6 protein-coding genes (1 of these 6 running past the window's edge) are annotated in these 57,671 nt (G+C 67.5%); 3 read left to right on the plus strand and 3 right to left on the minus strand.

Annotated elements, in window-relative coordinates:
- The 3 genes from ACTOWJ_RS04990 to ssb all read left to right on the plus strand — a co-directional run.
- On the plus strand, positions 1–3,583 hold a 3,583-nt coding region (locus ACTOWJ_RS04990), incomplete at its 5' end, for a DUF7507 domain-containing protein (RefSeq protein WP_441333500.1).
- A gap of 10 nt (positions 3,584–3,593) precedes the next feature.
- Positions 3,594–7,406: a hypothetical protein gene (locus ACTOWJ_RS04995; protein WP_441333501.1), complete on the plus strand. Its 3,813-nt coding sequence runs from the start codon at positions 3,594–3,596 to the stop codon at positions 7,404–7,406.
- A 508-nt stretch (positions 7,407–7,914) separates the two neighbouring features.
- Positions 7,915–8,454: a single-stranded DNA-binding protein gene (gene ssb / locus ACTOWJ_RS05000; protein ID WP_441333502.1), complete on the plus strand. Its 540-nt coding sequence runs from the start codon at positions 7,915–7,917 to the stop codon at positions 8,452–8,454.
- Between the two features lie 86 nt (positions 8,455–8,540).
- On the opposite strand, the gene ACTOWJ_RS05005 is transcribed toward ssb, so the two are convergent.
- The 3 genes from ACTOWJ_RS05005 to ACTOWJ_RS05015 all read right to left on the minus strand — a co-directional run.
- Positions 8,541–8,765 (minus strand): MbtH family protein, encoded by a 225-nt coding sequence (locus ACTOWJ_RS05005; protein ID WP_441333503.1) that lies wholly within the window; start codon positions 8,763–8,765, stop codon positions 8,541–8,543.
- 174 nt (positions 8,766–8,939) lie between these two features.
- Positions 8,940–31,172, minus strand: a complete 22,233-nt coding sequence (locus ACTOWJ_RS05010) for a non-ribosomal peptide synthase/polyketide synthase (protein WP_441333504.1) — start codon at positions 31,170–31,172, stop codon at positions 8,940–8,942.
- Positions 31,153–57,671, minus strand: the 3' portion of a protein-coding gene (locus ACTOWJ_RS05015) for a non-ribosomal peptide synthase/polyketide synthase (RefSeq protein ID WP_441333505.1). 1,375 nt of this gene lie beyond the right edge of the window; only the last 26,519 of its 27,894 coding nucleotides appear in the window; its start codon lies beyond the right edge, outside the window; the stop codon is at positions 31,153–31,155. The genes ACTOWJ_RS05010 and ACTOWJ_RS05015 overlap by 20 nt, the downstream gene beginning before the upstream one ends.

Genomic DNA, 57,671 nt, shown 5'->3' on the forward strand with positions numbered 1-57,671 from the left:
CAACACGGTCGAAGCGGGCGAAACGATCAACTACACGGTGACGGTGACGAATACCGGCAACGTGACGATCACCGGTGTGACCGTGACCGACGTGTTCAACAACGGCAGCGGGTCGACACTGACCTGTGCGCCGGCCAATCTGGGCCCGACCCAGATCGCGACCTGTAACGCTTACTCGCATGTGGTCACCCAGCCCGAAGTCGACGCCGGCGGCACCTTGGTCAACACCGCGACCGCGACCGGCGCGCCGCCGGGCGGCGGCACGGTGACGGGCACCGATACCGAGACCGTGACCCTGACCGCGCGCAACCCGGCCATGACGCTGGTCAAGTCCCAACCCACCAACGCCGATAACGACGGCAGCGGCTCGGTGACAATCGGCGACGTGCTGACCTACACCATCACCGCGACCAACACCGGCAACGTGACGCTCAACAACGTCGTCATCAACGACAGCAAGACCACGCCTTCGAGCTGGAATTGCCCGCCGATGGCGCCGACCGGCGGCAGCGCGGTGTGCACGGTCACCGGTACTTACACGGTGCAAGTCGCCGATGCCTCTGCCGGCAGCATCGTCAACAACGCCAGCGCGACCTCTACCGAAATCCCGACGCCGACACCCGCGCCGCAGGTCACCACACCGGTCGCGCGTCGACCGATCGTGGCCCAGCCGGATGCCGGCACCGTCGCCAACGGCGCCGCGGGCGGGCAGGTGGTGCCGAACGTGCTGATCAACGACACGCTCAACGGCCAGCCGGCGACGCTGTCGACGGTCGCCATCAGTCAGGTGTCCACCACCAACCCGAACGTGACCATCGATCCGGCCACCGGTGCGGTGACAGTCGCCCCGGGCACGCCGCAAGGCAGCTACGTGGTGGTCTACCAGATCTGCGAAATCGCCGATCCGACCAATTGCACGCAGGCCAACGTGACCGTGACGGTGGACGCCGCGGTCGTCGACGCCGTCGACGACGTCGTCGCCACCCCGGTGAACGGCGGCACCGGCGGCACCAACGTGGTCAACGTGCTCGGCAACGACACGCTCGGCGGCAGCAACGTCAATCCCGCCGACGTCACCGTGACTCCGAACACCAACGGCCCGCTGACGGTCAAGGCCGACGGCAACGTGGATGTCGCACCGGGCACTCCGGCCGGCAACTACCAGATCACTTATCAGCTGTGCGAGGTGTTGAACCCGAGCAACTGCGACACCGCCACGGTGACCATCACCGTGACCGCGCCCGCCATCACCGCCACCGACGATCCCGCCGGCGGCACGGGCGCGACGCCGCAGAACACGCCGGTGAGCACCAACGTGATCGGCAACGACACGCTCAACGGCGCGCCGATCGATCCGAGCCAGGTCCTGATCACGGTCAGCACCGCTGCGGCCAACGGCTCCGTCGTGGTCAACAGCGACGGCACCATCACCTACACGCCGCGTCCGAACTTCAGCGGCACCGACAGCTACGTCTACACGATCTGCGAGAAGCTCAATCCGACCAACTGCGCGACCGCGACGGTTACCGTCACGGTGCAGCCGAACACGGTCACCGCGACGCCCGACACAGCTCAGACCGATCAGGGCCAGCCGGTGACGATCAATGTGATCGGCAACGACACCGTGAGCGGCGCGCCGCTGGATCCGAACTCGCTGACCATCGTCGGCCAGCCGTCCAACGGCACCGTGACCTGCACGGCCGGTTCGTGCACCTACACGCCGAACCCGCTGTTCGCCGGTACCGATACCTTCACCTACCGCGTCTGCGACGTGTCCACGCCGACGCCGGTGTGCTCGACCGCGACGGTGACCATCACCGTAGTGGCCAACGCGCCGGTGCTGCGCCTGGTCAAGACCGCGGCGGTGCGCGAGGTCAAGATCGGCGATCTGGTCCGCTACACCGTGCAGATCGAGAACGTCGGTGATTCGCCCGCGGTCGACGCGAGCCTGGTCGACATTCCGCCGGCCGGCTTCACCTTCGTCGAGAACTCGCTGACGGTGGACGACGACAACAAGAACGGCGTGGTGACCAGCGCCAACCCGCTGCGCATCACCGGGATCGACATCGCCGTCGGCGGCAAGGGCTCGGTGAGCTACTTCCTGCGCGTCGGCGCCGGCGTGGGCAAGGGCGCGCACAAGAACCAGGTCGCCGGTTACGACAGCCGCGGCAACAAGATCAGTAACGATGCGACGGCCGAAGTTCTGATGGCCGGCGACCCGCTGCTGGAAGACAGTCTGATTGTGGGCAGCGTGTACGACGATCGCGACGGCGACGGCTGGCAGGATTCGGCCAAGGCCACCGGCGTGCGCGTGCAGGGCGGCTTCGCGCCTGGCGCTTACGTCGCCGGTTCGACCACGGTCGACCGCGGCGAAGGTCCGGTCGCCGAGCCCGACGCCAGCGCTCCGCTGTTGCACGGCATCGCGCTGGGCCGCATCGACGGCCGCAGTTCCGACGCGGCTTCGGCGGCGCAGCGTCAGGTGGTCGTGCGTCAGAGCCTGACCGCGCTGGAGTTCAGCAACGACTTCGTGCTGACCACCGACGAAGGCACCACGGTGCGCATGGACGTGGAAGGCAAGACCACGGTCGAACGCGGCCGCGGCGACGCCGCCAAGGGTCTGACCGCGCAGGATCTGCAGGTCAGCCGTCAGGTCAGCCAGAACGCGGCGGGCTATGAGGTCGCCTACACGATCCGCAACAACGGGGTCGAGGAACGCGGCGTTCCGGGCGTGCGCGTGGCATCGGTGGAAGGCTTGATCATGGAAACCGACTCGTACGGTCGTTACCACCTCGAGGGCATCCACGGCGGCGACGCCGCGCGCGGACGCAACTTCATCCTCAAGGTCGATCCGGCCACGTTGCCTCCGGGCTCGGTGTTCACCAGCGAGAATCCGCGCGTGCGCCGCATCACCCAGGGCGTTCCGACCCGCTTCGACTTCGGCGTCAAGCTGCCGCCGGGCGAAATCAGCGGCGGCAAGTCCGACACCGACGTCGAGTTGGGCCAGGTGATGTTCGAAGCCGGCAGCGCCAAGGTGAAGCCGGATTACGCGCCGATGTTCGAGGACGTGGTCGAGCGTCTGCGCGATGCCGGCGGCGGCAGCGTCACCGTCACCGCGCAGGCCGAGGAGGAGGCATTGGCCTTCGCCCGCGCCCGGGCGGTGCAGGCCGAACTGCTCAAGCGGCTCGAGTCCGATCCGGAATTGGCGCGCAAGGTGCAGGTGGACGTGGTGGCCGGCGTCGACGCGAGCCAGGCGCTGGTCAGCCAGGCCGTCGAAGGGCGTGATCCGTCGATCCGGCTGGGCGAGCTGCTGTTCGACACCGACCAGGCCACGATCAGACCGCAGTACAAGGCGCTGATCAGCGAGATCGCCAAGGCGCTCAATCAGCAAGGCAGCGGAGCGGTCGGCGTCATCGGCCGCGCCGACAAACGCGGCGCAGCCGCCTACAACGTGCAGCTGGGTCTGCGTCGCGCCAAGGCCGTGTTCGAAGCGATCTCGGCCGAGCTAACGCCCGAGGTGAGGCAGAAAGTGCGTGTGGATATCACTGACGACACCCAGGCGCCGGTCGGCGTGGGCAACCGCTGAGGACATGACCATGAAGATGAAGATGAAGCTTCTGGACATGACCCTGATCGGTTTGCTGTCCGCCGGCGTCGCCACACCCGCGCTCGCGCAGAAGGCCGGAGGCAACGATCCGCTGCGCAACCCGGCGCCGCTGACGCCGATCGAGCAACTGGGCCGGCGTACCACGCCGGTGCCGGTGGACCTGACCTCACTCGACAAACCGCAGACCGAAGCGACCGAGCAGACGCCGCGCGCCAAGTGCGAAGGCAGCGAATGCCGCAGCGACGAGGGTCTGCTGTTCCGCGTGCGTACCCGCGGCGAAACCAAGCCGGTCGTCGAAGGCGACGATCCGGCCGCGCTGCAGGCCAATCGCCGCGTCGACGTGGTTCGCGAGAACCTGACGCCCGGCGCGGCCAAGATCGCCGGCAAGTTCCAGATCGACCTGCCCAACGGCGGCGTGATCTGGGCCACCGAAGATCCCACCCTCGGCCCGCCGGTGCTCAACGTGCAGTCCGGTTCCACCGCACCGTTCGAGAACGGCCGCATCACCAAGCCGGTGCGTTTCCACGGTTACACCAACTACGCGTCCTTCATCGAGAAGCTGCAGATCACCGTCTACCGCGGCAGCGACACCGATCTGGTGACGCCGCTGGCGACGATCGACCTGCCGGTGGCGAACGTGTCCGAGCAGGAATGGGACGGCACCTTGCCGACCAACATCAACCTGCTCGCCGGCGACGAGCTGATCTACATCGCGCGCGCCTACGGCAAGGACGGCGCGTTCGACGAGATCACTCCGCAGCGCATCCAGTTGCTTAAACCTGAGGAGTACGACCGCGGCGTGCAGATCCAGCGCGATGAAGTCCAGCGCACGCTCGGCCAGCCGATCGACGAGCGCAACGCGCAGGACCTGGCGATCACCACCGCGATCTACGGCAGCAACGCGATCCGGATCCAGAACATCCCGGTGTACGGCTCGCGCGTGCGCATCTACGGCCGCGACATTCCGCGCGACACCCAGCTGACGATCAACGACCAGACCTTCCCGATCGATCTGGAGCGCAAGTTCGCCGCCGAGTTCCTCGAACCGGTCGGTCCGCACACCTACGCGGTCAAGATCAAGAACCGCGGCGGCAGCGAGGTCCAGAAGAACCTCGACGTCAACGTGACCGGCAAATACAGCTTCCTGGTCGCGCTGGCCGACGTGACCCTGTCGGAGAACAACGTCAGCGGCAACATCGAGCCGCTGGCGGCCGGAGACCAGGGCCGGTACGACGACAGCTTCATCAGCGAAGGCCGGTTGGCGTTCTATTTGAAGGGCAAGGTTCAGGGCAAGTACCTGATCACCGCCCAGGCCGATACCCGCGAGAACGAGATCAAGCGGCTGTTCAACGGCTTCTTCGATGCCGACGCGCAGGACATCTTCCGCCGCCTCGATCCGAACCTGTACTACCCGATCTACGGCGACGATTCCAACACCTATCGCGACGTCGATACCCAGGGCAAGTTGTACCTGCGCGTGGACTGGGATCAGAACCAGGCGATGTGGGGCAATTTCAATACCGGCATCACCGGTACCGAGTACGGCCAGTACAACCGCTCGCTGTACGGCGCGGCATTGAACTGGCGCAGCCGCGACACCACCGTGCTCGGCGATCCGCGCAGCGAACTCAAGCTGTTCGGTTCCGAAGCGCAGAGCGCGCTGGGCCACACCGAGTTCCTCGGTACCGGCAACAGCATCTACATACTGCGTCACAACGACATCCTGCCGGGTTCGGAAAAGGTCACGGTGGAAATCCGCGACGTCACCACCGGGCGGGTGGAATCGCGCGTGGACCTCAAGCGCGGCGCCGATTACGAAATGAACGACATGCAGGGCCGGATCAACCTGACCCGCGCCTTGTCGCAGATCACCCGCGAGAACGTGCGCACCCTGACCCGCGACAACCCGCTGGACGGCTACACCCAGCGCCTGCTGGTCGATTACGAATACGTTCCCGCCGGTTTCCAGACCGACGACATCAGCGCCGGCTTCCGCGGCAAGCAGTGGCTCGGCGACCACTTCGCGGTCGGCGGCACTTACATCGATGAAAATCGCAGCGGCGACGACTACTCGCTCAAGGGCGTGGACCTGACCCTGCAGGCCGGCCGCGGCACCTACTTGCGGATGGAGAAGACCCGTTCGGAATCCACCGCCGCGCCGATCTGGTATTCGACCAACGGCGGCGTCGACTTCACCCGCATCAACCCGATCGAAGGCCTGCGCAAGGGCGACGCCAACAAGGTCGAGGCGCGCGCCAACCTCAAGGAACTGGGCTGGACCCAGCAGGAATGGAGCATGGGCGCCTGGTGGCGCGACATCGACGCCGGCTTCTCGACTTCGCGCTTCGATCAAGGCGAGGCGGTGCAGGAATACGGCGCCGAGTTCCTGGGTTATTTCACCGAGAACTTCAGCCTGTTCGGCCGCCACACCCGTCGCGAGCGCGGCGCCGAGTCGCTCGAGCAGAGCCAGCTGACCGCCGATTGGCGCATCACCAACGACGACCAGCTCGGCGCCGAACTGCGCCGCATCCGCGAGGAGCGCGGCGCCACCTCGTCCGTTCCTGCGAGCGATATCGACGCGATGCTGTTCGCGCTGAGCTACCGTCATCGCATCGGCTCGACCCTGGAGCTGTATGCGACCGGCCAGTACACGGTCGACGACGACGGCGGCAAATACGACCGCAACGACCTGATCACCCTCGGTGCGCGCTATCTGTTCGGCGACCGCTCCAGCGTCGGCGCGGAAGTCAGCAGCGGCAGCCGCGGCGAAGCCGGCAAGGTCGACGCCGAGTACCGCCTGAGCACCGATCACACCTTGTACGGCGCCTACACCTTCAGCACCGACAGCACCGAGCGCGATCCGCTGTTCGACAACGCCCTGCAGACCGGCTGGACCATCGGTCAGCGCTGGCGCCTGAACAACCAGACCAACCTCTACAACGAAAGCCAGTTCCTCAAGGATCCGCGCGATTCCAGCGAAGGCATCATGCATACCTTCGGCATGGACTTCTATCCGGCTGAAGGCTGGAACCTGGGCTTCGCGATCATGGACGGCGATCTGGAGGCCTCCACCGGTCACGTCGACCGCCGCGCTTACAGCCTGAGTGGCGGCCGCACGGATCCGCGCACCGACTGGTCGAGCAAGATCGAGTACCGCAAGGACAGCGGAGCCGAACAGCGCGAAGTGTGGGTCACCAGCAACCGCCTGTTCCACAAGATCAACGAAGACTGGCGCATCGCCGCGCGCGTGGTCTACCAGGACATCAACGACCGCCTCGACATCGAGCGCGACGCCAAGACCATCGAGGGCAACCTCGGCTTCGCCTATCGTCCACACGACAACTCGCGCTGGGCCGCGTTCGGCAAGTACATCTATTTGTACAACCTGGCCACCATCGGCCAGGACCGCGACGACAAGTACGACCAGCGATCGCAGGTGCTGTCGTTCGAAGGCATCTACCGCCTCGACGACAAGTGGGAAGTGGCCGGCAAGGCCGCCAGCCGCTGGGGCGACTACCGCATGGGCCGCGGCACCGGTCCGTGGTTGGACAGCCGCGCCGATCTGCTGGCCGGGCAGGTGCGTTATCACCTGATCGCCAAGTGGGACGCGATGGCCGAGTACCGCTGGCTGGCGGTCAAGGACGGCGGCGACCGGCGCGGTTGGCTGGTCGGCGTGGACCGTCAGATCGGCGAAAACTTCAAGGTCGGCCTGGGCTACAACTTCACCGACTTCAGCGACGACCTGACCGATCTGGAATACGACAACAAGGGCTGGTTCTTGAACATGGCCGGCTACTACTGATCAACCGATCAGGTGGCCCCCCAAAAGGGCGTCCGCGAGGGCGCCCTTTTCCGTTCCCGGCACAGCGAAACGTGCCCGGCAGCCCCCTGTAGCAGCGGCGCAAGCCGCGACCGCGAACTCCCCGGTCGCGTCGCCCCCCGTCGCCCCCGGGCAACCCGTGGCAAGCGCCAGCCCACCGTTGCGGAGGTCACCCAGCCCGGGACCACCCAGCCCCGCGACCGGACCTGACCCAGCCCGCCGCCCAGGCGATCCGATACCGCTCCCAGTGCAACGCCGGCATTCCCGGACTCCCCCGATCCGGCGGGGCAGCGCGGCCGCCCCGCAACGCTTTCGAAGCCCGCCCCGGCACAAGGCGCACAACCCTGGCCCCGCTCGAAGCTCCGTTCCGCGTTTTCCGGCCCTGTGGACCGGACAATTCCGACCCCCGACCGCGCCACCGGCCGATGGCGAATGGAGGGGCTATAATCGACCCTTAGGCCATCCAAATCGGCAATCAGTAAGGAATCCCATGGCACGCGGCGTCAATAAAGTCATCCTGGTCGGCAACCTCGGCAACGATCCGGAGACCAAATACACCCAGGGCGGCATGGCCGTGACCACCCTCAGCCTGGCCACCACCAGCGTGCGCAAGGACAAGGACGGCAACCAGCAGGAACGCACCGAGTGGCATCGGGTCAAGCTGTTCGGCAAGCTCGGCGAGATCGCTGGCGAGTATCTGAAGAAGGGCCGCCAGGTCTACATCGAAGGCTCGATCCGCTACGACAAGTTCACCGGTCAGGACGGCGTCGAGAAGTATTTCACCGACATCATCGCCGATGAGATGCAGATGCTCGGCGGCGGCGAAGGTGGCGGCGGCGGTGGTCGTGCCGAAGGCGGCGGCCGCAGCGAGTTCCGCGGCGGTGGCGGTGGTGGCGGCGAACGTTCCGCGCGTCCCGCCGGTGGCGGCGGCGGCGGTGGTGGTCGCGATTCCGCGCCGCGTCGCGAGGCCCCGCCGGCCAAGTCGAACGATTTCGGAGACGATTTCGCGGACGACGATATCCCGTTCTGATCGCTACCACGGGTGAAAGCGTAACTTTTGCCTTGAAGGGCCTGCTTGCTGCAGGCCCTTCTGCTTTTCAGCGTTGTTGCGCGTTGTCAGGCGGCGGTGGAGTTCGCGCTGTCCAATGCCGCGAGGCTGGCCGGCCGCATGTCGACCCAATGCTGCTCGACATAGTCCAGGCAGGCCTGGCGCTGGTCCGGGCCGAACACGGTCTTCCAGCCGGCCGGGACTTCGGCGAACTCGGGCCACAGCGAATGCTGGTTTTCGTCGTTCACCAGGACGAGGAAGGTACCGTTGTTGTCTTCGAAAGGATTGGTCATGGCGTTCTCCAGTTACCAGTTAAAAGTAGGTTGCAAAGCAGGTGGCGTGGCCTGAGGTGGCAGCCGTGGGGAAAATCCACATGTCGTATCGACAGGCGGGGATGATACGCAGCGACGGGTTGCATTCTCTGCAGCCGCGGAACGGAGCGATGGTGCGAGCGTCGCTGCGGGATTTCATAGGCGATAGTCCTCCGCCAGCGTGCGTCCGATGCGCGCCAGATGTTGCGGATGGGTCAGCGCGTCGTGGCGGCAATCGATGTCGTGGGTGCGTAGTTCGCCGGTGATGTTGTGCTTGAACGTCGCCGGTTCCAGGACGTAGGCATCGCCCTGGCTGTCTTGCGTGGCGATGAAGAAGACGACGTCGCCGCGGAATTTTCCACTAGGCTTGTAGTCGTTGAGCAAGTCCGCGTCGTTGTTCTGGGTGGCGACGAAGCGTTCCAGCAAGCCGGCGTCGAAGCCGGAGAAGATGCTGTATTTCAGCAGTTCGATCGCCTTGTCGAAGTCCAGCGATTGCGGATCGTAGTCGCCGATATCGCAGCCGGCGATGTTCTCCAGGAAGCCTTGCAGGATGCTCGCGCGATAGTCGCCCCTTGGAACGGTGCCCGGATCGAAACCCGGCATGGAGGTGCGTATGCACGAGTCCAATATCACCAGTCGATCGACTTCCTGGCCCGCTTGCTGCAAGCGCAGGGCCAGCTCCAAGGCGGTGGCGCCGCCGTAGGAGTAACCGAGCAGGTGATACGGCCCTTCGGGTTGAATCGCGCGAATTTGTGTGAGGTAGGCGGCGATGTCTTCCTCCACGCTCGCCGACAACGGCGCCGATGGATCGATGAGGCTGGCGCTCTGCAACGCGTAGATCGGGCGCTGTGCGTCCAGATAACGGGTCAAGCCGCGATACCACCAGCCCAGGCCACCGCCCGGTGGCAGGCAGAACAGCGGCGGCAGATTGCCTTGCGCGCGGATCGTCACGACCGGTTCCAGCGCCGACAAGGCCTGCAGCGGTTCTGCCATGCGTTCGGACAAGGCCGCGACGGTAGGCGATTCGAACAGCATGCGCGCCGAGACTTCGACGCCCAAGGTATGGCGAATGCGGCCGACCAAACGGGTGGCGAGCAGTGAGTGACCGCCGATCTCGAAGAAGTCATCATCGATGCCGACTTCGTTGAGTTCCAACACTTCCGCGAACAACTCACACAAAGCCAGCTGCTGCGGCGTGGTGGCCGCACGCCGATGGCTGGAGGTGAAATCCGGAGCGGGCAGGGCCTTGCGATCGACCTTGCCGTTCGGGGTCAGCGGCAACATGGGCAGCGGCACCAGCAGCGGCTGCATGTAGTCGGGCAGATGCCGTTCCGCATGCTCGCGCAGTTCGGCCAGACGGTCGAAGCTGCCGGGACTGTTGGCGCAGGCATCGAAATCGCGCGGATGGGCCGGCTGATGGATGTCGGTCCAGATCGTCGCGGAGGCGTCCTTAGGCAGGAACAGCAGTTCCAGGCCGCGTTCGAGATCGGACCATGTCACCGCGACGTCCCAGTCCAGTGCTTCGCCCTGAGCGTGCAGCGCCTCGGCGGGAGGCAGTTCGCGAATCTGCGCCGTCAGCAGGCGAGTGCGCACTTCGGCGATGCGTCTGCCTGCCTGCAGTTGATGCAGTGCATCGAACTCGGGCTGCAGCAGCGGATGCGGCACGTCCACGATGCGCAGACCCGATGGGTGCTCGGCCAGCCGCGCGGCCAGCGCGCCCGGTTCGAGCAGCGTCGGCGACCAGGATTGCGTCGGCAGCGCCGCCGCCGAACGGACATCGGGGCCTTGCTTGCGCAGCACCACTTCGTAGCGATGGCGGCTCAATTCATTATCGTGGCAACTGCGCTTGGTCTGGATATCGACCGCGGCGATGCTTTGCAGCCGTTGCGGCAGCTGGGTGAAGAATTCCGGCGCCAGCAGCAGTTCCTTCTCGGTCAGCAAGGTCTGATCGATACGACGTTGCAGGGTGGTCGTGTCGATGTCGTTCTCGGCCTGATGCAACTGCACGGCATTGACGAAGCTGCGCAGCAGTTGCAGGTTGCGCACGTCGCCCAGGTACAGCGCGCCGCCCGGCGCCAACAGAGTCATCGCTTGCTCGATCACCTCGAGCAGATAGTCGCTGCTGGGGAAGTACTGCAACACCGAGTTGACGATGATCACGTCGTAACCTTCACCGTCGGGCGAAGATGCGGCCACTTGCTTGGTCCGGTGCGCGGGCAAGGTATGCAGTCGCACCTTGCTCGCCAACTCAGGCCGCTGCGCGAGTTGGCGCTCAAGACGTTCGACGGTGGCGCGCGACAGATCGGTGCCGTGATAAGTCTCCACGTGCGGCGCCACCGGCGCCAGAATCAGGCCGCTGCCGACGCCGATTTCCAGCACCCGGCGCGGACGCAGCGCGAGGATGCGCTGCACCGTGGCCGCGCGCCATTCGCGCATTTGCTCGAGCGGAATCGGCGTCTGGGTGTAGCTGCTGTTCCAGCCGCGGAAGTCCTCGCCGAACTCCGGCGCCGTCTCGTCCACGGTGTCCTCGTCATAGAGCTCCTCATAGAGCGACTCCCACTCATCGACCTGGCGCTTCTCCAGCGCCGTATCGCGCTGACCGCCGCCCTGCTTGAGCACTACATAGCCGACCAACTGCTTGTGACCCGGCACGTCCTCGCGCACCTGGACGATGGCTTGCGCCACGGCCGGGTAGGCTTGCAGCACGTTTTCGATTTCACCCGGCTCGATACGGAAGCCGCGCAGTTTCACCTGCTGGTCGACGCGGCCGATGAATTCGATCTGGCCGTCCGCACGCCAGCGCACCAAGTCGCCGCTGCGGTACATGCGCTCGCCGCGGTGATGCGCGGGGGCGTAGGGATTGGCGACGAAGCGCTCGGCGGTGAACGAAGGCCGCCGGAGGTAGCCGCGCGCCAAACCCGCGCCGGCGATATACAACTCACCCGGCACGCCGGGCGGCACCGACCGCAGGGCGCCGTCGAGCACGTAGACGCGCATATTGTCCAGCGGCTCGCCGATCGGCACGCTCGCAGCATCCACGGCGAGCTTGGGAACCGCGCAAGTCAGAGCGAAGGTGGTGGTTTCGGTCGGACCATAACCGTTGACGATGCGCAGCGCGGGATAGCGCGCCTGCAGGCGCCGGATGGCGTCGGCGGAGAGCACGTCGCCGCCGGCCCAGACTTGCACCAAGGGCGCGAACAACTCCGGCATCGACTCGACGTATTCGTGGAACAGGCCGGCGGTGAGCCACATGCTGCGCACGCCATGTTCGGCGACCAGACGCTGCATCTGACGACCATCGCCGGAGTCGACCATGCACACCACCACGCAACCGCCGTTGAGCAGCGGGACCCACAACTCATACGTCGAAGCATCGAAGGCGTGCGGCGAATGCAGCAGTACGACTTCGTGATCCTGCGCGAAGCGGCGATCGCGAGCGAAGGCCACGATGTCGCCTTGTTCCACCGCCACGCCCTTGGGGCGGCCGGTGGAGCCGGAGGTGAACATGACGTAGGCCAACTGCCGCGGGTGTGCGACTGGCAACGGCGTTGTCGTGGCGGCATCGTCGTCGGGCAAATCGATACGCAACACTTGCGGCGATGCGAGTCCCGAAACTTCCAGATTTCGGCCTTCGATACCGCTATCGGCGATCAGCAGAGCGGCGTTGGTCTCGGCCAGAATCAAAGCCAAACGCTCGTCCGGATGCTGCTCGTGCAGCGGCACGTAGTACGCACCGGCCTTGAGTACGGCCAAGGTGGCGATGACCAATTCGGGCGAACGCCGCAGCAACAACGCCACGCCCTGTTCCGCAGCGACACCGCGTGCGATCAACCGCTGCGCCAAGGCTTCGGCGCGGCGGTCGAGTTCGGCGTAGCTCAGCGTGAGTTCGCCGGCCACCAACGCTAGCGCGTCCGGCGTGGCGCGCGCTTGACGCTCGAAACACGCAGCCATGCTTTCCGGCATCACCGGATGCTCGGTGGCATTCCACGCTTCGAGCTGGGTACGCTCGCTGTCCTCAAGCAGATCGAGCTGTCCAACGCGCAGGTTCACGTCGCCTGCGAGCTGTTCGAGAATGCGCTCGTAGCGACGTGCGAAGCGCTGGATGTCGGCCTTACCGAATACGTCCGGGCGATAGCTGAAATTCAACTTCACCGATTCGCCGGGCATCGACAGCAAGGTCAGCGGGTAGTGCGACTTGTCCCCGCCGAAGCCCGCGACCATGCAGATGCGCAGACTGCCATCAGCGTTCGACAAACGCTGATCCTCCGCATCCATCAGATAGTTCTCGAACACCATCAAGGTGTCGAACAACTGCGTGTGGCCACTGTCCTGCAGGATCTGGCTGAGCCCCAGATGCTGCGCGTCCAACAGCTGTGCCTGCCGGTCTTGCAGCGCGCTCAGCCAGTCGCCCAGCGATTGCGCCGGGTCGAGCGGCAACCGCAACGGCAAGGTGTTGATGAGCAGACCCGCCATGCGCTCCACGCCGGCCAGTTCCGGCGGACGCCCGGAGACGGTGATGCCGAAGACGACGTCCTGACGTCCGGTCGTCTGCGCCAGCAACAGACCCCATGCGGCCTGCAACAGGGTGTTCATGGTCAGGCCGAGGCGGCGCGCCTGCGCAGTCAGGGCCTGAGTGAGCTCGCGCGAGAAATCGTGCGCATGGGTGTGCGGCATCACCGGTTCGGCCGACGCCTGCGGCGCCAGCAGCGTCGGTCCGTCGAGATCGGTCAATACGCGACGCCAGGTTTCGCGCGCGGCTTGACGATCCTGGGCGGCGACCCAGGCCAGGTAATCGCGATAGGGCGTCACATAAGGCAGGACCGAGCGATCGCCACGCGCGTAGTACAGGCTCAGCAGTTCCTTCATCACCATCGGCGAGGACCAGCCATCGAGCAGCATGTGATGGCTGGTAAACGCCAGGTAGTGGCATTCGGGAGCGGTACGCACCAGCAGGAAGCGCAGCAGCGGTCCCTGCGACGGGTCGAAACGCTGCTGATCCTCGCGGAGCAACGCGGGCACGCCGGCTTCGTCGCTGTCGACGGCGCGCCAGGGCGCCTTGGGCTTGAGCGGGATCACCTGCACGGCTTCCGGCAGACCTTGATGCAGGAAGGAGGCGCGCAGGTTGGCGTGCCGTTCCAGCAGTCGGTCGGCGGCGGTCTGCAGCATCTCGACGTCGAGGGCGCCGTCGAAACGGAACACCTCCTGGACCAGATAGGCATCCACCGTGTCTTCGTCGTAGACGGCGTGGAACAGCAAGCCCTGCTGCAGCGGCGAGAGCGGCAGGATATCCGCGAGCGGCGGTTGGCTGGCTTCGATGGCTTCGATCTGCGCCTGATCGAGCTTCACCAGCGGCAGATCCGAAGGCGTGAATCCCGGTTTGGCGTGGCTGGCGCGTTCGGCGATGCAGCGCAGCAGTTCGAACCAGCGTTGCGCCAGCGCGCGGATCGCTTCGTCGTCGAACAGTTCGCCGGCCCAGTTCCAGGTAGCGTGCAGCATCGGGCCGGAGGCGTGATCGAGCGTGACTGCATCCAGGCCGAGCACATGCCACAGCGGCCAGGTCGCATCGTCGTCGTGCGGAGCTTCCGGCCGCGGATCGTCATTGGCGGCTTCGTTGGCGGCAGGCAAGCGGCCGAGATAATTGAAGCCGATCTGACGCGACGGCCGCTCGGCGAGTGCGTCGCGTCCGTGTTCGTCGAGATAGCGCAGCAGGCTGTAACCGATGCCGTTGTCGGGCAAGCAGCGCAGTTGTTCCTTGACGCGCTTGAGGGCGTGTTCGAGCGCGGGACCGCCGCGCAGCGCCTCGTCCAGATTCAATCCGCCCAAGTCGAGTTGCAGCGGGAATTCGCTGGTGAACCAGCCCACGGTGTGGGACAGATCGGCGCCTTCGATAATGGCTTCGCGGCCGTGCGCTTCGAGATCGAAGCGCAGCGCCGAGTGCGCCACTCCGAGCCGTTGCTGGCGCCAATCGATCACGGCCAGAGCGAAGGCGGTCAGCAGCACGTCGTTGATGCGGCCGTGGATCTGCGTCGGCGCCGAGGTCAGCAGTTGCTGAGTGGTTTGCGTGTCCAGGCTCAGGGTCAGCGTGCGCTGGGTGGTGCCGACATCACGCTGAGGATCGAGCGCTCGTTCGCTCAACGCCGGATCGTCGCCGGCGAACATCGACTGCCACAACGGCAGTTCACTGCGTCGGGCCGTCGCGATGGCCGGCAGTTGCATGGCCCAGTGACGCAACGAAGTCGGAGCGGTCTCCAGACGTGGCGCGAGACCGCGTTTGCGCGCATCCCATGCGATCTGGAAGTCCGGCAGCAGGATGCGCCAGGACACACCGTCCACGGCCAAGTGATGGATCACCAGCAACAGCTGCGCATCGTGCTCATCGACGAAACACACGGCTTGCAGCATCCGCCCCTCACCAGGCGCGAGGCCCTGGCGAGCGGTACGCTCCGCTTCCTGGATGATGCGTTGGCGGGCGCTGGCATCGAGGCCCGCCAACGACACCTGACGCAGGCAATCCTGCGCGTGCACGGTGCCTTGCGGGACGATCTGCAGTTGGCGGCCCGGATCGACGCGCAAGCGCAACGCGTGATGGTGATCGATCAGATCTTGCAGCGCGTGCGTCAACGCTTCGCTCGTTGCGTTGGCCAAACCGGCCAGGGGCAGCGTCATCGACTGGTTGAAGGACTCGGCGAGCTCGGGCTGATCCAGCAGCCAATGCATGATCGGCGTGGCCGGGAATTTTCCGGTCGGCGCCTCCATCGGTGCGGCTAGCGTGCGCGGTAGCGGCACGGCCGTCGCGGCGAGAACCTCGACCGTCTGTTGACGGAACACGTCGCGCGCGCTGATCACCAAGCCTTGCTTGCGCGCACGGCTGACCAGTTGGATCGAACTGATGCTGTCGCCGCCGAGGGTAAAGAAATTGTCGTCGATACCGACCCGCCCCAGGCCGAGCACTTCCGCGACCAGGGTACAGAACAACTGCTCCTTCGCATCGCGGGGCGCGCGCACGCTGGTGGAGGCGAGGTCCGGCGCCGGCAGAGCCTTGCGGTCGAGCTTGCCGCTGATGTTCAGCGGCAACTGCTGCAGCCGCACGAACGCCGCCGGGACCATGTAGTCGGGCAGTTGCGCCGCCAGTTGCCGGCGCAGCGCTTCCAGATCGACGCTGGCGGTTTCAGGCGCGGCGATATAGGCGACCAACTGCTTGCGGCCCGGTTGGTCGTCGCGCACCAGCACCGCGTTCTGCGTGTGGCCGGCTTGAGCGATCTTCGCCTCGATCTCGCCCAGTTCGATGCGATGACCGCGGATCTTGACCTGATTGTCGCTGCGGCCGAGGTATTCCAACTGGCCGTCGCTGCGCCAACGCGCCAAGTCGCCGCTGCGGTACATGCGTTCGCCGTGGGCGAACGGATCGGCGACGAAGCGTTCGGCGTTGAGGCCGGGGCGGTCGAGGTAGCCCCGCGCCAGGAACGCACCGGCCAGGTACAGCTCGCCGGCGACGCCGGCCGGCAGCGGCTGCAGGCGCGAGTCGAGCACGTAAGCGCGGCTGTTCCACAGCGGCGCGCCGATGGCCGGGCGGCTGCCGGCGTCGATGGTCGCGAAGCAGGCGTCGACCGTGCACTCGGTCGGGCCGTAGAGGTTGTAGCCGCGCACCCGCGGCGATTCGCCGAGCGTGCGCCACTGCGCCTCGCTGACGGCTTCGCCGCCGAGCATCACGCAACACAGCTGGCTGTCGTCGCGTTCGAGCAGGCCGTCTTGCAGCAACACTTCGAACAACGATGGCGTTACGTCCATCGCGTGGATGCCGTGCTCGACCACGTAGTCGACCAGCCACTGGCTGTCCTTGCGCACCTGCTCGTCGATCAGGTGCAGCTCGTGGCCGGCGGCCAGCCACAGCAGGGCCTCGATCGAGGTGTCGAACACCATCGAGGCGGTCAGAGCGAAGCGCAGACGCGCGCCGCCGGCGCGGGCCGACTCGGGGTCGATCAGCCTGTGCTTGTGGTGCTGGAACAGATTGGCCAGCGAGCCGTGCTCGATCACCACGCCCTTCGGCTTACCGGTGGAGCCGGAGGTGTAGATGACATAGGCCGGATGCAGCGGCGACCACGGCCGGCGACGGTCCGCGTCGGTGGGCGTGCGGTCGGGTGCGTGCGCGAGCGCTGCGCGGGTGTCGGCGCTGTCGAGCATCAACATCGAGCGCTCGCAATCGAGCGAGCGGGTGCCGGCCGCGGTGCCGATCACGATCGCCGGGCGGGCATCGTCGAGGATCTCGCGAAGGCGTTCGGCGGGTTGCTCGATGTCCAGCGGCAAATACGCCGCGCCGGCCTTGAGCACGGCCAGCACCGCGACGATCAGGTCGGGCGTGCGCAGCAGCGCCAGCGCGACCCGGTCCTCGGCGCCGATGCCGCGAGCGATCAGCACATGCGCCAGGCGATTGGCGCGAGCGTCGAGTTCGGCGAAGTCCAACACCTGCCCGTTACAGGCCAGGGCGACGGCCTGCGGCGCGGCGGCGACGGCGTGTGCGAACGCATCGTGCAGGCCGGCGTGCGGTGGTGCCTGCACCGGCGCGGTGCCGGTTTGCAGCAGGTGCGCGCGCTCGCCTTCGTTGAGCAGGTCCATGCGGCCGAGCGTGACGTCGAGATCGCCGGCCAGGATGTCGAGCAGACGGGCGTAGCGGCCGATCTGCTCTTCGAGGTCGGCCAGCGAGAACACATCGGGCCGATAGCTGAAATCCAGGCGCAGGCGTTCGCCCGGCAGCAGCGACAGGCTGAGCGGATAGTGCGACAAGTCGCCGCCGTGGCCTGCGCCCATGCTGATGCGCAGTTCGCTTTCGGCCTCCAACGCGCGGCGGTCGTTCGGGTCCAACGGATAGTTCTCGTAGACCATCAAGGTGTCGAACAGCGTGGCGTGCCCGTTGTCGCGCAGAATCTGCGGAAGGTCCATGAACTGCGCATTGAGCAGCCGCGCCTGACGCGCCTGCAGGTCGTCCAGCCAGACCGCGAGCGATTGCTCCGGTCGGATGCGCAGGCGCAGCGGCAAGGTGTTGATCAGCAGGCCGACCATGCGCTCCACGCCGGCCACTTCGGGCGGACGGCCGGACACGGTGATGCCGAACACGACGTCCTGGCGCCCGGTGTACTGCGCCAGCAACAAACCCCAGGCCGCTTGCAGCATGGTGTTGAGGGTCAGGCCATGACGGCGCGCCTGAGTGTTGAGGGCCTGGGTGAGCTCGCGCGAGAACAGGTGTTGATGGGTGCGCGGCATGAACGGTTCGGCCGATGCCTGCGGCGCCAGCAGCGTGGGTTCGTCGAGGTCGGCCAGTTCCTCGCGCCAGGCCGCGCGCGCGGTTTCGCGATCCTGCGCGTCGATCCAGGCGAGGTAGTCGCGATAAGCGGGCGCTGGCGGCAGCGCGGCGTCGCTGCCGCGTGCGTGGTAAAGCGCAAGCAATTCGCGCAGGATGATCGGCATCGACCAGCCGTCGAGCAGGATGTGGTGGCTGGTGAACACCAGGTAATGCAGGTCCGGCGCGGTACGTACCAGGATGAAGCGCAGCTGCGGAGCCTGCGACGGTTCGAAGCGCTGCTGCTTGTCCAGCAGCAACAGCGCATGCAAACCGTCTTCATCGGTTTCGGCGAAACGCCACGGCGCTTTGATCACGCGGGCGATGGCCTGCACCGTGCTGGAGTGTCCGTCGTGGATGAAGGCCGCGCGCAGGTTGGCATGGCGTTCGAGCAGGCGGTCGGCGGCGGTTTGCATCGCCGCCGGGTCCAGCCGGCCTTCGAAGCGGAATACCTGCTGCACCAGATAGGCATCGGGCGCGCCATCGTCGTAGAGGGCGTGGAACAGCAGTCCGTGCTGCAGCGGCGACAGCGGCAGGATGTCGGCCAGCGGCGGCTGGATCGCCTCGATGGCTTCGATGCGCTGCTGATCGAGCGCGATCAGCGGCAGGTCCGAGGGCGTGAACAGCATGCGCTCGTCTTGCGCGGCGTCGCGCGCGATCTGCCGCAGCAGGTCGAACCACAGTCGCGCGAGTTCGTTGATGGCGCGTTCGTCGAACAACTCGCCGGCCCAACTCCAATTGGCGCACAGCACGGAACCATCGCGGCGGTCCTCGGTGGTGGCGTTGAGCGAAAGCGCGTGGACCAGGGCCGAGTCGTCGCCCGCGCCGGGAATGGCCGCTTCGGCCTGGCCCCAGTCCGACGAGCTTTGGCCCTGTTCGGCGATGGCGAAACGGCCCAGATAGTTGAAGCCGATTTGCGCGGCGGCGTGGCCGCCGAGCGCGGCGCGGCCGTTCGCGTCGTGATAACGCAACAAGCCATAACCGATGCCGTTGTCGGGCAAGGCGCGCAATTGCTCCTTGACCGTTTTGAGCGTGGCGTCCAGCGCGGCGCCGCCGTGCGCGGCCGCGATCTGGTCGATGCCGGTCAGCGACAGCTGCAACGGGAACTGGCTGGTGAACCAGCCGACGGTGCGGCTGATATCGATGCCGTCAGCGGCGACGCTGCCGGTCAAGGCTTCGCGGCCGTGGCCTTCGAGGTCGAAGCGCACTTGCTCGACATCGCCCAGGCCCTGGCGGCGACGCCACGCGGCCAGCGCCAGCGCGAACGCCGACAGCAGCACGTCGTTGATGCGGCCGTGGATGCGTTCCGGCGCGCGGGTCAGCAATAGGCGCGTCACTTCCGGTTCCAGTCGCAGCGAGAGATGGCGTTGGGTCGTCAGCGTGTCGCGCGCGGTGTCGAGCGGACGCGGGGTCAGCGGCGGATCTTCGCCTTGCTGCATCGCTTGCCAGAACGGCAGTTCCTTGGCGCGCGCAGCGGTGGCCGCGGGCAGGGCGAGAGCCCAGTGACGGAACGAGGTGGGCACGGGCGCGAGATCGGGCGCGACGCCGGCGGCGCGCGCCTCCCATGCCGCTTGCAAGTCCGGCACGAGGATGCGCCAGGACACGCCGTCTACCACCAGGTGATGCAAAGCGAGGAACAGGCGCGAATCCACGCCGTCGTCGAACCACGCCGCTTGCAGCATGCGTCCGTCGGCCGGGGACAGCCGCAGTTGCGCCGCGAGCATGTGCTCGTGCATGAGGCGCTCGCGTGCGTCGGCGGACAGGCCGTGCAGCGGAACCGATTGCAGACAGTCAGCTGCGCGCACGCTGCCGGGCGCGTTGATTTCGAACGAGCCGGTTTCGAATGAGTTGATTTCGGGCGAGCCGTCGCGCACGCGCATGCGCAGAGCATGGTGGTGTTCGATCAGATCTTGCAGCGCGGTCTGCAAAGGCTCGCGTCGCAGGCTCGGCACTTGCAGCAACATGGTCTGGCAGAAGTGCTGGTAAGAGCCATCGCGCTCCAACAGCCATTGCATGATCGGCGTGGCCGGCAGGACACCGGTCGGCGCCTGTTGCTGCAACGCGTCGACGGGTTCGCTGGTGCCGGCGACGCGCGCCAGCGCTTGCACGCTGGGGTGTTGGAACACGTCGCGCGCGCTGAAGCGCAAGCCGGCCTGACGAGCGCGCCCGACTAACTGGATCGAACTGATGCTGTCGCCGCCCAAGGCGAAGAAACTGTCGTCGATGCCGACTCGATCCAGGCCCAGCACCGCGGCGAACAAATCGCACAGGGACTGTTCCAGCGCATTGCGCGGCAGGCGAATATCGCGGCTGGCTTCCGGCGCGGGCAAAGCTTGACGATCCAGTTTACCGTTGGGTGTGAGCGGCAATGCGTCCAGCGCGACATAGGCCACCGGCACCATGTGTTCGGGCAGGTTACTGGTCAGGTTCCGACGCAGCGCATCGGCGTCCAGAGCATCGGCGCGTGTCACCAGATAGGCGATCAATTGCCGCTGGCCCGGAACGTCCTCGCGTACCGCGACCGCGTTGTGCGGATAACCCGCGCTGGCGACAGCCGCTTCGATCTCGCCCAGCTCGATGCGGAAGCCGCGCAGTTTGACTTGACCGTCGTCGCGGCCGAGGTATTCCAGCTGGCCGTCTTCGCGCCAGCGCGCCAGATCGCCGCTGCGATACATGCGTTCGCCGGACGCGAACGGATCGGCCACGAAACGTTCCGCGCTGAGCGCGGCGCGCCCGAGGTAGCCGCGCGCCAGGCCGGCACCGGCGATGTACAACTCGCCGGCGATGCCCACCGGCTGCGGTTGCAGTTGCGGACTCAGCACGTACAGGCGGGTATTAGCGATCGGCGCGCCGATGCAGGCAAGTTCGCCAGCAAGTTCGTCGGCATCAGCGCCAGGACGAAGCTGCGACTGCAGCCGCGCCACGCTGGACCACACGCTGGCCTCGGTCGGCCCGTATTCGTTGTACAGCGCGCAATCCGCCAACGCCTGCGCACGATGTTGCTGCAACAACGCGGCCGCGATGGACTCGCCGCCCAACACGACGCGCGTCAGCGCCGACAAGCGGCCCTGTGCCTGCTCCAGCACCGCGCGATACAGCGCCGGTCCGCTGAGCCAGGCTTGCACACGATGCCGCGCAACGAGTTCGGCCAGCGCCGCCGGTTCGCGTTCCTGTCCCGGCGCCGGCAGTACCAGCGTGCCGCCGCTGCTCAAGGCATGCAGGATCGCGCCGAGCGATGCGTCGAAGGCCACCGACGGCAACAGCAGCATGCGTTCGGGGGCGCCACCATTTTCAGACGCGTAGTAATCCAATCGCGCCGCATTCGAATGCACGATCTGGCGATGGCTCACCACCACGCCCTTGGGCTTGCCGGTGGAGCCGGAGGTGTAGATGACGTAGGCCGGGTGATCCACATGTAATTCGGGCCGCAGCATGCTGTCGGCTGCCGCGCTGTCGACGGAGGCGCTATCGACCGCGGCGCTCTCGATGGCCTCGTGCACCGCGGCATCGTCGAGCAGCAGCGCGTTATCCGGCACGGCCTGTATCGCGTCGCGACGGGTGATGGTGATCGCCGGACCGGCGTCGTCGTGCATATAGGCCAGACGTTCGGCCGGATAGTCGACGTCCAGCGGCAAGTACACCGCGCCGGCCTTGAGCACGGCGAGCAGGGCGACGACCAGTTCGGCCGAACGCGGCAGCGCCACCGCGACTCTGTCCTCGGCGCGGATGCCGCGCGCGCGCAGCACGCTGGCGAGCCGTCGCGCGCGCTCATGCAATTGCGCGTAGCTAAGCTGTTGCTCGCCGAAGATCAGCGCGGTCGCGTCGGGGCTGCGCGCGGCTTGCTGTTCCAATACCGTCGCCAGATCGAGCGCGGCGACGGGCAGGGCGCGCTCGTTCCAGTCGTGCAGCACGCGCTGGCGTTCGGGCGCGGACAGAACATCGAGTTGCGCCAGCGGCCGTTGCGGCTGATCGGCGAACGCTTCCAGGATGCGGGTGAAGCTGTCGGCCAAGCGTTCGACTTGCGCGGGCGTATACACGTCGGTTCGGTAGCTCAAGCCCAGGCGGATGCGTTCGCCAGGAACCGCCGACAAACCCAGCGGATAGTGCGAGGTGTCGCCGCCATGGTGGCTGTGGAAGGCCACGCTCAGCTGCTGCGATTGGGCTTGGAGACTGGCCTCGTCGATTGGGTAGCTCTCGTACACCATCAGGGTGTCGAACAACTCGCCCAGGCCGGCCAGTCGCTGGATCTCGCTAAGACCGAGGTGGCTGTGTTCGAGCAGCGCCGATTGTTGCTGTTGCAGACGCCGCAGCAGGTCGTGCAAAGGTTCGCCGGCATGCAGGCGCAGGCGCAGCGGCAAGGTGTTGATCAGCAAGCCGACCATCTGCTCGCTGCCGGCCAGTTCGGCCGGACGGTCGGCGAAGGTGATGCCGAACACCACGTCGTCGCGACGCAGCAGGCGCGCGAGCAGAATGCCCCAGGCCGCCTGGATCACGGTGTTGAGGGTCACGCCGCAATGACGCGCCTGTTCGACCAATCGCGCACTGAGGCTTTGCGGCAATTGGTATCGCAGCAGCTCGGGCGCGGACGTGGCCGTGTTCGCCGCGCTGATCCGGCTTGGTTCCTCCAGCCCGTCCAGAGCTTGGCGCCACGCCGCCAACGCGGCCGGCTTGTCGCGGCTTGCCAGCCAGCGCAGGTAGTCGCGATACGGCGTGACCCGCGGCAGCGCGGCGTCGTCGCCCTGCGCATACAGCGTCAGCAACTCTTGGATCAGGATCGGCGTGGACCAACCGTCGAGCAGGATGTGGTGGCTGGTGAATACCAGGTAATGCCGATCGGGCGCGGTGCGCGCGAGGATGAAGCGCAGCAGCGGCGCCTCGCTCAGACTAAAGCGTTGCTGTTGATCCTCGCGCAGCAACTCGGCGAAGGCGTCTTCGTCCAGGTCCACCTCGCGCCAGGGCGCGTCCAGCGTGCGCGCAATGACCTGCACGGCTTCGGCCAAGCCCTCGTGCACGAAAGCGGAGCGCAAATTGGCGTGGCGTTGCAGCAGCCGATTCGCGGCCGTGCGCAGCGCGTCGCCGCGCAAGGGGCCGTCGAAGCGCAGCACCACTTGCATCATGTAGTTGTCGTGCGCCTGTTCGTCGTACAAGGCATGGAACAGGAAACCGTGTTGCAGCGGCGACAGCGGCAGGATGTCGGCCAGCGCCGGTTGCGCGGCTTCGATGGTCTCGATCTGGGTTTGTTCTAGCGCGACCAGCGGCAGGTCGGACGCGGTGAACCCGTCGCGCTCGGCACGCGACGCGTATTGCGCAATGGCGCGCAAGGCCGCGTGCCAGTCTTCGGCCAGTTCGCACACGTCGCGCTCATCGAGCAACTCGCCGGCCCAATTCCAGGTCGCGTTCAACACCGGACCGGCGGCGCCGTCCAAGGTGATCGCATTGAGTGCGAGGGTGTGCGACAGCGGTCGCTCGGGATGATCGCCGGCTTGCACCGCGAGCAAATTCGTCGCGCTCCAATTCTCGCTCGCATCGCCGGCGCCGAAGCGTCCCAGGTAGTTGAAGGCGATCTGCGGCTGCGCTTGATCGGCCAGGACTTTTCGGCTGGGTTCGTGCAGATAGCGCAGCAGGCCGTAGCCGACGCCGTGGTCGGGAAGACGGCGCAGTTGTTCTTTGACCTGTTTGAGGCAACGCGCGAGCACGCGCTCATCGTCCAGGGCGGCACTCGCATCGATTCCGTCGCGATCCACTGCGCTCAGATCCAACTGCACGGGGAACAGGCTGGTGAACCAGCCCAGGGTGTGCGACAGCTCGGCGCCCGCCAGGATTTCCTCGCGCCCGTGGCCTTCCAGTTCGAAGCGGACGCTGGCCGGATCGCTCAGGCCGCGCCGCGCGCGCCAACTGCGCAACGCCAGGGCGAAGCCGGTGAGCAGCACGTCGTTGATGCGGCCATGAATGGCTTCGGGCGCGCGCGTGAGCAGGCAACGGGTGATCTCGCTGTCAAGGCTCAGGCTGAGGCTGCGCCGCGTGGCCACGGTGTCGCGCGCGGGATCGAGCGCGCGCGTGCCGATCGCGGGATCCGCGCCTGCGAGCATCGATTGCCACAGCGGCAATTCGTGCGCGCGTTGCGCGGCGGCTTGCGGCAATTGCAAGGCCCAGTGGCGTAGCGGTGTCGCCACCGCGGGCAGGACGATGGCGCGGCCGGCGGCGATCGCATCGGCGGCGTCCTTGAGGTCTTGCAGCAAGATGCGCCAGGAAATGCCGTCGATGGCCAGATGGTGGATCTGCAACAGCAGCAGCGGCTGATCCGCATAGTCGAACCACAGCGCTTGCAGCATGCGGCCGCTGCGTGGGTCCAGGGCGGCCGCGGAGGCGGTGGCGCGCTCGTGCATGCGCTCTTCGAATGCTTGCTTGTGCGGCGCGTGCTCGTGCGACGTCGACTCGGTCCAGTCGCCGGTCTCGATGCGCAGCAGGCAATCGCTGGCGCGCACCGCGCCGGCGGCGCGCACGTTCCAACGTTGTTCCGGCGTCAGTTGCAGGCGCAAGGCGTCGTGGTGGTCGAGCACGGCCTGCAAGGCCGCGAGCAGATCCGCTTCGCGCAGGGCCGGTACTTGCAGCAGCACCGACTGATGGTATTGTTGCAGCGGGCCGCCCTGTTCGAGGAACCACTGCATGATCGGCGTGGCCGGTAACTCGCCGGCCGGCGTCTCCAGCGTCGTCTTCACCGTATCGGCCAGCGGCCGGATGACCAGTGCCAGCGCTTCCGGGCTCTGGTGTTCGAACACGGTGCGCACGCTGGCCGACCAACCGGCGCGGCGCAAGCGACTGACCAACTGGGTCGAGCCGATGCTGTCGCCGCCGAGTGAGAAGAAGTTGTCGTCGATGCTTACCCGCGGCAGATGCAGGATGTCGGCGAACAGTTCGCACAGCAGCGTTTCGGCGGCATTGCGCGGTGCGCGCTCACCGACGCTGCGCAGTTGCGGCGCCGGCAGCGCCTTGCGGTCGAGCTTGCCATTGCCGGTGAGCGGCAGTTCGTCGAGGACGACGAAGGCCGCCGGGATCATGTAATCGGGCAGGTGCTTGCCGAGTTCGACCCGCAGGGACGCGGCATCGAATTCGTTCGCCACCAGATAGGCCACCAACTGCTTCTGGCCGGGCTGATCTTCGCGCGCGAGCACGGCGTTTTGCGCGAAGCCTGCTTGCGCGAGCGCCGCTTCGATTTCGCCGAGTTCGATGCGGTAGCCGCGGATCTTGACCTGATGGTCGATGCGGCCCAGGCAATCCAGTCGCCCGTCCGCGCGCCAGCGCGCGAGATCGCCGGTGCGATACATGCGCTCGCCGTCGGCGAAGGGATCGGCGACGAAGCGTTCGGCGCTGAGGCCGGGGCGATGGATGTAACCGCGCGCCAGACCGGCGCCGGCGATGTACAGCTCGCCGGCCACGCCACAGGGCTGCGGTCGCAGTTGCTCGTCGAGCACGTACAGCCGCGCGTTCCAGATCGGCGTGCCGATCGACACGCTGGCGTCGTCGCGCAGGTCGTGCTCGACTTCGAAGGTGCTGCAGCCGATCGTGGCCTCGGTGGGGCCGTATTCGTTGATCAGGCGCACGTCCGGATAGCGCTGCTGCCAGTAGGCGAGATCGGCCGGCACCAGCGCTTCGCCGCCGAGCAGCAAAGTGCGCGCCGGCGCGGGTGCGTTCGGTTCCAGGGTGGCGTTGAGCAGCTTCAGGTGCGCCGGGGTGAGCTTGAGCAGTTCATAGCCGCCGGCCGGTTGCTGCGCGAGCAGACGCGAGAAATCCTTGTCGGTCTCGATCAGCGTCAGCGGTTGGCCAGCGAGCAGCGGACCGAACAGCAAGGTGACGCTACCGTCGAACGCGGCCGACAGCGTGGTGGCCGAACCATTGCCGTTGCCGCCATCAGCGAAGTACGCGTGCCCGCTCCAGGCGAAGTAATGCGCGGCCGAACGGTGCGCGACCATCACGCCCTTGGGCTTGCCGGTGGAACCGGAGGTGTAGATCACATAGGCCGGGTGCAGCAGTTTCAGCGGCCGCAGTCGGTCGGCGTCGGTGGGATTGGCGGCGCTGCTGCGCGCCAGGCGCTGTTGCAGCGCCGGATCGTCGAGCAGACACACAGGCGCGTGCGCGGGCAACAGGTGGGCGAAGGCTTCGCGACTGAGCACGCGGACCGGCTTGGCGTCGTCCAGCATCGTCGCCAGCCGCTCGCTCGGATTGCCCAGATCCAGCGGCAAATACGCCGCGCCGGCCTTGAGCGTGGCGAGCAGGGCGACCAGCAGATCCAGCGACGGCGGCAGTGCGATCGCCACCACGCTCTCGGGCACCGCGCCTTCTGCGATCAACACGTTGGCCAAGCGGTTGGCGCGTTGATTGAGCGCATCGAAGTCGAGACGCTGCTCGTCGCCAAGCGTCGCTTGGCAGATCGCCGCCAGCGCCGACGGCGTGCGCGCCACCTGGGCCTCGAACAGCGACGGCAACGTCGCTTCGATGACGGTTTGTTCGGTGGCGTTCCAGTCATGCAGCAGGCGCTGCCGCTCGGTTGCGTCCATCAAGTCGATGGCGCCGATGGTCTGCTCGGCGTTCTCGGTCACCGCGTACAGCAGGCGTTCGAAGCGTTGCCACAATGTTTGCACGCTGGCTTCGTCGAACAGGTCGGTCGCGTATTCGATCGCGCCTTGCAGGCCGGCCGGTTCTCCATCGACCAGGGGACGTTCGGAGAACGCGAAGTTGAGATCGAACTTGACCACGTCCGTTTCCAGCGGATGCGCCTGGCAACGCAAGCCGGGCAGGCGCAATTCGCCGACGCTCATGTTCTGCAGCACCACCATCACCTGGAACAGCGGGTGATAGGACAGCGAACGCACCGGATTGAGCGTTTCCACCAACTGCTCGAACGGCAGGTCCTGATGCTCGTAGGCGGCCAGATCGGTGTCGCGCACGCGCGCGAGCAAGGCCGCGAAGCTGGGATCGCCGGAGGTGTCGACGCGCAGCACCAGAGTGTTGAGGAACAGGCCGATCAGATTCTCGAGCGCGGCATCGGTACGCCCGGCCACCGGCGCGCCGAGTGGAATGTCGGTGCCCGAACCCATGCGCGTCAGCAAGGCGGCGACTGCTGCCTGCAAAGCCATGAACAAGGTCGCGCCGTGACGCTGGCTCAGCGTCAGCAGGCGGCGGTGCAGCGCGTCGTCGAACTCAAAATGCGCAGTGCGGCCGCGATAACTGGTGGTGCTGGGACGCGGCCGGTCCGCTGGCAGCGACAGTTGTTCGGGCAGATCGGCCAGGCGTTGCTTCCAGTAGTCGATCTGCTGGCGCAGCAGGCTGTCGCTGTCGTCCTCGCGGCCCATCAATTGCTGCTGCCACAAGGTGTAGTCGGCGTATTGCACCGGCAGTGGCGCCCAGATCGGCGCCGAGCCCGCCAGACGCGCGGCATAGGCCTGCGACAGATCGCGCGACAGCGGCGCCATCGAAGCGCCGTCGCCGGCGATGTGATGCAGCAACAGCAGCAACACGTGGTCTTCGTTGTCGATCCGGAACAGACTCGCGCGCAGCGGCAATTCGCTGCTCAGGTCGAAGGCGTAAGCCGCCGCCTTGCGCAGGCCGGTGTCCAAAGCGTCTTCGTCGGTGTCGACGGTTTCCAGCGCCACGAACGCGGCGCTGTCGTCGAGACTATCGTGCGCTCCCGGCGCGGCCAGAATGTGCTGCCGCGGCGCGTCGCTGTCCGGGAACAGCGTGCGCAGGCTTTCGTGGCGCGCCAACAAATCGTTGATCGCCGCTTGCAGCGCGTCCGCGTCGAGCGGGCCGTGCAGGCGCAGGGCCAGCGGGATGTTGTAAGTGGCGCTGGGTCCTTCGAGTTGATGCAGGAACCACAGCCGATATTGCGCGAACGACAGCGGCAGCTGCTTCGGACGCTCTTGCGCCGTCAACGCCGGCCGGCGCATGCGGTTGCGGTCCAGATGCGGCGCCAGTGCGGCCACGCTGCGTTGTTCGAACAGCACCCGGATCGGCAGTTCCAATTGCAGGCGCGCGCGGATCAAGCCGATCAAGCGAATCGCCAGCAGCGAATGTCCGCCCAGATCGAAGAAGCTGTCGTCAATGCCGACGCGCTCCACGCCCAGCGCTTCGGCGTACAGCGCGCACAGGATGCGCTCGCGTTCGTCGCGTGGCTCGCGCAGGCTGGCGGGCGCGTAGTCCGGGGCCGGTAATGCCTTGCGGTCGAGCTTGCCGTTGGGCAGTTGCGGCAGCGTCGGCAGTGCCACCAGCGCGGTGGGCAGCATGTATTCGGGCAGGCGTTCGGCTAGGTGCACGCGCAGCGCTTCGGCGTCGAATCCGTTCTCGGCGGCGACGTAGGCGACGATCTGGCGCTCGCCAGGACGGTCCTCGCGCACGATCGCGGCGTTGCGGGCGTAGCCGGCGCGGGCCAGCTCGGCCTCGATCTCGCCCAGCTCGATGCGCAGGCCGCGCACCTTGACCTGATGATCGGCGCGGCCGCGATGGACGATGACGCCGTCCTCGCGCCATTGCGCCAGATCGCCGGAACGGTACATGCGTTGGCCGTGCGCGAACGGATCGGCGACGAAGCGTTCGGCGCTGAGTGCGGCGCGGCCGAGATAACCGCGGGCGAGGCAGTCGCCGGCGATGTAGAGCTCGCCCAGCGTTCCCGGCGCAACCGGCTGCAGCGCGCTGTCGAGTACGTAGAAACGGGTGTTGGCGATCGGGCCGCCGATCGGGATCGGGCCGTCTTCGACCTCGCGGCACGGCCACGCGGCCACGCCGATGGAGGTTTCGGTCGGGCCGTAGGAATGATGCAGCGAGCGCCCCAGGCGCTGGGCCACGCGCCGTCGCAGATCGGCCGACAGCGCTTCACCGCCGCAGATGATGCGGCGCAAGCTCGCGCATTGTTCGGCGCTGGCTTCGAGCACGAACACTTCCAGCATCGACGCGACGAAGTGCACCGTGGTGATGCGTTCGCGTTCGATCAGTTCGGCGAGGTAACGCGGTTCGCGATGGCCGTCGGGCCGCGCCAGCACCAGGCGCGCGCCGCGGGTCAGCGGCCAGAACAGTTCCCACACCGACACGTCGAAGCTCGAAGGGGTTTTCTGCAGCACCGCGTCGTCGGCCTGCAGGCCGTATTCGCGCTGCATCCAGTCCAGACGGTTGACCACGCCGCGGTGCGGAATCACCGCGCCCTTTGGCTTGCCGGTCGAACCGGAGGTGTAGATCACATAGGCCGGATGCTCCGGCCGCAGCGTCGCGCTGCGTTCGCCATCGTCGACCGCGTGCGCCGGCCGCGAGGCCACGTGTTCGCACAGCGCGGCGGCGTCGAGCTGCCACAGCGGCGCGGCGGCCGGCAGACGTTCGGTGACGTCGCTGCGCGTGAGCACGCAGGCCGGCGCGGCGTCGGCAAGCATGTCGGCCAGGCGCTCGGGCGGATAGTCGGTGTCCAGCGGCAGATAGGCCGCGCCGCTCTTGAGCACCGCGCACAGCGCGATCGGCAGATCCAGCGAGCGCGGCAGCGCTACGCCGACGATGGATTCCGGACCGATGCCCTGCGCGATCAGCGCGCGTGCCAGACGGTTGCTGCGCGCTTCCAGTTCGGCGTAGCTCAGCGAGGCGCCTTCGAAGCACAGCGCGATGGCGTCGGGTGTGCGCGCGGCTTGCGCCGACAGCAGCGCCGCCAGATGGGTGTGCGGCTGTTCGTGCGCGGTCGCGTTCCAGTCGTGCAGCACGAGTCGGGTTTCATCGGCGTCGAGCAAGTCGATCCGACCCAGCGGCTGCTGTGCGTCCGCGGCGAAAGCTTCGATCAGGCGCTGGTAGCGTCGGCCCAGGCGCAGCACTTGCTCGCGTTCGAGCAGGTCGGGGCGGTAGCTGAGTTTGAGTTGGTACGGCCGACCGGGGATCAGCGCCAAACCGACGGGATAATGCGAGGTGTCGCCGCCGTGGTGGCTGTGCACGGCGATGGCGAGGTCGTCGGGGCCGTCGCCGTCTTCGCCGACCGGGAAGTTCTCGAATATCACCAGGGTGTCGAACAATTCGCCGTGGCCGGCGATGCGCTGGATATCGGCCAACCCGAGGTGCTGATGATCGAGCAGAGCCGACTGCTCGCGCTGCAAGCGTTGCAGCAGCGCGGCGACGGTCTCGTCCGGTCGCCACTGCAGGCGCAGCGGCAAAGTGTTGATGAACAGTCCGACCATCTGCTCGATGCCGGCCAGTTCCGGCGGACGGCCCGACACCGTGGTGCCGAACGCGACATCGTGACGGTGAGTCAGCCGGCCCAGCAGCACGCCCCAGGCCGCCTGCACCACGGTGTTGAGGGTGACGCCGAGCGTGCGCGCCTGCCGAGTCAAGCGCTGCACCAGTTCGTCGGGCAGGTCGATGCGCAAGGTCTCCGGCACCGCCGGCGCGGTGCTGACGGCGGCGATCCGGGTCGGTTCCTCGAAGCCGAGGAAGGCCTCGCGCCAAGCCTCGCGCGCGGCGGCGCTGTCGCGCCCGCCGAGCCAGCGCATGTAGTCGCGGTACGGCACCACCCGCGGCAAGGCGTCGGTGTCGGCGCCGTTGCGATACAGCGCGAACAGTTCCTGCAGCACGATCGGCGTGGACCAGCCGTCGAGCAGGATGTGGTGGCTGTTGAAGATCAGGTAATGGCGCGCGTCCGATTCGCGGATCAGCACGAAGCGCAGCAACGGTGCGCGGGTCAGGTCGAAGCGTTCCTGTGCGTCTTCGGCGATGGCTTGCGCGAGCGCGGCGTCGCGCTGCTCGGGCGCCAGCGTCGACAGGTCCATCTCGCGCCACGGCGCCCGGATGTCGCGCTGGATCACCTGCACCGGTTCCTTGGTTTTGTGGTGCACGAACGCCGCGCGCAGGCTGGCGTGGCGGCGCAGCAACGCGTCGGCGGCGGCGCGCAGCGCGGCCGGGTCGAGCGCGCCGTCGAGGACGAAGGTCATCTGCACCACATAACTGTCCTGCACCTTGTCGTCGTACAAGGCGTGGAACAGGAAGCCGTGCTGCAGAGGCGTCAGCGGCAGGATGTCTTCAATTTTCGAGTTGCGCATAAAGCGATTCCAAGAGTTCGATGTCGGATTGGTCGAGCGCGACCAAGGGCACGTCGGAGGGCGTCAGCGCGGCGCCGTCGGCTTCGCGGGCGAAGTCGGCGATGCGGCGCAGGGCGTCGAACCAGGCGTGGGAGAAGGCCGCCACCGCGGCTTCGTCGAGCAGTTCACCGGCCCAGTTCCAGTTCGCGTACAGACGCGGGCCGCCGGCTTCGTCGCGAACCAGGGCGTTGAGTTCCAGCGGGTGCGCCAAAGGCTGCTCGGCGTCGCCGCCGCCGCCGAAACCGCCGTCTTCGCCGACTGGATTCCAGTCGGCTTCGTTACGACCGGCGTCGTCGCGCACGTCGGCTACAGCGAAACGACCGAGATAGTTGAAGCCCAGCGACGGCGGCGCCAGCGCGGCCAGTTCGGCGCGCGCGGACGGTTCGAGGTGGCGCAACAAGCCGTAGCCGATGCCCTGGTCGGGCACTCGTCGCAGTTGTTCCTTGACCGACTTGAGCGCGCGTTCCAGAGCCTTGCCGCCGGCCAGCGCCTGATCGAGGTCGAAGTCCGCCGCGTCCAGGCGCACCGGGAACAGACTGGTGAACCAGCCGACGGTGCGCGACAGGTCGGCGCCGTCGATCAGGCCTTCCACCGCCGCCGCTTCGCGACCGTGGCCTTCCAGGTCGAAGGCGGCGGCGTGCGCGTCGCCATCGCCGCGCGCGCGCCGCCACTGCAGCGCGGCCAGCAGGAAGGCGCTGAGCAGCACGTCGTTGATGCGGCCGTTGATGCGTTCCGGCGCCTGGGTCAGCAGGACGCGAGTGGTGTCCGCATCCAGGCTGCCGACGTGGGTGCGCATCGTCGCCATGGTGTCGCGGCGCGGATCGAAGGCGCGCGGCAGCCAGGTGCCGCCGTCGCCGGCGAGCATGTCGCGCCACAGCGGCAGTTCGTCGCGGCGGCGTTGTGCGGCTTCGGGCAGGGCCAGGGCCCATTCGCGCAACGAAGTCGGCGCCGGAGCCAGTTCGATCCGGTCGGCCTCGGCGAGCGCCTGCTCATAGGCCGCGCGCAGGTCGGAGATCAGCAGACGCCACGACACGCCGTCGACGGCGAGGTGATGGATCACCAGCAGCAGGCGCGATTCGTCGCCGGCATGGAACCACACCGCTTGCAGCAGGCGGCCGGCAGCGGGATCCAGGCGCCGCTGCGCGGCCTGGGCTTGCGCGGCGACCTCATCCGCCGTCGGCGTGGCGGCTTCGATCGCGAGCAGGCAGTCGTCGGCGCGCACCGCGCCGATCGGCGCGATGTCCAGGCGTTCGCGGTCGAGCACGCGCAGGCGCAGGGCGTGGTGGTGATCGAGCAACGCTTGCAAGGCCTGCGCCAGCGCGCGCGCTTTCAGCGCGGGCACCTTGAGCAGCATCGATTGCTGGTACTGCGCGTACGGCGCGTCTTGTTCGAACAGATCGCGCACGATCGGCGTGGCCGGCAGTCCGCCGACCGGCGCCACCGTCGACGCGGATGCTGCGACGGTGTCTTCGGTGGCGACCGCGGCCAGCGCGCGCACGCTCTGGTGCTGGAACACTTCGCGCGCGCTCAGGCGCAATCCCGCCTGGCGCGCGCGGCCGACCAACTGGATCGAGCTGATGCTGTCGCCGCCGAGGCTGAAGAAACCCTCGTCCAGACCAACCGCGTCCAGGCCCAATATTTCGCCGAACAGTCCCGCCAGGATCTTCTCGCGTTCGTTGGCGTTCTCGTCCGGAGCGGCCGCTGTCGCGGTCGCCTGCGGCGCGGGCAGCGCCTTGCGGTCGAGCTTGCCGTTCGGAGTCAGCGGCAACTCGGGCAGGGCGACGAACGCGGCTGGGACCATGTAGTCCGGCAGGCGTTCGGCCAGCTCGTTCTTGATCCGGGCCAGATCCGCCGCGGCCAGCGCGGGCGCGGCGAGGTAGGCGACCAGTTGCTTGTGACCGGGCCGGTCTTCGCGCGCGATCACCGCATTGGTAGCGAAACCGATCTGCGCGAGCGCGGCTTCGATCTCGCCCGGCTCGATGCGGAAGCCGCGGATCTTGACCTGATGGTCGGCGCGGCCGAGCAGTTCGAGCTGGCCGTCGCAGCGCCAGCGCGCCAGATCGCCGGAGCGGTACATGCGCGCGCCGGCTGTGAACGGGTCGGCTGCGAACGGATCGGCGACGAAGCGTTCCGCGCTCAGGCCAGGACGACCGAGATAGCCGCGCGCCAGACCTTCGCCGGCGATATACAACTCGCCGACCGTGCCGGCCGGCACCGGCCGCAGCCGCGCGTCGAGCACGTGGAAACGGGTGTTGCGCAGCGGCCTGCCGATACTCGGGCGATCGTCGCCGTCGTTCAGCGCGAGGCCGCCGGCATCGACCGTGTACTCGGTAGGGCCGTAGTAGTTGTGGCCGCGCACCTCCGCGTGTCCGCGCAGCATGCGCCACTGAGTCTCGCTGACCGATTCGCCGCCGAGCATCAGCGTGCTTGGATAAGCCCGGCCCGAATCGTCGCTGCCGCCGTCGAGCAGGCCCAGTCGCTGGAGCTGTTCGAAGTGTGTCGGAGTCAGATCGAGCGCATCGATGCGCGCGGCCTGCAGGTGCGTCAGCAGCGCCTCGCCTTCGCGCCGCAGCACGTCGTCGAACACGTGCAGCTCGTGGCCGGCGCACAGGAACAGCAGACCTTCCAGCGAGGTGTCGAAGGCGAAGGTGGCGGTGAGGCCGAAGCGCACGCGGCCGCCACCGGCATGACGCGCGGCATCGGCGATCACGCCGTCGCGGTGGTGCTCGAACAGATTGGTCAGGCCGGCGTGCGACACGACCACGCCCTTGGGCTTGCCCGTCGAACCGGAGGTGTGGATCACGTACGCGGCTTGCTGCGGATGCAACGGCGCGGCGCGGTCGTGCTCGGCCGGCTCGTTCGAGCTATGCCCATTAGAACCGTGCCCGCGCGGATTGCGTTCCGGCATCGACGCCAGTTCGGCGCGGCCCGCGTCCTGGTCTAGCAGCAACGCCGGGCCGGCGTAGCCGAGCGTGGCGCAGATCGAGGCGTGGCCGAGCAGCAGCGCGGGCGCGGCTTCGGCGATCAGCTCGCGCAGGCGCTCGCCCAGATGCTCGGTGTCCAGCGGCAGATACGCCACGCCGGCCTTGAGCGCTCCGAGCATGGCGCAGACCGTGTCGGCCGAACGCGGCAAGGCCAGGGCGACGCGATCCTCGGCCTTGAGGCCGCGCGCGATCAGCGCATGAGCGATGCGGTTGGCGCGGCGGTTGAGCTCGTCGAAGCTCAGCGACTGTTCGCCGCAGACCACCGCCACCGCATCCGGCGTGGCCGCGGCCTGGTGTTCGAACCACTGCGGCAACAGCACGCCCGACGGCGCGATCTGCGGGCCGTGCGAGTGGTGCAGCAACTGGCGGCGCTCGTCGGCGTCGAGCAGTTCGATCTCGCCGATGCGCCGGCGCGGGTCGGCCGCGACCGCTTCGAGCATGCGCTGCAGGCAGCGGCCTATGCGCTTGGCGGTGTCGGTCTCGAACAGATCGCTGGCGTACTCGATGCTGGCGTGCAGACCGGCCGGCGCGCCGAGTGCGTCGTGGGCTTCGCTGAAATCGAAGCTGAGATCGAACTGGGCGATGTCCAGGTCGAACCCGGCCGGGCGCACCTGCAGACCAGGCAGGGCGAGCTCGCCGCTGGCGTGGTTCTGCAGCGACAGCATCACCTGGAACAGCGGATGGTGGGCCATCGAACGCGCGGGTTGCAGCGCGTCGACCAAGCGTTCGAACGGCACGTCCTGATGCTCGTACGCGGCCAGATTGGTTTCGCGCACGCGGCCGAGCAATTCGGCGAAGCCGGGATCGCCGGACAAGTCGGTGCGCAGCACCAAGGTGTTGAGGAACAGGCCGATCAGATCGTGCAAGGACTCGTCGCCGCGGCCGGCGATCGGCGTACCCAGGGCGACGTCGTCGCCGGCGCCGAGCCGGCCCAGCGTCGCCGCCAGCGCGGCCTGCAGCACCATGAACAAGGTCGCGCCCTGGCTCCGCGCCAGCGCCGCCAACCGCGCGTGCAGCGCGGCGTCGAGCGACAGCGGCAGGTGGCCGCCGCGATAGCTCGATTGCGGCGGACGCGGCCGGTCGCTCGGCAATGCGATGCGCTCGGGCAGATCGGCGAGCTGACGCTTCCAGTACTGCAGTTGCTGCGCCAGAGGGCTTTCGGGATCGCGTTCCTCGCCGAGGGTGCGGCGTTGCCACAGGGTGTAGTCGGCGTACTGCACCGGCAGCGGCGCGAACACCGGCGCGCGGCCGCGTTGGCGCGTAGCGTAGGCCTGACTGAGGTCGCGTGCGAGCGGTTGCAGCGAAGCGCCGTCGCCGGCGATGTGGTGCAGCAACAGCAGCAGGGCGTGGCGTTGCGGACCCAGCTCGATCAGGCTCGCACGCAGCGGCAGCTCGCGGCTGAGATCGAAGCGATGCGCGGCCGCGGCCGACAGCGCCGCGTGCAGCCCGGCCTCGTTGCTGCGGGCGCGGTGCAGACGCAACGTCGCCTCGCTCGTCGGCAGCACTCGCTGTTGGGGCACGTCCCCGGCCGGGAACAGCGTGCGCAGGCTTTCGTGTCGCGCGACGACGTCGTTCAAAGCGGCTTCCAACGCATCACCGTCGAGCTCGCCGTCCAGGCGCAGCGCCAGGGGGATGTTGTAGGTCGCGCTCGGGCCTTCGAAACGGTGCAGGAACCACAGCCGCTGTTGGGCGAACGACAACGGCAGCAGCACCGGCCGCACCTGCGGCGTCAGCGCCTCGCGCGCGGTGCCGCCCGAAGGCAGGCGTCGCGCCAGGGTTTCCACGGTGGGCGCGTCGAACAACGCGCGGATCGGCAATTCGACATCGAAGGTCGCGCGGATGCGGCCGATCAAACGGGTGGCCAGCAGCGAATGGCCGCCGAAGGCGAAGAAGTTGTCTTCCGCGCCGATGCGCTCCAGTCCCAGCACTTCGGCGAACAACGAACACAGCAGTTGTTCGGTGGCGTTGGCCGGATCGCGCGACAGCGTTTGCGCGGCGAACTCCGGTGCCGGCAACGCCTTGCGATCGAGCTTGCTGCCGTTGGCGGTCAGCGGCAGCGCGTCGAGCGCGACGAACGCGGCCGGTACCATGTACTCGGGTAGGCGCATGGCCAGGCACTTGCGCAACGCGCCGGTATCGACGGGCTCGGACGAGACCAGATAGGCCACCAGTTGCGGATGGCCCTGGCGGTCTTCGCGCACGATCGCAGCGTTGCCCGGATAGCCGCATTGCGCCAGCGCGGACTGCACTTCGCCCAGTTCGATGCGGAAGCCGCGCAGCTTCACTTGCTGATCGACGCGGCCGAGGTAATCGAGCTGACCGTCCTCGCGCCGTCGCGCCAGATCGCCGCTGCGATACATGCGCTGGCCGACGTGGAAGGGATCGGCGACGAAGCGCTCGGCGCTCAGGCCCGGACGGTCGAGATAACCGCGCGCCAAGCCGGCGCCGGCGATGTACAACTCACCGGCGACGCCGGCCGGCACCGGCCGCAGCATCGCGTCGAGCACGTACAGGCGGGTGTTGGCGACCGGATCGCCGAGCGGCGGCGCCGCGCCGGCGAGGCCGGTTTCGTCCAGCGCTTGGCTCATCGCCGCGCAGATGGTGATCTCGGTCGGGCCGTAAGCGTTGACCAGACGGCGGCCATCGCGCGACCACGCCGCGGCCACGTGCGGCGGGCAAGCTTCGCCACCGACGATCAGCGTTTTCGGCCAGGCCAATGCGGCCGGATCCAGGCTGCCGAGCGCGCTCGGCGGAATCAGGCTGTGGCTGATGCGCTGCTCGGCGAGAGTGCGCGCGAGCGCGTCGCCGAGCAGCAGGCCCGGCGCCGGCAGCACCAGGGTGGCGCCGGCGGCGAAGCACATCAGCATTTCCATCGCCGCCGCGTCGAAACTCATCGAGGCGAACTGCAGCACCCGACTGCCGGCGTCGAGGCCGAAGCGTTCGATCTGGCTGTGGACGAGGCTGGGAATGCCGGCGTGAGTGATGCACACGCCCTTGGGCTGGCCGGTCGAGCCGGAGGTGTAGATCACGTAGGCCGGATGCTGCGGCGACAGCGCGTGCATGCGTTCGGCGTCGGACGGATCGTGGCCGGCAGCGTGGGCGATTTCGTTGCCAAATCCTGCCGACCCGGCCGACCCGGCCGGTCCGGACGCATCGTCGATCAGCAGCAGCGGCGCGTCCTGCGGCAGCCGCGCGGCGGTGGCGCGGGTGACCAGTACATAGCGGGGACGTGCGTCGCCGATGGTGTATTCCAGGCGTTCGAGCGGGTGATCGGCGTCGAGCGGCAGATACGCCGCGCCAGCCTTGAGAATGCCGAGCACCGCAACGATGGTGTCGAACGAACGCGGAATCGCCAGGGCGATGCGGTCCTCCGGGCCGACGCCGCGCGCGATCAGCGCGTGCGCCACGCGGTTCGCGCGACGGTTGAGTTCGGCGTAGCTGAGCTCGCCTTGCGAGCCAGCCAACGCGATCGCATCCGGCGCGCTTGCGGCGCGCTGCTGGAACCAGGCCGGCACGGTCGCGGCGGGCAGCTCGCGCTCGGTGTCGTTGCAGTCGTACAGCACGCGCCGGCGCTCGCGGTCGTCGAGCAGATCGAAGTGCTCCAGGCTGCGCTGCGGATGCGCGGCGACGGCGTCGAGCAGGCGCGACAGGCGTTCGGCCAATCGCTGCACGCTCAGTGCGTCCAGTCGCTGCGGGTCGAAGTTGAAACGCAGCGACAGGCGCTGGCCCGGCGTGACCAACAGACTCAACGGATAGTGAGTGGCGTCGCTGCTGCCGAAGCCGGTGATGCTGAGCTCGCCCAGCGCACTGGCCAGACCGTCGTGATCGATCGGATAGTTCTCGAACACGTACAGCGTGTCGAACAACCGCTCGAACCCGGCGTAGCGCTGCAACTGGGCCAGGTCCAGGTGCTGATGTTCCATCAACGCGGTCTGCTGGCGCTGCAACTCCTGCAGCAGGTCGACGAAGCTGCGCTTGGGGCCCAGACGCAGACGTGTCGGCACGGTGTTGATGAACAAGCCGATCATGCGTTCGACTTCGCCGAGTTCCGCCGGGCGCGTCGACACCGTGGTGCCGATGACCACGTCGTCGCGGCCGAGCATACGGCCCAGCAGCAGGCCCCACGCACCCTGGATCAGGATGTTCAAGGTCAGGCCGTGGCGCCGCGCCAGTTGCGCCAGCGTGCGCGTCAGACCTTCGGGCAATAGCAGTTCGTGCAGGCTCTGGCGGCCAGATGCGTGCGGGTGCGAGGGCAGCAGCAGGGTCGGCTCATCGATGCCGTCGAGCGCTTCGCGCCAGGCGCGTTCGCCCAGGTCCGAGTCGCGCGCGCGCAGCCAGTGCAGGTAATCGCGGTAGACGCCGGCGCGCGGCAGCGGCGAGCCGGAATACAGCGCGAACAGTTCCTGCACCAGCAGCGGCATCGACCAGCCGTCGAGCAGGATGTGGTGATTGGCGATCAGCAGGCGATGGCTGACGCGGCCGTCCGCGCCGCTGCCGAGCGCGAGCAGGGTGAAGCGCATCAGCGGCGCCTGCGCCAGATCGAAACGTCGGCTGCGGTCGAGTTCGGCGATACGCGCTGCTTCTGTCTCGATAGCATCGGTCGGATGCGCGGACAGATCGATATGGCGCCAGTCCAGCGGAATCTCGCGCGGAATCACCTGCACCGGCTGCTCCAGACCACGCTGCACGAACGCCGCCGACAAGTGCGGATGGCGTTGCATCAGCGCGCGCGCGGCGTCGCGCAGCGCGGCATGGTCGAGCGGGCCGTCGAGATCGAAGCCCACCTGGACCACGTACGGGTCGGGGCCCTCGTGCTCGTACAGCGTGTGGAACAGCAGGCCGTGCTGCAGCGGCGTCAGCGGCAGCAGGTCGGCGACGCCGCCGGTGTCGTGGTAGTCGCGTTCGAGGCGTTCGATGTCTTCCTGGCCGAGCGCGGTCAGCGCCACGTCGGACGGACTCAGGCCGCCGCAGCGCGCGTCGCTGGTCAGCGCGGCCAGCGCGCGCAGGGCGCGGGCGAAGGTCTGCGCGAGGTCTTCGATCTGCGCCTGCGAAAACAGCGCGCGCGGCCACGACCAAGTAGCGACGAACTCGGGGCCGTCGTCGCGATCCTGGGTCAGCGCGTTGAGCTCGATGGCGTGGGCGATCGGCAAGCTCTCGCCGCCGGCCGGCGCCATCGTTTCGGCAGCAGCGCTCCAGTCGGTGCCGCTCGGGTCAACATCACTGGAGCCGGCGCGTCCACCGACAGCGAAGCGGCCGAGGTAGTTGAAGCTGACCTGAGGCTGCGGCAACGCCGCCAACACCGGCGCTGATTCCGGATTGAAGCAGCGCAGCGCGCCGTAACCCAGGCCGTGGTCCGGCATCGCGCGCAGTTGTTCCTTGATCCGCTTGAGCGTGCGTTCGAGTTCGCGCCCGCCGCTCAGCGCCTGGATTTGATCGATCTCCTCCAGGTCCAGGCGCAGCGGATACAGGCTGGTGAACCAACCGACCGTGCGCGACAGATCGAGCTCGCTGTGCGCGCTTTCGCGGCCATGACTTTCCAGATCGAGCAGCAGGCTTTCGCAGGCGCGACCGCCGTGGCGGCGGCGCCAATCACCCAGGGCCAACGCGAAGGCGCTGAGCAGCACGTCGTTGATGCCGGTGTGGAAGCGCGCTGGCAGCACGGTGAGCAGAGGCGCGGCCACCGCGGCGGGCAGACTCAGGCTGTAGTGACCGCATGCGGCGCCGATGTCGCGGGCCGGATCCAGTGCTACAGGCGACAGCGGCGGGTCGATGCTTGCTGCGACGTCGCGCCAATACGGCAATTCGGCCACGCGCGCCGGCGAAGTCGCTTGTTCCTGCATCTGCGCGGTCCACGCCCGCAGCGAATGACTGCGTGCGGTGAACGCCGGTTCGCGGCCGGCGGCGAGCGATTGAACCGCATCGCGCAAGTCGGGGATGAGGATGCGCCAGGACACGCCGTCGACGGCGAGGTGATGGATGCACAGCAGCAGACGGCCACTGGCGTCGTCGCCAGCATCGAACCACACGGCTTGCAGCAGCTCGCCGGTGTCGGTGGCGAGGCTTTGCGCGGCCAGCGCGGCCGCTGCGTCGAGAGCGGCTTGCAGCGCGGCCTCGTCGAGTCCGGCGATGTCGACGCGGCGCAGGCCGAAGCGGGCGGATTCGGGCTCCGGCACTTGCAGCGTCCAGGCGCCGTCGTTGCGGCGCAGTTGCAGGCGCAGCGCGTCGTGGTGTCGCACCAGCGCGGCCAGCGCGTCGCGCAGCACGTGCTGCGACAGACCGCCCGGCACGCGCAGCAGCACGCGCTGGTTGAAGCCGTCCAGCGGCGCCTCGCGGTCGAGGAACCATTGCAGGATCGGCAGCGGCGCCAGCGCGCCGACCGGTTCGTCGACCAGCGCCGGCGCGCCGGCATCGGCGTCGCGCGCGATCCGCGCCAACGCCGCCACGTTCTGGTGCTGGAACACTTCGCGTGGGGTGATCAGCAGCCCGGCCTTGCGCGCCAAGCCGACCAACTGGATAGACAGAATGCTGTCGCCGCCGAGATCGAAGAAGCTGTCGGCGACGCTGACCCGCGGCAGACCCAGCACCTGCGCGTACAGCGCGGCCAGCGTTTGCTCGCGCTCGTTGCCGGCAGCGCGGTGCTGGCCGGCGCCGAGGTCGGGCGCAGGCAAAGCCTTGCGGTCGATCTTGCCGTTCGGCGTCAGCGGCATTTGCGGCAACAACACCAGCAGCGGCTGCATGTAGTCGGGCAGCTGCGCGGCGATGTGCCGGCGCAGGTCGGCGAACTGGTCGAACGTGGACGGCTCGTTGCTGCAGGCCGACAGTTCGCGCACCGCGACCGGGCGGTGCAGGTCGGCGATGGTGCGGCCGTCTTCGCGCCAGAACAGCAGTTCCAGTTGATCATCGGTGCCGTCGCCGGCCCAGGTGCTGGCGGCGTGCAGACTCAAGGCCGCGGCGGCGGCGATCAGCGCTTCGCTGCGCGCGTGGACGCGGTCGCCGGCGTCGAGCAGGCGATCGCGCGTGGCGGCCACCGGTTCGCCGTCGACCAGTGCGCGCAGCGCATCGGTTTCCGGCTGCAAATGATCGTTCGGTACGCCCGTCAGGCGCAGGCCGTCGCCACGCTCGCGCAGCAGATGCGCGAACGCGTCGTCGTCCTCCAGTGCCGGTGTCCATGCGACGGCAGGCCACGCGGCCGCCGAGCGCAGCGGTAGCGGGCCCTTGCGCAGCACGACTTCGTAGCGGTGGCGGCTGAGTTCGTTGCCGTAGCCGCTGCGCTTGGTCTGGATATCGACCGCGCAGATCGCATCGTCGCGTTCGGCCGCCGCAGCGAAGAATTCCGGCGCGACCAGCAGTTCCTTCTCGGCCAGCCGCAACTGTTCGGCGCGGCGAAGCAAGGTGGCCGTATCGGTGTCGTCATCGCTCTGATGCAGAGCGATCGCGGTGGCGAAGCTGCGCTGCAGGCGCAGGTTACGCACGTCGCCCAGGTACAGCGCGCCGCCGGGCGCGAGCAAGCGCATCGCCTGGCCGATGGTCTGCGCCAGGTACTCGCCGTTGGGGAAATACTGCAGCACCGAGTTGATCACGATCGCGTCGAAGCGTTCGCCCGGCGCAAGGCCGGCGTCGAGGCCGGCCATCTCGTGGGCCGGTCGCGCATACAGTTCGACCTTGCCGGCCAGCGCCGGTTGCTGCGCGACTTCGGCGCGTAAGCGCTCGACCGTGGCCGCCGACAGGTCGGTGCCGTGGTAGGCGCGCACGTGCGGCGCCACCTGCGACAGGATCAGGCCGCTGCCGACGCCGATTTCCAGCACTCGTTCGGGATTGAGTTCGAGGATCCGTTCGACCGTGCGCGCGCGCCATTCGCGCATCTGCTCCAGCGGAATTTCGCTGCCGTCGTAGCTGCTGTTCCAGCCGTGGAAGTTCTCGCCGAAGGCGTGTGCGCCGTCGAGCGCCTTGTCGCCGTACAAATCTTGGTAGATGGTTTCCCACTCGCCGATCTGGCGCGCCTCGCGATCTTCGTCGCGCGCGTCGGGCTCGCGTTCCAGCACCACGTAACCGACCAGTTGCTTGTGTCCGGGTACGTCCTCGCGGGCGACGACAATCGACTGCGCCACCGCCGGATGGTGTTGCAGCGCCGATTCGATCTCGCCCAGTTCGATACGGAAGCCGCGAATCTTGACCTGATGATCGACGCGGCCGAGGAACTCGAGCTGTCCCTCGCGATTCCAGCGCGCGAGATCGCCGCTGCGGTACATGCGCTCACCGGGTGCGAACGGATCGGCGACGAAACGCTCGGAGGTGAGCGCGGCACGGCCGAGATAGCCGCGCGCCAGGCCGGCGCCGGCCAGGTACAACTCGCCGGCCACGCCGGCGGGCACCGGTTGCAGACCGGCGTCGAGCACGTACACGCGCGCGCCGCGGATCGGCGCGCCGATCGGCGCATCGACCGCGCCGGTCAGGGGCGTGCTCATCGTCGCGCACACCGTGGTTTCGGTCGGCCCGTAGGCATTGGTCATGCGGCGCCCACGCGACCACGCGTCCACCAGCGTCGGCGCGCAGGCCTCGCCGGCGACGATCAGGTCGCGCAGCTGCGGCACGGCGTCGGCGTCGAGCACCGGCAGCGCGGCCGGCGGCAGGGTCGCGTGGGTAACGCCGTGTTCGCGCATCAGCGCGGTCAGCGCTTCGCCCGGACGCACTTGTTCGGCGTCGCCCATCACCAGCGCGGCGCCCGACAGCAGCGCCATGCACAGTTCCCAGAACGCGGCGTCAAAGCTCAGCGAGGCGAACTGCAACACGCGCGCGCCGGGTCCGACTTCGAACGCGGCGGTTTGCGCGGCCAGCAGGCTCGGCACGCCGGCATGACTGACCACCACGCCCTTGGGCCGGCCGGTGGAGCCGGAGGTGTAGATGACGTACGCGGCCTGATGCGGCGAGACGATGCGTCCGCGCGGTGCATCGACCGCTTGCGCGGCCAGCGTCTGCACGGTCTGCGCCGCGTCGAGCAGCCACGGCGCGACGCCGTGCTCGGGCAGGCGCGCTTCGATCTCGCGGCGGCTGATCAGCCGCGCCGGCTTGGCGTCGGGGAGCATGTAGGCCAGCCGCTCCGGCGGATAGTCCGGATCCAGCGGCAGATAGGCCGCGCCGGCCTTGAGCGCGCCGAGCGCGGCGACCACCATTTCTGGCGAGCGCGGCAAGGCGATGGCGATGCGATCCTCGGCGCCGATGCCTTCGGCGATCAACGCATGCGCGACGCGATTGGCGCGGCGATCGAGTTCGGCGTAACTCCAGCACTGGTCGCGGTACAACAGCGCCGGCGCGTCGGGATCGCGCGCGACCTGGCGTTCGAACAGTTCGACGATGGTCGCCGTGGCCGGCACCGCGACGCCGTCGCTGGCGCGCTGGCGCAATTCGGTGCGTTCTTCGACGTCGAGCAAGTCGATGTCGGCGATCTTGCGCGCGGGATCCGCGCAGGCCGCGTCGAGCAACCGCAGCAGGCGTTGCCACAGCCGGGCTACGCTGGATTCGTCGAACAGGTCGGTGGCGTACTCGATGTTGCCGGCCAACCCCGCCGGCGTACCGTCGGCGTCGTGCCGTTCGTTGAGGTTGAAGAACAAGTCGAATTTGGCCGTGCGGAAGTCGGCCGGATGCTCCGACACCTCCAGCCCCGGCAGTTCCAGCGCGGCTTCTTCGACGTTCTGCAACACCAGACCGACCTGGAACAGCGCGTGGTGCGCGGTCGAGCGCACCGGGTTGAGCAGTTCGACCAATCGCTCGAACGGCGCGTCCTGGTGGGTGTAGGCGGCCAGCGCGGTGGCGCGCACGCGGCCGAGCAGGGTGGCGAAGTCCGGGCGGCCGGACAGATCCGTGCGCAGCACCAGAGTGTTGACGAAGAAGCCGACGAGTTCGTCCAGCGCCTGGTCGTTGCGTCCGGCGATGGCGCTGCCGACCGCGATGTCCTCGCCCGCGCCGAGCCGGTGCAGCAGCGCCGACAAGCCGGCTTGCAGCACCATGAACATGCTCGCCTCATGGCGGTGCGCGAGTTGCAGCAGGCGCGCGTGCAAAGACGCGTCGATGTGCAGCGCCCACTGCCGGCCGCGCAGGCTGGCGATGGCCGGGCGTGGCCGGTCGGTCGGCAGCTCGATGCGTTCGGGCAGGTCGGCCAGCTGTTCGCGCCAATAGTCGAACTGCTGCGCGATCAGGCTGTCGGCATCGAGTTCGCTGCCGAGCAGACGCTGCTGCCACAGGGTGTAATCGGGGTATTGCACCGGCAGCGGCGCCCAGTCCGGCGCCTGCCCGCGCAGACGCGCGGCATAGGCGCGACCGAGATCGCGCGCCAGCGGCGCCAGCGAGGAACCGTCGCCGGCGATGTGATGCAACACCACCAGCAACACGTGGTCGTCTTCGCTCGCGCTCAGCACGCTGACCCGCAGCGGCAGTTCCGTGCCGAGGTCGAACACGTGCAGGGCGCGGCCCTGAAGTTCTCGCTCCAGCGTGTGCGCATCGACGCGCACGAATTCGAGCACGTTGCCCGCGTCCTCGGCGGCGATCACCTGTTGGCAGGGGGCACCGTCGATATCCGGGAACGTCGTGCGCAAGCTCTCGTGGCGGGCCAGCACATCGGCCACGGCGGCATCGAGCGCGGCGCGATCCAGGCGTCCGCGCAGGCGCACCGGCATCGAGATGTTGTAGGCCGCGCCGGCGCTTTCGCGCGCGCTGTCGTGGCCGGACTGGCGCTCGAACTGCTGGATGAACCACAGCCGGCGCTGCGCGTAGGACAACGGCAGCCGCGGCGGCCGCGCCTGCGGGAGCAGCGGCGGACGCGCGCCGTGCGCGCCGGGCAGCGCCTGCGACAGCGCGTCCACGGTCGGCGCTTCGAACAGCGTGCGCAGCGGCAATTCCACCGCCAGTTCGGCGCGGATGCGGCTGACCAGACGGGTGGCGAGCAGCGAATGGCCGCCGAGGGCGAAGAAATGATCGTCCAGACCGACGCGCTCCACGCCCAGCACTTCCGCGAACAGCGCGCACAGCAGCGCTTCGCGCGCGTTACGCGGAGCGCGGCCTTCGCCGGCGGCGAACTCGGGCGCCGGCAGCGCCTTGCGGTCGAGCTTGCCGTTGGGAGTCAGCGGCAGCGTATCGAGCGCCACCACCGCGGCGGGCAGCATGTAGTCGGGCAGGTGCGCGCTCAGCTGTTGCCGCAGCGCGACCGCATCGACGGCTTCGGCGGTCGCCACGTACGCGACCAGTTGCTTGTGGCCCGGCGCGTCCTCGCGCAGCAGCACGGCGTTGCGGGGATAACCCACTTGCGCCAGCACGGCTTCGATCTCGCCGAGCTCGATGCGGAAGCCGCGCAGTTTCACCTGATTGTCGACCCGGCCCAGGCAATTCAGGCGGCCGTCGGCGCGGAAGCGCGCCAGATCGCCGGTGCGGTACATGCGCGCGCCGGGTTCGAACGGATGGGCGACGAAGCGTTCGGCGGTCAGCGCGGCGCGTTCGTGGTAGCCGCGCGCCAGGCCGTCGCCGGCGATGTACAACTCGCCGGCGACGCCCGCCGGCACCGGTTGCAGATGCGCATCGAGCACGTAAACGCGGGTGTTGTCGAGCGGCCGGCCGATACTGACGGGCGCGCCGGTTTCGACTGGGTCGAGCAAGGACCACACCGTGGTTTCGGTGGGGCCGTACATGTTCCACAGCGCGCCGGCGTCGGCGCTCAAATAGTCGGCAAGATCCGGCGGCAGCGCTTCGCCGCCGCACAGCAGGCGCATCGACTCGTGCGGGCGCCAGCCGTGGTTGCGCAGCATTTGCCAGGTCGCGGGTGTGGCCTGGATCAGGTCCGGCGCGACGCGCTCGATGTGTGCGGCGAGTTGTTGCGCATCGCTAGCGGTGTCGCGGTCGAGCAGATGCACGCAGCCGCCCTGCCACAGCGGCAGGTACAGCTCCAGGCCTGCGATGTCGAACGAGATCGGGGTCAGCGCGAGCAGGCGTTCGCCCGCGTGCATGCCCGGGCTGCGCGCCATCGAGCGCAGGAAATTGGCCAGCGCGTGCTGCTCGACGGTCACGCCCTTGGGGCGACCGGTCGAGCCGGAGGTGTAGATGGTGTACGCGGCGGAGCGGCCGTGGATCAGCGCGAAGCCGGTGGCATCGGCGGGGTTGTGCGTGGGCGCGTGCCCGATCGCGGCGCGGGTGTGCGGGTCGTCGAGCAGCAGCACCGCTTCGCGGCGATGCTCGATATCGCCGACGACCGCGGCCGATGCCGCATCGGTGATCAATGCCGCCGGCTTGGCGTCGTCGAGCATGTAGGCGATGCGCTCGGCCGGATAATCCGGGTCCACCGGCACGTACGCGGCACCGCTCTTGAGCACGGCGAGCAGAGCGATCAGCAGATCAGCCGAGCGCGGTACCGCGATCGCCACGCGGTCTCCGGCAACTATGCCGCGTTCGGTCAATACGTGCGCTAGTTGGTTAGCTGCGGCGTTGAGCGTGGCGTAATCGAGCTCATCGTGCGCATGCGCGAGAGCGATCGCCTGCGGCGTGGCCGCGGCCTGTCGTTCGAAGCGCTGCGGCAGCAACTCGGCCGCGGCGATGTTCGGGCCATGGCTCCAGTCGCTGAGCAACGTGGTGCGCTCGGCGTTGGTCAGGATCGGCAGTTCGCTCAGGCGCAAGCGCGAATCGGCCGCGACAGCGTCGAGCACGCGCTGCAGACGTTCGGCCAACCGCTCGATGGTGGCGGCGTCGAACAGATCGCTGGCGTACTCCACCCGGCCGAACAGGCCGGCGGCGCGGCCGTTGTTGTGGCGGTGTTCGGTCCAGTCGAAGCTGAGATCGAACTTGGCGTTCTCCAGCAGCAGCGGCTGCGCGCGCACGTCCAGTCCATCCCAGGCCGGCAACTCGGCGTCCTGGGTCTGCAAGGCCATCAACACTTGGAACAGTGGGTGATGCGACAGCGAGCGCGCCGGCTTGATCGCATCGACCAATTGCTCGAACGGCAGATCCTGATGCTCGTAAGCGCTCAGGTCGGTTTCGCGCACGCGTGCCAGCAGGGTTTCGAAACTGGGATTGCCCGAGGTGTCGGTGCGCAGCACCAGGGTGTTGAGGAACGCACCGATCAGCCCGTCGAGGCCTTCCTCGCCGCGCCCGACGATGGGACTGCCGAGCACGATGTCGTCGCCCGCGCCGAGGCGGCTGAGCAGCGCCGCCACGGCGGCCTGCAGCAGCATGAACAAGCTGGCTTGATGGGCGCCGGCGCGGTCCAGCAGTCGCTGATGAAAGTCGGCCGGCACGCGGAAGCAAACGCTGCCGCCGCGATAACTCACCCTCGCCGGACGCGCGCGATCGGTGGGCAGGCTCATCTGTTCCGGCAGCTCGGCCAGCTGGCGTTTCCAGTAGTCGAGCTGGTGCGCGCTGCGGCTGTGCGAATCCTCGACATCGCCGAGCAGCTGACGTTGCCACAGGCTGTAATCGGCATATTGCAATGGCAGCGGCGCCCACCCCGGCCTCTGCCCGGCGCGCCGCGCCGCATAGGCCTGGGCGAGGTCCTGAGACAAGGGCCGCAACGAAACCGCATCGGCGACGATGTGATGCAGCAACAGCAACAGCACGTGCTCGCCCACATCGACTTCGAACAGATCCGCGCGCAAAGGCAACTCGCGGCTCAGATCGAATGCATGATCGGCGGCGCGCAGCAGGTCGTCGGCGAGGCGGGCGCTGTCGCTGAGGTGCAGCGACAACGGCACTTCGGCTTGTTCCGGCGGCAGGATCTGCTGCAACGGCTGTTCGCTGTCGGGGAAGATCGTGCGCAGGCTTTCGTGGCGCGCGGCCAGATCATTCAGCGCGGCGCCCAGCGCGGCGATGTCGAGTTCGCCGCTCAGGCGCAACGCGACGGTGACGTTGTAGGTGGAGCTGGCGCCTTCGAGCTTGTGCAGGAACCACAAGCGCTGCTGCGCGTACGACAGCGGCAGGTTCTGCGGCCGCGGTTGTGGCCGCAGCGGCGGACGCGGCGCGTCGTTCGGATCAAGCCGCAGCGCCAACTGGGCCACGGTCGGGGCTTCGAACAGGTTGCGGATCGGCAGTTCCAGTTTCAGGCGCGAGCGCAGCATGCCGGTCAAGCGGATCGCCAGCAGCGAATGCCCGCCGAGTTCGAAGAAATCGTCGTCGATGCCGACCTGCTCGCGGCCCAGAAGTTGCGCGAACAGCTCGCACAGCAGTTCCTCGCGCGGATTCCGCGGCAAGCGCAGCGCGCCAGCGGTCTGGACGGGTGCGGGCAATGCGTTGCGATCGAGTTTGCCGTTGGCGTTGAGTGGCAGCGTGTCCAGCGTTACGAACGCGGCCGGCAGCATGTAGTCGGGCAGACGTTGTCCGAGTTGCGCGCGTAACTGGGCGACATCGATCGTGGGCGCGACGACGTACGCGACTAACTGCGCCTGACCAACACCATCTTCGCGCGCCACGACCACGTTCTGGGTGAACCCCGCCAATGCCAGCGCCGCCTCGATCTCGCCCAATTCGATGCGCAGACCGCGGATCTTCACTTGATGATCGGTGCGGCCGAGATATTCCAACTGGCCGTCGGCGCGCCAACGCGCCAGATCGCCGGTGCGATACATGCGCTGGCCGGATGCGAACGGGTTGGCGATGAAACGCTCGGCGGTCAGGCCGGCGCGGCGAAGATAGCCGCGCGCCAAGCCGGTTCCGGCGAGGTACAACTCACCCGGTACGCCAGCGGGCACCGGTCGCAGCGCGGCATCGAGCACATAAGTCTGGGTATTCCAGATCGGCGCGCCGATCGGCACCGCGGTGCCGGCGGTTTCATCGCGGCAGGTCCAGGCAGTGACGTCGATGGCGGCTTCGGTGGGGCCGTAGAGATTGTGCAGGGGGCGGTCGAGGGTCAGGCGAAGGCGTTCGCGTAGCGCTCCGGACAGCGCCTCACCGCTGCAGACGATTCGGCGCAGGCTAGTGCAGGTCGCGCTGGCCGGATCGTGCAGGAACGCCTCCAGCATCGACGGCACGAAATGCAGCGTGGTGACGCTTTGCTGTTGGATCAGTTCGGCGAGATACGCCGGATCGCGATGTCCGCCGGGACGCGCCATCACCAACCGTGCGCCGTACAACAGCGGCCAGAAGAATTCCCACACCGACACGTCGAAGCTGAAAGGCGTCTTCTGCAGTACGACGTCATCGTCTTGCAACGCGTAAGCGTGCTGCATCCACGCCAGGCGATTGACCAGAGCCTCGTGGGTATTCGGCGCGCCCTTGGGTTTGCCGGTGGAGCCGGAGGTATAGATCACATAGGCCGGATGCAGTGGCGCCAGCTTGCCGCGCCATTGCCCGTCAAGCGGCTCGTCTGCCGACTCGTTAAGGATGCAGGCCTGCAGCGCGGCATCGTCGAGTTCCCAACGCGGCACAGTCATCGCCGGCAGCGCGATGTCGCTGCGAGTGATCAGCCGTACCGGTCGGGCGTCGTCGAGCATGAAAGCCAGTCGATCGGCCGGGTAATCGGTATCCAGCGGCAGATACGCGGCGCCGGCCTTGAGCACGGCGAGCAGAGCGACGACCAGCTCGGCCGAACGCGGCAAGGCGATGGCGACGATGCTTTCGGGACCCGCGCCGTGCGCGATCAGGCGTTGAGCCAAGCGATTGGCACGCGTATTGAGTTCGGCGTAGCTGAGCTGCTCGTCTTCGAAGACGACCGCAACCGTATGCGGCGTACGCGCTGCTTGTTGTTCGAACAACTCCGGCACGGTCGCGGCCGGCACCGGCTCCGCGGTGTCGTTCCACTCGCCGAGCAATTGCTGGCGCGCCTGCGCATCGAGCAACTCCAGCCGGCCAACACGCCGCTCCAGGTCGTCGGCGCAGGCTTCCAGGATGCGCTCGTAGCACTGCTCGACGCGTTCGATCTGCGCTTCGTCGAACAGATCGGGACGATAGCTGAGGCGCAGGTGCAGGCGTTCGCCCGGCACCAGCAGCAGGCCGAGCGGATAATGCGACATGTCGCCGCCCCGGCCGCCTTCGGCCAGACGCACGCGCAAGGAGTCGGCCTCGGCGTTATCGAGGAAGCGTCGGTCATGGGCGTCGAGCTGATAGTTCTCGAACACCAACAAGGTGTCGAACAACGCCTGATGGCCCAACTCGCGCATCAGATCGGTCAAACCCAGATGATGCGCGCCGAGCAGGCGCGACTGGCTGTCCTGCAAGCCGTCGAGCAGTTCGCCCAGGGTCTGCGCGTTGTCGATGCGCAGGCGCAGCGGCAGGGTGTTGACGAACAAGCCGACCATGCGTTCCATGCCGGTCAGTTCCGGCGGACGGCCGGAGACGGTGATGCCGAAGCAGACGTCCTGATGGCCGGTGGCCTGCGCCAGCAACAAGGCCCAGGCACCTTGCAGCAAGGTGTTGATGGTCAGGCCGCGGCGGCGCGCCTGCGCTTCCAGCTTCGCGGTGAGTTCGCGCGAGAAATCGCGGCGGCGCGTGCGCGGCATAACCGGCAGCGCGGTGGCCTGCGGCGCGATCAGGCAAGGCTGACCGAAGCCCTGCAACGCCTCGCGCCACGCGGCGAGCGCGGCCGGGCGCTCCTGCGCGGCGATCCAGCGCAGATAGTCGCCATAGGGCGCGACCGCGGGCAGGGACGAAGCAACGCCGCGCGAGTGGTACAGGTTGAACAGTTCCTGCAGCAACACCGGCACCGACCAGCCGTCGAGCAGGATGTGGTGATGGGTGAATACCAAGCGATGTTCGTGATCGCTCAAGCGCACCAGGCTGAAGCGCAGCAGTTGCGCTTGCGCCGGATCGACGGGGCGTTCGAGGTCTTCGTGCAGGAAGTCGGCCAGCGCTCGCTCGCGTTCGCCCGCGGGCAGAGCGCTCAGATCGCGTTGTTGCCAGCATAAAGCCGGTTCGCGCGGCAGCAATTGCAGCGGCGGTTGCGCATCGAGCTGGACGAAGGCCGCGTCCAGGTGCGGATGCCGCGATAGCACCTCGCGAGCGGCCCGCTCCAATGCCTTCGCATCCAGCGGACCGTCGAGTGCGAACAGCATCTGCACCAGATAGGCGTCCGCCGACTCTTTGTCGTAGAGGGCATGGAACAACATGCCCTGTTGCAACGGCGCCAGCGGCAGGATGTCGGTTAGTGGGCGCGCGGCTTCCAGTTGCGTGATGGTGTCTTGATCGAGCTTCAGCAGAGACAGATCCGACGGTGTGAGCGCGGCTGCATCGGCGCGCGTCGCGTGCGCGATCAATGCCTGCAGGTAGTCGAACCAGGCTTGGGCTAACGCCTCGATCTCATGGCCTTCGAATAGTTCACCGGCATACGACCACGCCGCGACCAACTCCGCACCGTCGGCGCGATCGAAGACGATGCTGTTGAGGGTGATGGCATGGCTCAACGGACGGCGCGAATCGTCGCCGCCGCCGAACTGTTCCTCATCCCCGACCGTAGTGAATCGGCCCAGATAATTGAACGCCAACTGCGCCGCGGGCGCGGCGCCGAGTTCGGCGTCGGCCGCGAGATGGCGCAGCAGGCCGTAACCCAGGCCGCGGTCGGGAATCGCGCGCAGTTGTTCCTTGACACAGCGCAGCGCGCGGCCGAGATCATCGCCGCCGTTGAGGGACTGATCGATATCGATCGCCCCCGGATCGAGCGCGACCGGATACACACTGGTGAACCAACCGACCGTGCGCGACAGATCGACGTCGTCGAAGATGTCTTCGCGGCCGTGACCTTCCACTTCGAAGCGCACCGCCAATCCGGCCTCCGCATCGCGCTGCCGTCGCCATGCCGCGACCGCGAGCGTGAAAGCGGTCAGCAACACATCGTTGATGGTGGCGCGGAAAGCGGCCGGGACTTCGCCCAGCAATCGCGTGACGTCTTCGCCGGCAAGGTGCAGGCGCAGCTCACGTCGTGTGGCTACAGTGTCGCGCGCAGGATCGAGCGCGCGTGCGCCCAGCGCCGGATCGGGCGTCGCCGCCATGCCGCGCCACAGTGCAAGCTCGCTGTGTCGCTGCGTTGTTTTCGCGTCCTGCTGCAGCCGTTCGGCCCAACGGCGCAGCGACGTGCCCGGTGGATCGAGCGCCGGCGTCTGTCCCTTCAACGCCGCTTGCCAGGCCAATTCGAGATCGGGCAGCAGAATGCGCCAGGACACGCCGTCGACGGCGAGGTGATGGATGATCAGGCACAAGCGGCCGGGTCGATCCGCGCCGCGATCGCCCCAGATCGCCTGCACCAGCTTGCCTTGCTGAGGATCGAGTCGCGTCAGTGCATCGGCCGTAGCCTGTTCGAAGCGGCGTTGGTCATCATTGGCATCGGTCAGCTCGACACGGGTCAGACAGGACGCCGCGTTGACTGTAGCGACCGGTTGGATCGAAGCGTGGTGCTTGCCGTCGCGCGCGATCAAGCGTAAGCGCAGCGCGTCATGGCGGTCGAGCAAGGCTTGCAAGGCGGCGAGCATCGCCGGCTCAGTCATGCCCACGGGCACTTTGAGCGATTGCGACTGGTGCAGCCGTGCGAGCGGGCCGCCTTGATCGACGAAGGCCTGCATGATCGGCAGCAAGGGCAGATCGCCGATCGCCTCATCGGCGGTTTGCGCGGGTGCCGCTGCGGGCGTTGCGATGTCTCGCGCGGCGATGTCGGCCGCCAGCGCTTCGATTTTCGGATGCTTGAACAGATCCCGCGGCGCCAATGGCAGGCCGCGTTTGCGCGCACCGGCGACCAGACGGATCGCGCTGATGCTGTCGCCGCCGAGTTCGAAGAAACTGCTGTCGATGCCGATTTGATCGAGATCCAGAACTTCCGCGAACAGCTCGCACAGCAGCGCTTCGGTCGCATTGCGCGGCGCGCGCGTGCCACCATGGAAGTCCGGCGCCGGCAGCGCCTTGCGATCGATCTTGCCGTTGCCGGTCAGCGGCAATAGCGGTAGCGCCACGAAGGCGGCCGGCACCATGTAATTGGGCAGGCGCGCGGCGAGTTGTTGCTGCAGACTCGCGCTGTCGATCGCGTCGGCGACCAGATAGGCCACCAATTGCTTCTGCCCGACGTGGTCTTCGCGCACGATCACGGTGTTGCCGGAGAAGCCGAGCTCGGCCAAGGCCGCTTCGATTTCGCCGAGTTCGATGCGATAGCCGCGGATCTTCACTTGCTGATCGACGCGGCCCAGGTATTCGAGCTCGCCGTCGGCGCGCCAGCGCGCCAGATCGCCGGAGCGGTACATGCGCTGGCCGGCCGCGAACGGATTGGCGACGAAACGCTCCGCGCTCAGCGCCTGGCGATGCAGATAGCCGCGGGCCAAGCCTTCGCCGGCGATATACAGCTCGCCGGCGGCGCCGGTGACTTGCGGACGCAGGTTAGCGTCGAGGACGTAAAGCTGGGTGTTCCAGATCGGCCGGCCGATGGCGACGCTGCCTGTTTCACCGACATCCGCGCCTGCCTCGTAGACGCAGCAACCGACGGTGGCTTCGGTGGGACCGTATTCGTTGATCAGCCGTACTTGCGGGTGATGTTCCTGCCAATAAGCGAGATCGGCATGCATCAGCGCTTCGCCGCCGAGCACCAGAGCGCGTGCCGGAGCTGGCGCTCCGGCTTCCAGGTTGGCGTTGAGCAGCTTCAGATGCGCTGGCGTGAGCTTCAGTACCTCGTAGCCGCCCGCGGGCTGTTCGGCGATGAGCTTGGAGAAATCGCCGTCGAGAGACGCCAAGGTCAAAGGCTGGCCCGCCAACAAGGGGCCGAACAATACGGTTACGCTACCGTCGAACGCGGCCGACAGCGTGGTGGCCGAGCCGTTGCCGTCGGCGGTGAAGTACGCGTGGCGGACCCAGGCGAAATAGTGCGCGGCGGATCGGTGCGAGACCATCACGCCCTTGGGTTTTCCGGTGGAACCCGAGGTGTAGATGACATACGCCGGATGCAGCAGATCCAGCGGACGCGAACGCTCGGCGTCGCCCGGATTGTCGTCGCGGCTGTGCGCGAGGCGTTCCTGCAGCGCGGTCTCATCGAGCAGACACAACGGCGCCGTCGCAGGGAACAATCTTGAAAATTCGTCATGCGTGATCACACGCAGCGGACGCGCATCGTCGAGCACCATCGCCAACCGTTCCGGCGGGTTACCGAGGTCGAGCGGCAGATAGGCGGCGCCGGCCTTGACCACGGCCAGCAGGGCGATGATCAGATCGAGCGAGGGCGGCAGTGCGATCGCCACCACCGATTCCGGACCCGCGCCTTCGCCGATCAGCAGATGCGCCAAGCGGTTCGCGCGTTGGTTGAGTTGTTCGAAGTCGAGCTGTTGTTGCCCGCAGATCGCCGCCACGGCTGTCGGCGTGCGCGCCACTTGCGCTTCGAAGATCGCCGGCAGGGTCGCGGCGAGGATCGGCTGCTCGGTGGCGTTCCAATCTTGCAGCAATCGACCTCGTTCATCGCCGTCCATCAGCTCGATGGTCGCGATGGTCTGGCTCGCATCCTCGACGATTGCCGCGAGCATGCGCTCGAAACGCTGTGCGAACGACTGTACCGTGGCCGCATCGAACAGGTCGGTGGCGTATTCCACGAAGCCGCGTAGGCCAGCCGGGCTGCCGTCGGCGTGTTCGTGTTCAGCCAGCTCGAAGCTGAGATCGAACTTGGCCGTGGGCATGTCGAACAGTTGTTCGCTGCAGCGCAATCCCGGCAGTTGCAGGGAATGCCCCGTGGCTTTTTGCAATACCAGCATCACCTGGTAGAGCGGATGATGCGACAGCGAACGCTCCGGACTGAGCGCGTCGACCACTTGCTCGAACGGAAGTTCCTGATGTTCGTATGCTGCCAGATCGCTTTGACGCACGCGCTCCAGCAAGGCGTCGAAGCGCGGATTACCCGAAGTGTCGGCGCGCAATACCAGCGAGTTGAGGAACAAACCGATCAACCCGTCGAGCGCCGGATCGGCGCGGCCCGCGACCGAACTGCCGATCGGAATATCGGTGCCCGCGCCGAGGCGGGTCAGCAACGCCGCCAGCGCGGCGTGCAGGACCATGAACAAGGTGCAGTCGTGTTGCTTCGCCAAGGCGAGCAGACGGCCGTGCAGATCGGCGTCGAGGTTCCAGTACAGATGCTGGCCGCGATAGCTGATCTCGGAGGGGCGCGGGCGATCGTAAGGCAGGCTCAGCTGTTCGGGCAGATCGGCCAGCGCTTGCCGCCAATACGTCAGCTCGCGTGCATGCGTGCTGTCGGCGTCGTTCGGATCGCCGAGTATGGCGCGTTGCCATTGCGTGTAGTCCGCGTATTGCACCGGCAGCGCTTGCCAGTCCGGTCCGCGATGCTCAAGCCGCGCGGCGTAGGCGCGGGACAGATCGCCGGTCAGCGGCTGCAGCGAGGCGCCGTCGCCGGCGATGTGGTGCAGCAACAGCAGCAATACATGCTGTTCGGCATCGATACGGAACAGGCTGGCGCGCAGGGGCAGTTCGCGGGTCAAGTCGAACGGGCGCATCACCGCGGCGTCGAGCGCCGCCTGCAGTTGCGCTTGCGCGATATCGACGACGGTCAGTGCGAGTTCGGCTTGCGCGAGCACGTGCTGATACCAATGCTCGGCCGCGGGGAAAATGGTGCGCAGGCTTTCGTGGCGTTGGACCAGATCGTTCAGGGCCGCCTGCAGGGCAGGGATCTGCAAGGAACCGTCAAGGCGCGCGGTCAGCGGAATATGGTAGGTCGCGCTGGGGCCTTCGAACTGATGCATGAACCACAGCGTGCGCTGGGCGTGCGACAGTTCGAGCCGTTCGGGTCGCGGCAACGCTTGCAAAGACGGGCGCTCGCCGCGCATCGCGCGCAGCCGCAGCGCCAGCGCGGCCGGTGTGCGTGCTTCGAACACTTCGCGGATCGACACTTCCGCGCGCAGACGATTGCGGATGGCGGCAATCAGGCGCAGCGCCAACAGCGAATGTCCGCCGAGTTCGAAGAAATTATCGTCGACGCCGACTTCTTCCAAGCCCAGCACTTGCGCGAACAACGTCGCAAGCTCCGCTTCTTCCGGCGTGCTGGGCGCGCGCTGCGTCGTCGATGCGAAGCTCGGCGCGGGCAGCGCTTTGCGATCGAGCTTTCCGTTGGCGTTGAGTGGCAGCGTGTCCAGCGTTACGAACGCGGCCGGCAGCATGTAGTCAGGCAGACGTTGTCCGAGTTGCGCGCGTAACTGGGCGACATCGATCGTGGGCGCGACGACGTACGCGACTAACTGCGCCTGACCAACACCATCTTCGCGCGCCACCACCACGTTCTGGGTGAACCCCGCCAATGCCAGCGCGGCTTCGATCTCGCCCAATTCGATGCGCAGACCGCGGATCTTCACTTGATGATCGGTGCGGCCGAGATATTCCAACTGGCCGTCGGCGCGCCAACGCGCCAGATCGCCGGTGCGATACATGCGCTGGCCGGATGCGAACGGGTTGGCGATGAAACGCTCGGCGGTCAGGCCGGCGCGGCGAAGATAGCCGCGCGCCAAGCCGGTTCCGGCGAGGTACAACTCACCCGGTACGCCAGCGGGCACCGGTCGCAGCGCGGCATCGAGCACATAAGTCTGGGTATTCCAGATCGGCGCGCCGATCGGCACCGCGGTGCCGGCGGTTTCATCGCGGCAGGTCCAGGCAGTGACGTCGATGGCGGCTTCGGTGGGGCCGTAGAGATTGTGCAGGGGGCGGTCGAGGGTCAGGCGAAGGCGTTCGCGTAGCGCTCCGGACAGCGCCTCACCGCTGCAGACGATTCGGCGCAGGCTAGTGCAGGTCGCGCTGGCCGGATCGTGCAGGAACGCCTCCAGCATCGACGGCACGAAATGCAGCGTGGTGACGCTTTGCTGTTGGATCAGTTCGGCGAGATACGCCGGATCGCGATGTCCGCCGGGACGCGCCATCACCAACCGTGCGCCGTACAACAGCGGCCAGAAGAATTCCCACACCGACACGTCGAAGCTGAAAGGCGTCTTCTGCAGTACGACGTCATCGTCTTGCAACGCGTAAGCGTGCTGCATCCACGCCAGGCGATTGACCAGAGCCTCGTGGGTATTCGGCGCGCCCTTGGGTTTGCCGGTGGAGCCGGAGGTATAGATCACATAGGCCGGATGCAGTGGCGCCAGCTTGCCGCGCCATTGCCCGTCAAGCGGCTCGTCTGCCGACTCGTTAAGGATGCAGGCCTGCAGCGCGGCATCGTCGAGTTCCCAACGCGGCACAGTCATCGCCGGCAGCGCGATGTCGCTGCGAGTGATCAGCCGTACCGGTCGGGCGTCGTCGAGCATGAAAGCCAGTCGATCGGCCGGGTAATCGGTATCCAGCGGCAGATACGCGGCGCCGGCCTTGAGCACGGCGAGCAGAGCGACGACCAGCTCGGCCGAACGCGGCAAGGCGATGGCGACGATGCTTTCGGGACCCGCGCCGTGCGCGATCAGGCGTTGAGCCAAGCGATTGGCACGCGTATTGAGTTCGGCGTAGCTGAGCTGCTCGTCTTCGAAGACGACCGCAACCGTATGCGGCGTACGCGCTGCTTGTTGTTCGAACA

This window comes from Lysobacter sp. CA199 (genome assembly GCF_052078715.1).
GTDB lineage: Bacteria > Pseudomonadota > Gammaproteobacteria > Xanthomonadales > Xanthomonadaceae > Lysobacter.

Coding starts and splice junctions, on each gene's coding strand:
- ACTOWJ_RS04995 (WP_441333501.1), top strand. CDS start 3,594: ATGAAGATGAAGATGAAGCTTCTGGACATGACCCTGATCGGTTTGCTG.
- ssb (WP_441333502.1), top strand. CDS start 7,915: ATGGCACGCGGCGTCAATAAAGTCATCCTGGTCGGCAACCTCGGCAAC.
- ACTOWJ_RS05005 (WP_441333503.1), bottom strand. CDS start 8,765: ATGACCAATCCTTTCGAAGACAACAACGGTACCTTCCTCGTCCTGGTG.
- ACTOWJ_RS05010 (WP_441333504.1), bottom strand. CDS start 31,172: ATGCGCAACTCGAAAATTGAAGACATCCTGCCGCTGACGCCTCTGCAG.